The sequence below is a fragment of the Nocardioides scoriae genome (assembly GCF_900104965.1).
Taxonomy (GTDB): domain Bacteria; phylum Actinomycetota; class Actinomycetes; order Propionibacteriales; family Nocardioidaceae; genus Marmoricola; species Marmoricola scoriae.
The window spans coordinates 115,344-170,635 of sequence record NZ_LT629757.1 but is presented as its reverse complement, the minus strand read 5'-3'; the positions used below and the strand labels follow the sequence as shown (position 1 = coordinate 170,635).

Genomic DNA, 55,292 nt, shown 5'->3' with positions numbered 1-55,292 from the left:
CGTCAGCCGCACGCCGGTCCGCGAGGCCCTGCTCCGCCTCGAGCAGGTCGGGTTCGTCGAGACCAGTCCCGGGCGCTCGACCGTCGTGACGCAGCCGGAGGCCCGCGCCGTCCGCGAGGCGCAGTCCGTCGTCGCGGCCATGCACCAGCTCGCCGTCCGGGAGGCCGCTCCCCTGCTCACCGCCGACGACCTCGACGAGATGCGCGCCGCCAACCTCGACTTCGCGGCGGCCCTCGAGCGCGGCGACGTCGACGCGGCGCTGGCGGCCGACGACCTGCTCCACGGCGTGCCCGTCCGGGCCGCCGGCAACCGTGCCGTGGCGGCCGTGCTGGCCCAGCACACCCCGCTCGTGCGCCGCGCCGAGCGGCTGCGCTTCTCCTCCCTCGCCGGCCGCGGCTCGGTCGACCTGCACGACCGCCTGGTCGACCACCTGGCCCGCCGCGACGCCGAGGCCGCCGCCGCGGTCGAGCTCGCCACCTGGCAGACGCTGAGCCACCTCGTCGACCTCGAGCCCGACACCACCCCGGCCTGAGCCGGGCCCGCCCGGCCGCGATCCACCCACGCCCACCCGCCACCCGTCACCCCGTCCCAGGAGATCCCGATGAAGCTGCACGAGTTCCCCCGCTACCCGCTGACCTTCGGCCCCAGCCCGGTGCACCCGCTGGAGCGGCTGACCGCCCACCTCGGCGGCGCCTCGATCTGGGCCAAGCGCGAGGACGTCAGCTCGGGGCTGGCCTTCGGCGGCAACAAGACCCGCAAGCTGGAGTACATCGTCCCCGACGTGCTGGCCTCCGGCGCGGACACGCTGGTCTCGATCGGCGGCTACCAGTCCAACCACACCCGCCAGGTCGCCGCGGTCGCCGCCAGGCTCGGCCTCGGCTGCCGGCTGGTCCAGGAGAAGTGGGTCGACTGGGACGACCCCGTCAACGCGTCCGTCGGCAACATCCTGCTCTCGCGGATCATGGGGGCCGACGTCCGACTCGACGACAGCGGCTTCGACATCGGCATCCGGCAGTCGTGGGAGGACGCGCTGCGGGAGGTCGAGGAGGCCGGCGGCACGCCGTACGCCATCCCGGCCGGCGCCTCGGAGCACCGCCTCGGCGGCCTCGGGTTCGCCAACTGGGCCTTCGAGGTGGCCGAGCAGGAGCAGCAGCTCGACGTCTTCTTCGACACCATCGTGGTCTGCACCGTCACCGGCTCGACCCACGCCGGCATGATCGCCGGCTTCGCGGCCCTCGAGGACCTCACCGGCCGCACGCGCCGCGTGATCGGCATCGACGCCTCCGCGACCCTGGACAAGACCCGCGCCCAGGTCGCCCGGATCGCCCGCCACACCGCCGAGCTGATCGAGCTCGGCCGCGACCTGCGCGACGACGAGATCACCGTGCTGGAGGGCTGGGCCGGCGACCTGTACGGCATCCCCGTCGAGTCCACCGTCGACGCCATCCGCCTCAGCGGCCGGCTCGAGGGCATGATCATCGACCCGGTCTACGAGGGGAAGTCGATGGCCGGCCTCGTCGACCTCGTCACCTCCGGCGACATCTCCCCCGACTCGACGGTCCTCTACGCCCACCTCGGGGGCCAACCGGCGCTGAACGCGTACTCCGGGGTGTTCGCGTAGGGCAGTGCAGCGGGGTGCGGGGCGTCATGCGAGGTGGTCGTCCGAGCACCCCCGCCACCGGGACGTCATGCGGGGTGGTCGTCCTGGCGACCGGTGCGCATGACCTCCCGCCGAGCGTCGTACGAGGTGGCTGCCCCGGCGACCGGTGCGCATGACGCATCCCGACGCTGGGTGACCACATCGCATGACGCATCCCCGCGCTGGGTGACCACACCGCGCGACGCACCCCGGCACCCCACGGACGCAGCCCCGCGCGACCCGCCCTCAGCGCACCCGCACCACGTTGGTGCCGGCCGCCTTGTCGTGCAGCGCCTGGCCGCGGGGGTCCCACAGTGGCCAGAGGCCGTCGAGGAGCGGCAGGAGGCCGGCGACGGAGCCCAGGAACGGGACGGCGGTGAGGGCCTGCGGGCCGAGCTGGACGCCGAGCCGCTTGGCGATCGTCGACCACCCGAGCCGGCCGGGGGCCTCGCGCAGCCGGACCCGCATCCCGAGGAGCAGCTTGCCGGGGGTCGCGCCGCGCCAGCGCAGGAACGACGCGTGGTAGACGATCGCCACCGCCAGGGTGACCAGGGCGATGCCCGCGAGGGGGCCGGCGAGGTCGGCGTACATCTCGAAGCCGTTGGGCTGCCGGACCGGCGCACCGCTCTCGGCGGCCTCGAACGAGGCCCGGAACGTCTCGGCGTAGTAGGCGAGCACCTGCCGCACGAACGGGAACGCCAGGGCGTACCCCACCAGCCCCGTGACCAGCCCGTCGAGGACCAGCGCCGCGAGGCGACGGCCCCACCCGGCGAGCTCCTCGCCGTCGGGGGTGCGCTTCACGCCGTCCGGCCCGGCCGAGCCGTACGCCGCGCCACCTCCCGGTGCGAGGTGCCCGGTCCACTGCCGGCCGTCCCACCACCGCAGGGTGGAGGTGCCGCCGGAGCGGGGGTCGGGGTCGGGGTACCAGCCGGGCGCGGTCTCGCTCACGGGGCCAGGGTGGCAGCACCGTCGTGCCGACGCGGGCGTTTCCCCGGAGACCGCGACCGCCGGCCCACCAGCACCGGGACGCCAGCACCGGCACCCGGGCACCGCCCCGCGGCGTACCGCCCTCCGGTGCGGTGGCGTCGACCCCGGGCACGGCGTGTCGCGGTCGTCCAGGAGCAACAGCTCCGCGTCACGTGCGGTCCCGGCTCGCCCACTCCCGGATCTTCTCGATCCGGGCGCCGAGCTGCTCGACGGTGGCAGCGGCGGCGGGTGGGCCGCCGCACTGCTTGCGCAGCGTCGAGTGGGTGATGCCGTGGGCCTGGCCGGTGCGGTGGAACCACGCGGAGACCAGGCCGTTGAGCTCGCGGCGCATCACGGTCAGCTGCTCGTGGGTGGAGATCTCGGCGGCCGGTCGGGGGGCGGGCTCGGACGTGCCCGGGGCGGACCCCGCACCCCCCGAGGGCGTACGCCGCCGCGCCCGCTCGCTCTGCCGGTGGCGGAGCAGGTCGCGCACCTGGTCGGCCTCGAGCAGCCCGGGGATGCCGAGGAAGTCCATCTCCTCCTCGGAGCCGACGTGCACCTCGCCCTCGTGGCCGAACTCGCCGCCGTCGTAGAGCACCCGGTCGAAGCGGGCCTCGGAGCCCATCGCGGTGAAGACGCCGAGCTCCTCGGCGCTGGCCGACTCGCTCTCGTTGGCGCGCGCGAGGAGCTCGTCCTCGGCGGCGAAGATGTCGTCCTCGTCGGTGATCTTCTTGCCGAGCACGTGGTCGCGCTCCACCTCCATGGCCGAGGCGTGGCCGAGCAGCAGCGGCACCGACGGCAGGAAGATCGAGGCGGTCTCGCCGCGCTTGCGGGCGCGCACGAAGCGGCCCACCGCCTGGGCGAAGAACAGCGGCGTGGAGGTGGTGGTGGCGTAGACGCCGACGGCCAGCCGCGGCACGTCGACGCCCTCGGAGACCATCCGGACCGCGACCATCCAGCGCGAGCCGTCCTCGGTGAAGGCGGCGATCTTCTTCGACCCGGCCTTCTCGTCGGAGAGCACGACGGTCGGTTTCTCGCCCGTGATCTCGGTCAGCAGCCGCGCGTAGGCGCGGGCCGCGGTCTGGTCGGTGGCGATCACGAGCCCGCCCGCGTCGGGCACGTGGCGCCGGACCTCGGAGAGCCGGCGGTCGGCGGCCTGCAGCACCGCGGGCATCCAGGAGCCGCCCGGGTCGAGCGCGGTGCGCAGCGCCTGGGCCGTCAGGTCCTTGGTCAGCGGCTCCCCCAACCGGGCCGCGACCTCGTCGCCCGCCCGGGTGCGCCACTGCATCGCGCCGCTGTAGGCCATGAAGAGCACCGGGCGCACGACGTGGTCGGCCAGCGCGCGGGCGTAGCCGTAGGTGTAGTCGGCCACCGAGCGCGGGATGCCGTCCTCGTCGGGGGCGTAGCTCACGAACGGGATCGGGTTGATGTCGGAGCGGAACGGCGTGCCGGTCAGCGCCAGCCGTCGCCGGGCCGGCTCGAAGGCCTCCCGGACGGCCTCGCCCCACGACATGGCGTCGCCGGCGTGGTGGACCTCGTCGAGGATGACCAGGGTGTTGAAGCGCTCGGTGCGGATCCGGTGGGCCAACGGGTTGGCCGCGACGCCGGCGTACGTCAGCGCGACGCCCACGAAGTCGCCGCTGCTGCGCGACTTGGCCGAGTAGTGGGGGTCGAGCGGGATGCCGACCCGGGCGGCGGCCTCGGCCCACTGGGTCTTGAGGTGCTCGGTCGGCGCCACCACGATCACCCGCTCGACGACGCGGCGCTCGAGCAGCTGGTTGGCCACCGTCAGCGCGAAGGTCGTCTTGCCGGCGCCGGGGGTCGCCACGGCGAGGAAGTCGCGGGGGCTGCGCTCGGCGTAGGTCTGCAGGGCAGCGGTCTGCCACGCGCGCAGGCTGGGAGCCGTGCCCCAGGCCGCGCGACCGGGGTACGCCGGCGACAGGTCGATCTGGGCCGGGAGGGACGCGTCGGTCAAGGGGCCACGTAGCGGTACTCGAGGAACGCGGCGTCCATGCGCGCCACCTGTCCCGGGGTGAACTGGTCCATGCAGGAGTCGTAGGAGTAGTCCATGAAGTTGGTGACGGGGTCGAGGCCCCTGGCCTTGCAGGTGTCGCGGCCGATCTCGCACTCGTAGCTGGGCTCGGCCTCGGCCGGGGTGTCGGAGACCAGGTCACCGCCCTTGCAGCCGCCCTGGAAGGGGTGCAGCAGGCCCAGCCAGTGGCCGACCTCGTGGATGACGGTGTCACCGAGGTTGTAGCCGTCGGCCCGCCCGCCGGGGAGCGAGTCGACGTTGATGGTGACGCCGTCCTGCGCCGGGCGGGCGGCGTACTGCCAGGGGAAGCGGGCCCAGCCGAGCAGCTGCTGGCCCGGCCGGCCGCCGCCGGTGAAGTAGAGGTTGAGCGAGGCCGAGCGACCGCGGTGCAGCGCCCGGCGCATCCGCTCGTCGCGCAGGCTGCCCGGCGCCGCGTGGAACCACGCGTCGGAGCGGCGGGTGTTGCTCGAGGCCAGCGTGAAGGCGTAGCGGGTGCTCGAGCCGTCGGCGCTCTGGGCGCCGGCGTAGCCCTCGTTGAGCGTGGCCACGACCTGGGCCACCCGGGCGGCGCTGAGCGCCGTGCGCTCGCCGCGGTGGGTGCCGGTGATGACGTGGGCGTGGACCGGGATGGTCACCACGTCGGGCAGCACCGGCTCCACCTCGGCCCGCAGCACGCGGCGCGACGTCTCGACCGGCCGCAGCGCGGCCAGGTCGGCGGCGCCCACGACCGGCGTGTCGGACCCGCGCGAGCGCCAGGACGGGACCCGGGACGACGCGGTGGCGGCGGTCGCGGGGCCCGCGCAGGGCACGGCGGTGACCGGGGCCGCGGCCTGGCTCGGGGCCGCCAGCAGCGGCACCGCCAGCACGGCCCCCAGCGCGAGGGGCAGCAGTCGGGTCAGCACGAGGCTCACTCGCCTCCGCCGGCGCGGTCCCCGTTGCCGGCTCCGTCGCCGTCCCCGCCACCGCTCATGGTCTCCCAGATCTCCTTGCAGGAGGGGCAGACGGGGAAGCGCTGCGGGTCGCGGCTGGGCACCCACACCTTGCCGCACAGGGCGATGACCGGGGTGCCGTTGACCATGGCCTCCATGAGCTTGTCCTTCGGCACGTAGTGCGAGAACCGCTCGTGGTCGCCGTTGTCGGTCGGCTGCGTGCGCTCCTCGACGATGGTGTCCTCGAGGACACCGGTGCCGAAGCCGGTCTGGTGGGGAGTGCTCACCGAGGCATTCTACCTACGCGGGCAGCAGGGAGCGGAGCCGATCGGCGAGCCGGGGCCTGACCTGCGAGCGCGCCGCCTGCTCCAGGCGACGACCGGTCTCCAGCGCCTGTCCGCGGTCCTGGTCGGCCAGCCCGGCCGCCTCGGTGAGCCGGCGGCGCTCGATGTCGCGGGCCCGCAGCAGCATGTCGCGCAGCGCGTCCCCGGTCGTCGGGTCGGCCAGCAGGTCGTCCAGGAGGCGGCGCACGCCGGGCAGCTGCTCGGCCGTCTGCGACCACGCCTCGCAGACCGCGGCCCGGCGGTCGGCGGTGGGGCGCGAGAGCGAGCGGTCGAGCGCGCCGGTCAGCCGGGCGCTCCACCGCAGCAGCAGCACGCCGACCAGGTCGAGGTCGTCGGGGAAGGCGTCGCGCAGGCCCGGGACGTCGTGCGGGACGGTGCCGTCGACGCGTCGGTCGAGCGTGGCCACCACGGTGCGCAGGGTCTCGGCGCGGGATGGACGGGGGAAGCTCATGGGCGTCACCTTTCTGTGACGGTTCACATACCAGGAGTACGTACTCCGAGTATGTACCCCGTCGCCGCGACTTCCCCGGGGACGGACGGGTGACGTCACCCACACGCGGGAGACCGACCCGGGACGCGCGGCACCTAGGATCCACAGGTGCCCCCTGCCTCGCTGCGCCAGCGCTTCTCGGCCTCGACCAAGCGCCAGCTCGTCGAGGTCGCCACCCGGGAGTTCGCCGAGCACGGCTACCGCGGCACCAGCCTCGACGCCGTCGTCACCGGGGCCGAGGTCACCAAGGGCGCGCTCTACCACCACTTTAGCGGCAAGCAGGCCCTCTTCGAGGCGGTCTTCACCCGGGTCGAGCACGACGCGACGCGCCGCATCCGCGACGACATGGCCGGGGTCGAGGACCCGTGGGAGAAGGCGCTCACCGGTCTGCGGGCGTTCCTCGCGGTGGTGCAGGAGCCGACCTACCAGCGGGTGGTGATCCAGGACGGACCCGCGATCCTGGGCTACGAGCGCTTCCGCGAGCAGGAGGAGCGCACCAGCTTCGCGCTGGTGCACGACGTGGTCGTGACGGTGCTCGAGGCCTCGACCGACGAGCTCGACGACGCGATGCGCCAGACCTTCAGCCAGATCTTCTTCGGGGCGATCTCGGCCGCCGGGGAGAGCGTCACCACCGCCAGCGACCCCGCGGCCGCCGTGCGTCGCATCGAGGCCGCGATCGGGTTCATCCTCACCGGGCTCCGCGCGCTGTCCGACCAGGGCATCGCGCTCACCGACCCCGGCTGAGCCGGGTCAGCCGACGTCGACCCGGCCCCCGTCGGCGTCGCGCGGCACCAGCTCGATCCAGGTGCGCCCGGCCGGCACCTCCAGCCGACCGGCGGCGGTGCGCAGCTTGAGCGGGGTCGCGCGGGACAGCTTGCTCCAGGTCCCGCGCACCAGCTCGCCCCCGTGGAACAGCAGGGCGTCGCCCTTGCCCTGGTAGATCGTCTCCGGCACCGGGTTGCCCGCGGGGTCGAGGTAGCCCGCGTCGCCCACCTCGACGCGCAGCACGAGCAGGTTGTCCGGCACGAACCGGTCGCCCTCGGCGGCGTGGCTGTTGTCGTTGACGTAGCGACCCTTCTCGTAGCGCCACGACGTGGTGTGCTCGTCGCTGAAGACCGCGTCGACCGTGCGTGCCTTCGAGGCGCCGGTGAAGCCGGACCGGCTCCCCCACGGCAGGTAGCTGGGCGGTACGACGGGGTCGTCGTCGATCGACCGGATCAGCTCCGGCAGCCGCACCATCAGGTTGTAGGGCATCCGCCGGGCGCTGTCGCGGTAGTAGCCCGGGTCGGTCTCCTCGTCGTAGAAGCTGATGCCGTTCTGCTTGAGCCGCAGCAGGGTCGGCGGGGCGGCGCCGCTGGCCACGATGGTCGCGTGGGCCGGCATCACGATGCCGATGTCGGTGGCGCGCATCGAGCGCACCGGGCCCACCACCGGGGGCACGCGCTGGTAGAAGAAGGCCGCCAGCCGGGTCTCGCCGCCCTCGACGAGCTCCTCGGTCACCAGGTCGGCCGAGGACAGGCCGACCTGCGGCTCGCTGCTGGACGAGTTGTCGATCTTGGCCACCAGGACCGGGCGGTCCGGGGTGGCCGTGGTCACCTTGCGTCCGGTCAGGGGCCACAGCGCGGCCAGCGTGGTCCCGCCCTGGATCGGCTGGGAGTCGGGGGTGCCGGTCGCGGTCGGCGCGTCCCCGCCCCCGCCCGCGCACGCGGCCGTGGCCAGCAGACCGGCGGCGAGCAGGGAGGCGGCGAGCGCACGAGGACGCGTCGGGCGGGTCATGGGCGCCAGCATGACGGAGCGGGCCCTGCGATCGACGCAGGGCCCGCCGTGTCCTCGAGCATTCAGCAGTGGTTCACACGAGATTCAGATCTTGGCGCCACCGTCGACGTACAGGGTCTGGCCGGTGATGTAGGACGCCTCGTCGCTGCACAGGAACGCCACGGCGGCGGCGATGTCCTCCGGGAAGCCCACCCGCTTGACCGGGTTGCGGTCGGCAGCGGCAGCGCGGAAGTCCTCGACGCTCATGCCGACGCGGCGCGCGGTGTCGTCGGTCATCTCGGTCGCGATGAAGCCCGGCGCGACGGCGTTGACGTTGACGCCGAACTTGCCCAGCTCCAGGGCCAGGGTGCGGGTGAACCCCTGCACGCCGGCCTTGGCGGCGGAGTAGTTGGCCTGGCCGCGGTTGCCGTTGGCCGAGACGCTCGAGAGGCCGACGATCTTGCCGTACTTCTGGTCCACGAAGCTCTTCTGGACGGCCTTGCTCATGAGGAAGGCGCCCTTGAGGTGCACCCCCATGACCGAGTCCCAGTCGTCCTCGCTCATCTTGAACAGCAGGTTGTCGCGGGTGATGCCGGCGTTGTTGACGAGGATGTGGACGCTGCCCAGCTCCTCGACCACGCGGGCGACCGCGGCCTCGACCGAGGCGCCGTCCGAGACGTTGGCGCCGATGCCGATCGCCGGGGCCGTGCCACCGAGCTCCGCGGCGGTGGCAGCGGCCTGCTGCTCGTCGAGGTCGAGGACCGCGACCGCGGCGCCCTCCTCGGCGAAGCGGCGGGCGATGGCCGCCCCGATGCCGCGCGCTGCGCCGGTGACGATGGCCACCCGTCCGTCGAAACGACCCATCTGGTCCGTCCTTCCTCGAAGTCCTTCTCGGCTGTTGTTACCGAGTGGTCACTCTAGTGCGGCGGCGATGCGGGCCGCCCAGGCGTCCCGGTCGTCGCGGTCGGCGTACGTCGTGCGGGGCCAGAAGAAGCCCCGCAGGCCGTCGCCCCTCGTGCGTGGCACCACGTGGCAGTGCAGGTGCGGGACCGACTGGGAGACCGTGTTGTTCATCGCCACGAAGCTGCCCTGGGCGCCCAGGCCCTCGACCATCGCGGTCGCCAGCCGCTGGACGGCTGCCAGGAACGGCTCGCGCAGCCGGTCGGGCAGCTCGGGCAGGGTCTCGACGTGCTCGCGGGGCACCAGCAGCACGTGCCCCTTGAACAGCGGGCGGACGTCGAGGAAGGCGACGAGGTCGTCGTCGGCCCACGCGACCGACGCCTCCTCCTCCCCCGCCGCGATCCGGCAGAAGAGGCAGGAGGTGGCCGTCGTCATCAGCTGAGCTGCTCGGGCTCCACGTCGGACTTGTGGCCCTCGTCGGAGCCGACCGCGTCGCCGTTGCCCTCGGAGGCGTCGTGGCCGGCGGTGTTGGGCTCGAGCCGGATCACGATGCCCTTCGAGGTCGGGGTGTTGCTGGCCTCGGCGGTGGAGTCGAGCGGGATCAGCGGGTTGGTCTCGGGGTAGTACGCCGCGGCGCAGCCCTTCGGGGTGGCGTAGGAGACGATCCGGAACGACGACGCGCGGCGCTCGGTGCCGTCCTCCCACTCGCTGACCAGGTCGACCAGGTCGCCCTCCTGCCACGGCGACTCGGTGATGTCGTCGGGGTGCAGGAAGACCACGCGGCGGCCGTCGGAGATGCCGCGGTAGCGGTCCGAGAGGCCGTAGATGGTGGTGTTGAACTGGTCGTGGCTGCGCATGGTCTGCAGCAGCAGCCGACCCTCGGGCTGCTGGAGCACGCTCATCGGCACCACGCTGAAGACCGCCTTGCCGGGCTCGGTCGGGAAGGTGCGGGTGTCGCGCGGCGGGTGCGGCAGCACGAAGCCGCCGGGCTGGTCGACCTTCTCGTCGTACGCCGCGCAGCCGGGCACCACGACCGAGATGGCCCTGCGGATCTCGGTGTAGTCGGCGCGGTAGCTGCTCCACGGGACCGGGCCGTCGGTGCCCAGCGTCGCCTCGGCGATCGAGCACAGGATGTCGACCTCGGAGCGCAGCGTGGGGGCGGCCGGCTTGAGCGGCCCGCGGGAGGCGTGCACGGCCGACATCGAGTCCTCGACCGTGACGCGCTGGTCGCGACCGCCGGTGCGGTCCTGCTCGCTGCGACCCAGGGGCGGGAGGATCAGCGCCACGTCGCCGCAGGTGACGTGGGAGCGGTTGAGCTTGGTCGAGACCTGCACCGTCAGCTCGGCCTGCTGCATCGCCGACTCGGTGACGACCGTGTCGGGCGCCGCCTGCACGAAGTTGCCGCCGAGGCCCATGAAGACCTTGGCCTTGCCGTCGCGCAGCGCCCGGATGGAGTCGACGGTGTCGAGGCCGTGCTCACGGGGCGGGTCGATGCCGTGGTGGGCGGCCAGGGCGTCGAGGAAGTGGTCGGGGACCTTCTCCCAGATGCCCATGGTGCGGTCGCCCTGCACGTTGGAGTGGCCGCGCACGGGGCACAGGCCGGCGCCGGGCTTGCCGATGTTGCCCTGCATGAGGGAGACGTTGACGATCTCCTTGATGGTGCCGACGGAGTTGCGGTGCTGGGTGATGCCCATGGCCCAGCAGTGCACGGTCGCGTCGGAGTCGATGAGCATCTGCGCGGCCTCGCGGACCTGCGCCTGCGTCAGGCCGGTGGCCCGCTCGACCTCGGTCCAGTCGAGGTTCTTCAGCTCGGCGGCCCAGGCGTCGAAGCCCACGGTCGAGCTCTCGATGAAGTCGCGGTCCAGCACGCCGCCCTGGCGCTCCTCGGCCTCGAGCAGCACCGCCGCGACGCCCTGCCACAGGGCGAGGTCGCCGTTGATGCGGATCGGCAGGAACATGTCGGCCAGGCCGGTGCCGATGCCGCTGACGCCGCGCGGCGTCTGCGGGTTGTCGAAGCGGAACAGGCCGGCCTCGGGCAGCGGGTTGATCGCGAGGATCTTGGCGCCGTTCTGCTTGGCGATCTCCAGCGCGCTGAGCATGCGCGGGTGGTTGGTGCCGGGGTTCTGGCCGCTGATGATGATCAGCTCGGCGTGGTGGACGTCGTCCAGGCTGACCGAGCCCTTGCCGATGCCGATCGTCTCGGCGAGCGCGACCGAGGTCGACTCGTGGCACATGTTGGAGCAGTCGGGGAGGTTGTTGGTGCCGTAGGTCCGGGAGAACAGCTGGTAGACGTACGCCGCCTCGTTGGAGACCTTGCCGGAGGTGTAGAAGATCGCCTCGTCGGGGCTCGCCAGGCTGCGCAGCTTGTCGCCGACCAGGGCGAAGGCGTCCTCCCACGAGATCGGCTCGTAGTGGGTGCCGCCGCTGCGCTTGACCACCGGGTGCACGAGGCGGCCCTGGTGGCCCAGCCAGTAGTCGGTGCGGCCGGAGAGGTCGGCGAGGCTGTTCTCGGCGAAGAACTCGTGGGACACGGTGCGCTTGGTGGCCTCCTCGGCCACGGCCTTGGCGCCGTTCTCGCAGAACTCCGCGGCGTGGCGGTGCTCGGGGTCGGGGTCGGGCCAGGCGCAGCCCTGGCAGTCGAAGCCGTCGGCCTGGTTGAGCTTGAGCAGCGTCCGGGCCGTCCGGTAGGGACCCATCTGCTCCAGCGAGCGCTTCATGGACACCGCCACGGCCGGCACGCCCGCCGCCGCCTTCTTGCGGTGGCCGACCTTGAGGTTGTTCTCGTCGATGTCGGCCATGGGGGCCTTGCGTCGCAGCACCATGGGGCCTTTGTACCCCCGCGAACCTCGGGCAATCGGCGCGGGGTGCGTGCCGCGTGGTCGACGGCGGGCCCCGCTCAGGGCACCAGCACGACCTTGCCGCCGGCGTGACCGTCGGTCACCAGCGCGGTGGCGGCCGCCACCTCGGCGAGCGGGAAGGTGCGCGCCACCACGACCTCGAGGGCACCGCGCTCGACCAGGTCGGTCAGCACCAGCCGGCCACGGCTGCGGATCTCGGTGCCCGGGTCGGCACCGGGCCCGCTGCCGAGCAGCTGGACGCCGTCGTCCAGCGCGCGACCGAAGGCCGCCACCGTCGCGATCCGCCGCCGGTCGGTCACGAGCTCGAGCGAGACGTCGACGGCCTCGTCGGTGCCGACCGTGTCGAGGGCGACGTCGATCCCCTCGGGAGCGGCCTCGCGGACCCGGTCGGCCAGCCCCGCGCCGTACGCCACCGGCACGACGCCGCGGGCCCGCAGGTCGTCGTGGCGGTCGGGCCGGGCGGTGCCGACCACCGTGGCCCCGCGCTCGAGCGCCAGCTGGGCGGTGGTGAGGCCGACGCCGCCGGCGACGCCGTGGACCAGCACGGTGTCGGCGCCGGTGACGCCCGTCGCCTCGAGCAGGTGGTACGCCGTGACGCCGGTCAGCGACAGGCCCGCGGCCGCCTCGAAGCCCAGGCCGGCCGGCTTGGGGAACACCGAGGTCGCGGGGACGGTCACCGCGCCGGCGTACCCGCCGCTGACGGGGTAGCCGATCACCTCGTCGCCCACCTCCACGGGACCTGCGGGGCCGGTCGCGCCCTCGCCCGCGGCCGTGACCACGCCGGCGACCTCGAGACCGACCCTCAGCGGCAGGGAGGCCGGGTCGGCGCCCATCGTCCCGCCGACGTTCTTGGCGTCGACCGGGTTGATCCCCGCGGCGCGCACCTCGACGGTGACCTCGCCCGGCCCGGGCACGGGCACCTCGACCTCGACCAGCTCGAGGACCTCGGGCCCGCCGTAGGCGGTGGCGACGACGGCGGTGGTGGTGGCAGGGACGTTGGCGGCGGTCACGGGTGCTCCTCGGGGTCCGGGGTCTCCCCGGTGCAAGGCCGCCGCCCCGGCGGATGTTCCGCCCGGGTCAGCCGACGGCGTGCGGAGCGGGCTGCTCGACCTCGGCGGCGGGACCGTCCCTCTCACCGGTGCGGGCCGCCCCGACGCCGGCGGCGACCACGAAGCCGATCCCCAGCACCGCCAGGCCCGTCGGCACCTGGCCGAGCAGCACCAGGCCGACCAGCAGCGCGAAGGCCGGCTCGAGGCTCATCAGCGTCCCGAACGCCGCGGCGTGCAGCCGGCGCAGCGCCACCAGCTCCAGGCTGAAGGGCACGACGGGCAGCAGCAGCGCCAGGCCCAGGCCGACCAGCCACAGCTCGGGGGTCAGCTGCGGGAGCGTCGCGGGGCCGGCGACGGCCGCGGCGACCAGGCCCGCGACGGGCATCGAGATCGCCAGCCCGGACAGACCGGCCACCTGGTCGCCGACCCGCTGGGTGAGCAGGATGTACGCCGCCCAGCAGCACGCCGCGCCCAGCGCGAAGGCCACGCCCACCGGGTCGGCCCGGCCGTCCCACGGCTCGGTGAGCAGCAGCACCCCGGCCCCCGCGAGCAGCGGCCAGACCCAGCGGCCGGTCCCCCGCCCGCGCAGCACGGCGACCCCGAGCGGGCCGAGGAACTCCAGAGCGCTGGCGGTGCCGAGCGGCAGCCGCGCGACGGCCTCCATGAAGAGCAGCGTCACCGTCGCGGTCACCACGCCCAGCGCCACGCAGGCCGCGACCGCGTCGCGGGTCCAGCGCACCCGCCAGGGACGGCCCACGACGAGCAGCAGCACCCCGGCCCAGGACAGCCGCAGGAAGGCCGCGCCGTCGGTGCCGATGCGGTCGATCAGCCCGACCGAGACGGCCAGGCCGAGCTGCACGCACAGCATCGAGGCGCAGGCCAGCAGCGCGCCCTGCCGGGCGGCGGAGGGGCCGGGGCCGGTCGGGCCGGTCGTGCCGGTCGGATCGGTGACGGGGTGGGTGGTCGCGCTCACGGGTCCAGTCAACGACCTGGTGACCGTCCGCGTCCACGCGTCTTGGCTGCACGCACCGTCCTGGTTTCGTGGACAATGGCGGCCATGGACGTCCACCGCCTCGGCCTGCTGCTCGACCTGTCCCGCCTCGGGTCGATGCGCGAGGTCGCCGACACCCGGGGGTTGAGCACCTCGGCGGTCTCCCAGCAGCTGGCCACCCTGGCCCGCGAGGCCGGCACGGCGCTGGTCGAGCCCGTGGGCCGCCGGGTGCGGCTGACCCCCGCGGGCCGTCGGCTGGCCGAGCACGCCGTGACCATCCTGGCCGCCGTCGAGGCCGCCCGGCTCGACCTCGACCCCGATGCCGCCCCGGTCGGCACGGTGCGGGTGGGTGGCTTCGCGACCGGCGTGCGACGCACGCTGCTGCCCGCGATGGCCGCGCTCGCCGAGGCGCACCCGGGCGTGGAGGTGGTGGTGCACGAGTACGAGCCGCTCGAGACGGTCGCACTGCTCGAGGCCGACGACCTCGACCTCGGGCTCAGCTACGACTACGGCCTGGCGCCGGTGTCGTGGCCGGCGACGCTGCGGGCGGTGCCGCTGTGGCGCACGCCCTGGGGGCTGGGCGTGCCCGCCACCGAGCTCGAGCGCCACCCCGCCGCGGACGCCCGCGACCTGGCGCGGTGGGCCGACCGGGCCTGGGTCGTCAACTCCCGCAACACCGCCGACGCCGACGTCGTGCGCGCGCTCGGGGCGATGGCGGGCTTCACGCCGCGGCTGGCCCACTCCATCGACAGCCTCGACCTCGTGGAGGACCTCGTCGTCGCCCAGGACTGCGTCGCGCTGCTGCCGCTGGACCGGCCGACCGGGCCCGGGGTGCGGGTGCTGCCGCTGGCCGAGGACGCCGCCGTGCTCCAGGCGTGGGCCGTCACCCGCCGCGGCCGCGACGCGTGGCCGCCGCTGCGCGTGCTGCTCGAGGCGCTGCGGGCGACGTCGGCGGACGCCGCGGCCTGAGCGCGTGCCAGGCTCGCCCGCATGACCGACGCGCACCCCGGCCCCCTCCCCCGGACCGATCGGCCCACCTGGCCCGAGGGCCTGCCCGGCATCGCCTTCGGGGCCGACCACAACCCCGAGCAGTGGGACGAGTCGGTGTGGCTCGAGGACGTCCGGCTGATGCGCGAGGCCGGGGTCACCATGGTGAGCGTCGGCATCTTCTCCTGGGCGCTGCTGGAGCCCCGTCCCGGGGAGATCGACCTGGGCTGGCTGGACCGGGTGGTCGACCTGCTCCACGCCCACGGCATCGCCGTCGACCTGGCGACGCCGACCGCCGCCCCGCCCGCCTGGCTGTACGCCGCGCACCCCGAGGCCTGGGTGGTCGACCGCGCCGGCGTCCGCCTCGGGCCGGGCTCCCGCGGGATCATGTGCCCCAGCTCGCCGGCGTACGCCGAGGCCGCCACGCGGATCACCCGCGCCCTGGCCGAGCGGTACGCCGCCCACCCGGCCGTGCGGATGTGGCACGTCCACAACGAGTACGGCGCGCCCGTCCACGAGTGCCACTGCGCGACCTCGCAGGTGGCCTTCCGCGACTGGCTGCGGGAGCGCCACGGCGACCTCGACACGCTGAACGCGGCCTGGGGCACGGCCTTCTGGGGCCAGCGCCACGGCACCTGGGAGGAGGTGCGGACCCCGGCGGCCGCCGCCTCGGTGGTCAACCCGGCCCAGCAGCTCGACTTCGCGCGCTTCTGCGACGACGAGCTGCGCGCCTGCTTCGTGCGCGAGCGCGACCTGCTCCACGCCGCGGGCGACGCCGTCGGGCGGCCGCTGCCGGTGACGACCAACTTCATGGCGACCAGCTGCGCCCACGTCGACTACTGGGCCTGGGCCCGCGAGGTCGACGTCGTCGCCAACGACCACTACCTGACCGGCGAGCGCCGCGACGCCCACGTGCTGCTGGCGATGGACGCCGACCTCACCCGCTCGCTGGCCCGCGGTCGCCCGTGGATCCTCATGGAGCACTCCACCTCGGCGGTCAACTGGCAGCCGCGCAACATCGCCAAGCGGCCGGGCGAGATGGCCCGCGGCTCGCTGTCGCACCTGGGCCGCGGTGCCGACGGCATCCTGTTCTTCCAGTGGCGCGCCTCGCGCAGCGGCGCGGAGAAGTTCCACTCCGCGATGCTGCCGCACGGCGGCACCGCGACCCGGGGCTGGCGCGAGGTCGTCGCGCTGGGCCGGGCCGTGGGGCGGCTGGCCGAGGTGGCCGGCAGCCGCACGGTGGCGCGCGTCGCGCTGCTGTGGGACTGGGAGTCCTGCTGGGCCCAGGACCTGGAGTGGCGCCCGAGCACCGACCTGTCCCACCGGGAGCGCACCGAGGCCTTCTACTCCGCCCTCTGGGCCGCCGGGGTCACGGTCGACTTCGCCCACCCCGGCGACGACCTGGCGGCGTACGACCTCGTGGTGGCGCCGCAGCTCTACCTCGTCACCGCCGCCTCGGCTGCGTCCCTGGACGCCTACGTCCGCGGCGGCGGCACCCTGCTGGTGTCGTTCTTCAGCGGCGTCGTCGACGAGCACGACGCCGTCCACCCCGAGGGCCTCTCCGGTCCGCTGGGCACCACCCTGGGCCTGCAGGTCGAGGAGTTCCACCCGCTGCGCGCCGACGAGTCGGTCGCGCTCGCGAGCGGCCTGCGCGGCGACGTCTGGTCCGAGCACGTCGTGGTGGGCGAGGACACCGAGGTGCTCGACACCTTCGCCGACGGGCCCGTGGCCGGTCTGCCGGCGCTCACCCGCCGCCGGCTCGGCGGCGGCCAGGCGTGGTACGTCGCCACCCGCGTCGACGGCCCCGCGCTGGCCACCCTGGTCGACCGGGTCTGCGAGGCGGCCGGCGTCGAGCGGCTCGACCTGCCAGCCGGGCTGGAGGTGGTCACCCGCACGTCCGAGGCCGGCGCGGCGTACGTCGTCGCGCTCAACCACGCCGACACCCCGGCCGCCCTGCCGGCGCACGTGACCGGCCTCGACCTGCTCACCGGGGCCCGCGTCGAGCCCGGGGCCCACCTGGACGCCGGTGCGGCCGCCGTGGTCCGGCTGGACTGACCGGACCCACCCGGGCCGGACTACCCGGGCAGCTCGAGCTCCAGGTCGAGCCAGCGGGCGAGGTCGACGAGCTCGGCCCGCACGCCGGCCGCCACCGTCGCGCCGAAGGGGACGTCCTCGTGGACGGCGGCCACGCGGAGCACCCCCTGGGCGCGCTCGGCCTTGGCGTCGACCTTGCCGACCAGCCGGTCGCCGTGGAGCACCGGCAGGGCGTAGTAGCCCCAGCGCCGCTTCGCCGCGGGCTTGTACATCTCCAGCACGTAGTCGAACTCGAAGACCTCCCCCATCCGCCGGCGGTCGTGCAGCAGCCGGTCGAAGGGCGAGAGCAGCGCGGTGCGCCCCGCGAAGCGCTGCGCGCGGGTGGCCTCGAGCAGCTCCGGGTCGACGCGCCACTGGCCGGGGACGCCCTCGACGACGGCCGGTTCGCCGGCCGCGCCGACCACGACCGGCTCGCCGGGCACCTCGGGGCCGCTCGCGCGCGCCAGCCCCAGCGAGCGCAGCCGCTGCTCGTCGCGCCGCCGCAGCGCCTCCTGGAGCGGCACCTGCGGCCCGTCGGGGTAGACCCGCTCGGCCAGGTCCCACAGCCGGTCGCGGCCGGTGCCGCCCGCCGCCGCGACCTCGCCGCGGGCGACCAGGAAGCCGAGCAGCATCTGGACGTTCTTGCGGTCGTTCCACCCCGAGGAGGTCCAGGGCTGCACGCAGGTGTCGGGCAGGTCGCGCAGGTGCAGCGGCCCGTCGGTGCGCAGCAGGTCCAGCACGTCCATCCGACAGGCGTTGTTGGCCTCGACCCAGGCGGCGTTGCCGCGCTGCCAGGCCGTGAGGTCGCCGACGCCGGGCCAGGCGTCCATCTCCGCGCGGAACAGCGCGACGTCCTCGGCCGGCCGCAGCGCCCCGCGCAGCTCCACGACGCGCTGCTCGTCGACGAGGTCCCACAGCTCGCGAGCGGCGTACGACGACCCCAGCCGGCTCCACAGCACCAGCTCCGCGCTGGGCGCCACCGCCCGGGTCGGGTCGAGCTGGAGCAGGGGCAGCGCGCGCACCGTGTCCTCGACGTCCGTGGGTCGCTCGCGGGTCAGCAGCTGCGCGCGCACGGCGAGGCGACGGGCGTCGCGCCGGCTGAGCTGGTGGGCCTCGACCATCCCCGGATCGTAGGCCCGCACCTGCGGGACCGTCCGCGCGCACGTGAGCAGGCCCACACCCCGCGCACCCCTCGCCGATTCGTCCCGGCAGCGGGTGCGAGGCTAGTGTCAGGACGTGATCCCCTCGTTTGTCGCTCGGACTAGTTGTCTTAGCCGCTGTCCCGGCTCCGCCTGCTCCTGAGCCCCGCCGTCCGGCGCCCGGTCGCCCCCACGGGCACGGCCCCGGCCCGCTCCTCGCCCCACCACCCGCACCGCCGGTCCGGTGGGCGCTGCCCACCCGCGCCCGCTGCCGACCGCACCCGCACGCCCACCCGAAAGGCTCCACCGTGTCCGACGCCCTGCCCCAGATCGCCCCACCGAAGTCCCGCCGCACGCCGCTGCTCGTCGGCCTCGCCGTCCTCGTCCTCGTCCTCGTGGCGCTGGTCGTGACCTTCCTCGTCGTGCGCAACGGCGACGACGACGCGGCCGCCGGCGGCCAGGAGCGCACCAAGGTCGTGCTCGGCACGGTCGGCGCGAGCGACCCCTACTGGGCCACGTTCACGGCCGAGGCCGCCAAGCACGGCATCGACCTCGAGGTGAAGGACTTCGCCGACTACGCGCAGCTCAACCCCGCGCTGAGCGAGGGCGAGCTCGACGTCAACCAGTTCCAGCACCTCGTCTACCTCTCGGAGTACAACACCGGCAACGACGCCGACCTGGCCCCGGTGGGCTCGACCGCGATCTATCCGCTGGCGCTCTACTCGAGCAAGGTCGACTCGGTCGAGGAGATCCAGCAGGGCGACACCGTGGTCGTGCCCGACGACGACAGCAACCAGGCCCGCGGCCTGCTGCTGCTCCAGTCGCAGGGCCTCGTGGAGCTCGAGGGCGGCGGCAGCATCTACTCGACGCTGGCCGACGTCGACCAGAGCGCCTCCAAGGTGAAGGTCAAGGCGATCAAGGCCGACCTGACGCCGACCTCGCTGCCCGACGTGACCGCGGCCGTCATCAACAACGACTTCGTCGAGAAGGCGGGCCTGGAGTTCGACGACGCCATCGCCAAGGACGACGCCAGCGACCCGTCGGCACTGCCCTACGTCAACGTCTTCGCCGTGCGCGCCGAGGACCGCGACGACCCGACGTACCTCGAGCTCGTGAAGATCTACCAGGACAGCAAGGACGTCCTCGCGGGCGCCGACGAGGTCTCCGGCGGCACCGCGGAGTTCGTCAAGCTGCCGGCGTCGACGCTGCAGTCGACCCTCGACGAGGTCGAGGCCGAGACCGCGGCGAAGGGGTAGTCACCATGGCCCTGGTCGAGATGCGCGACGTGCACAAGACCTTCCCCGCGACCCGCGGCGGGGCACCCGTCGAGGCGATCCGCGGCGTCGACCTCGACGTCGAGGCCGGTGAGATCGTCGGCGTCGTCGGCTACTCCGGCGCCGGCAAGTCGACGCTGGTGCGGCTGGTCAACGCGCTCGAGACCACCACGTCGGGCAGCGTCAAGGTCGACGGCCGCGAGATCACCACGCTGCGCGAGAAGGAGCTGCAGCAGGTGCGGCTGGGCATCGGGATGATCTTCCAGCAGTTCAACCTGTTCGACTCCCGCACCGTGTGGGGCAACATCGCCTACCCCCTGCAGGTGGCGGGGATGCCGAAGGACCAGCAGGCCAAGCGGGTCTCGGACCTGCTGCACTTCGTGGGACTGGCCGAGAAGGCGCACTCCTACCCCGACCAGCTCTCCGGCGGGCAGAAGCAGCGCGTCGGCATCGCCCGGGCGCTGGCCACCTCCCCCAGCCTGCTGCTGGCCGACGAGTCCACCAGCGCGCTCGACCCCGAGACCACCGAGGAGGTCCTCGCGCTGCTGCGGCGGGTCAACCGCGAGCTCGGCATCACGATCGTCGTCATCACCCACGAGATGGAGGTGGTCCGCTCGCTGGCCCACCGGGTGCTGGTGATGGAGGCCGGCCGCGTCGTCGAGCAGGGGCCGGTGCTCGAGGTGCTGTCGAACCCCCAGCAGCCGGTCACCCGTCGCTTCGTGGGCACGATCATCGACGACGAGCCCGGCCCCGAGGTGCTCGCGGGCCTGCGCGCCCGCCACCCCGGCCGCTTCGTGAAGCTGGCCTTCCGGGGCTCGCAGACCCGGCAGTCCGACGTCTTCGCCGAGCTGCTGCGCCGCGAGGTCCGCTTCGAGCTCGTCTACGGCGGCATCGAGGAGGTCCAGGGCGACACCTTCGGCAACCTCACCCTCGCGCTCGAGGGCGACCCGGGCGCGGTCGACGACGCCGTCGCCGCGCTCGCCGACCTCGTCCCGACCCGGGAGCTGGCCCGATGAACGTCGACACCAACCTGCCCGACCTGTGGCCGCTGGTGTGGCAGGCGACGTACGAGACCCTCTACATCGTCGGGATCACGCTGCTCCTCGGCGGCCTGCTCGGGCTGCTGCTCGGGCTGGCGCTCTACGTCACGCGCCGCGGCGGCCTCTACGCCAACCGCGTCGTCCACACCGTGCTCAACGTGCTGGTCAACTTCTTCCGGCCGATCCCGTTCGTCATCTTCATCGCCGCCGTGCAGCCGCTGGCGCGCGTGGTCGTCGGCATCGGCATCGGCAACCGGGCGATCATCTTCGCCCTCACCCTGGCCGCCACCTTCGGCATCAGCCGCATCGTCGAGCAGAACCTCGTCACCGTGCAGCCCGGCGTCATCGAGGCCGCCCGGTCCGTGGGCGCCAGCCGGATGCGCATCATCCGCACGGTGCTCGTCCCCGAGGCGCTGGGCCCGCTGATCCTGGGCTACACCTACGTCTTCGTGGCGATCGTCGACATGTCGGCCATCGCGGGTGTCGTCGGTGGTGGCGGCCTGGGCAACTTCGCCCTGCAGTACGGCTACCGCCAGTTCGACACCGTCGTCACCTGGACCACCGTCGCCATCATCGTGCTGCTGGTCCAGCTGGTCCAGCTCCTCGGCAACACGACCGCCCGGCGCGTGCTCCGGAGGTGACCTCCGCGCCACGGCGCGACCTGGACAGCCCCGGACGCCCAGTGGATATCCGCGGGCCGGTCCGCGGTGGTGGGATGGGCCGAGCAGCCCACCCGGGCGGACCACGCACTGCTGATCGGCAGGACGTGGCCGCCCCCAGGGCGGGCGACCTGCCGGGACGGCAGGACCCGGCGCCCTGCCAGGGACGGCAGAGCAGGCCCGGGTCGACGCGGTGGCACGCCACAGGCGGCGCCCCGTGGTCCGAGCTCGGTCGGGCCACGGGGCCCGGCCACGCGGTGCTCCACGATCAGGACGCCAGCGTCTGCGACGGCGTCTCCCCGAACGCCTCCCGGTACTGGGCCGCGAACCGCCCCTGGTGGAGCAGACCGAGTCCCACCGCCACCGCCTGCACCGTGGTGCTGCCCGGATCGGCCTCCCTCAGGACCCGGTGGGCCCGCCGCAGCCGGACCGCGCGCAGGTGGGCCATCGGCGTCGTGCCCAGGTCGCGCTGGAACCCGGCCTGCAGGGCCCGCACGCTCAGGTGGACCTCGGCCGCGAGTCCCACGGTGGTCCAGGGCTCCTCCGGCCGGCCCTCCAGCAGCTCGGCCGCCCGCCGGACCACCCTCCCGGTGGCGCTCCCGCGGCCACCGGCGGCGTCGTCGCTGTAGTTGTGGCGGTGCCCCAGGAGGAGCGAGTCGAGCAGCAACCCCTCGACGTGCCGGCCGGCGACGTCGTTCGACAGCAGCCCGGACGGGTGGGCGACCTCCTGCGCCACGAGGTCCAGCACCGCTCGGGTCCGGTCCCCGCTGCCGGTGGGACCCGGGTCGAAGTCGAAGCGCAGCCCCGAGCGGACCGAGCGCCCGAGCAGGCGCTCGAGCTCCCCCTCCAGGGCAGGACGGGGGACCATCAGGCACAGCTGGGCGCAGTCGGCCGACCAGGTGATCTCCGCGGGCGCACCCGGGGAGAAGACCAGGGGCTGTCCCACCGTCGTCAGCACGGGCTCCTCCCCCGAGCCCCGGCCCGAGAGGGCGCGGCCCCGGACGGGCATGTCGACGTGGAAGTGGTCGGCCTCCCCCGTCCGCTGCTGGACCTCCTGCCCGTAGGAGAGCCGTCCCGCGGTCACGGCTCCGATGCGCAGGCCCGAGAAGCTCATCTCCAGGGTCGCGGACCGTGGCAGGCGGAGCCGGTTGGGCAGGTAGTGGCGTCGCACGATGTCCTCGGCCTCGTCGGGGTCCGTCGTGCGCTCCGTGGTCCGGGCCGCGACGCCGGGACTCCCGTCTGCCCCACCCCGGTCGGGGTACGGCACAGGACGAGGTCCCCCGGCGGTTCTCGGACGCCCGTCCACGGTGCCTTCTCCCCAGCGACATGGTCGCTCTGGTAGCCGCTCAGCGCACTCACCTGTCCCGGGTGCGCAGAAGATCGGCCGACTCGTCCTGTCGCGTCGTCGCGGCGTCCACAGTTGGGGTCCGGGCTCACTCTACGGCCCGGTCGGCCGAGGAGCGACCTCTTCCGGAACCGCTGGCCGCGGGGTCCGTGGTGGAGGTGACACCCACCCGCTCGCGGTGGGGGCGACGCTCCTGCCCGGGGCCGGGCCACCTGCCCTGCCGAGCCCACCACGTCGGAGGTAGCACGCTCCATGTTGACGACCCAGGACCCCGTCCCCGGCCCGGCGACGCCCGTCACCACGGTCGACCAGGCGACCGTGCAGGCACTGATGTGCCGCGCCGGCCTCGCGGTCGCCGTGCTCGACGGCTCCGGTCGGCTCTCGATGCTCAGCCCCGCGCTGGAACGCCTCCTGCACCGGCGGTTCGAGGTCGTGCCGTCCGAGTCGCTGGCCGAGGTCTTCCACCTCTACGGCGACGGGGGCGCCCGGCTCCTGGAGACCCACGAGATCCCGATCGTGAGGGCGTCGCGGGGCGAGGTGGTCGACGGGGCGACCGTCACCGTCAAGACCCCGGGCCAGCCCGTGCGGCACCTGCGCGTCAACGCGACCCCGATGGTCGGGGGCCACGGCGAGCGCCAGGGCGCGTGGGCGCTGATGACCGACGTCACCGGTCTGGTGGCGGCTGCCCGAGGGGAGCTCAACCGGTCCCTCGCCGAGACCGTGAACCACCACCTCCGGACGCCGCTGACCACGATGCTGGGCCACGCCGAGCTGCTGATGGACCAGCAGGACGACTTCGCCGAGGAGGCCCGGCACTCCCTGGAGGCCCTGTGGGGGGCCGGCCAGCGCCTCAACGAGGTCGTGGCCGCCATCTCCGAGTGGATCGACCTCGCCTACACCCCCACCGGCAGGAAGAGGGGCAACGGCCGCGGGCGGGGGACCGACCTGGCCGACCACCTGGACAGCAGGCAGCGCCTCCCCTGATGCGCGCGGCCGGCCCGGGTGCGGTCGGAGAAGCAAGACGCCCCGCCGGTGTCGGCGGGGCGTCTCCTCACGAGGGCTGTGGTGATGGTGGAGCTGGCGGGAATCGAACCCGCGTCCTAAAGCGCCGTGCCAGGTCTTCTCCGGGTGCAGTTCGTGATGTCGCTTTTCTCGGCCCCGGCGCTCCCACGAACAGGTCGCCGACGGGCCCAGTCAGGAAAGTGTCCCGATCGACCCTCCTGACAGGAGTCGATCAGCAAGCCCTCTAGATGACGTCAGGGTCCGGGACGAGGGCAGATGCCCGGTCTGACGCTTCGGTCACTGCTCAGGCAGCGAGAGCGAAGTCAGTGCGATTGGAGTCGGCACTTGTGGTTTCCAACGAGCGTTCACGAGATGACGTTGGCTCCTCGACCCGCTTCTCCTGGGACCAACGTCCTCAGTCGAAACCAATCAGCCCCTCTTGAGTTGTGCATCGCCAGTGTAACCGCCATCGCCCCGCGTGGCATTCCCGTAGCGCCGCTCCACCGCCCGGACGGCCTCCAGCAGCTCCGGCGGCCCCTCCGCGGTGAAGTCGACGCCGAGCGCGCCCACCCAGAACGCGACGTCCTCGGTCGAGCGGCCGGCGATGCGGACCCGGCAGCGTTCCTGCCCGAGCACCTCGATGCTCCCGGTGGTCCACCAGCCCATCCGCTCCTCCACCGAGGCGGCCGACGCCTCGAGCACCACGACGCCGGTGACCTGCTGCTGGACCGAGCGGGTCCGCTGCGCGACGTACGCCGCCAGGTCCTCGGCCGGGAGCTCGCGCGGTCGGAAGCGGTGGCCGACGCCGCGCAGCTCGCGCACCCGGTCGACGCGGAAGGTGCGCCAGTCGTCGCGACCGAGGTCGTGGGCCACGAGGTACCACCGCTGGCCCAGGCTGACGAGCCGGTAGGGCTCGGCCCGGCGCTCGGTGGCGGCGCCGGTGTGGTCGGCGTACCCGAAGCGGACCACCTCGCGGTCGCGGATGCAGGACGCGAGGTCGGCCAGCAGCGCGCCGGCGACCTCGGGGCCACGCCGGCGGGGGGCGGCGCGGACCGTGCTCGCCCGCAGCGCGTCGACCTGGCCGCGCAACCGGGTGGGCAGCACCTGGAGCAGCTTGGTCAGCGCCCGCAGCGAGGTCTCCTCCATCCCCACGACCGAGGCCTGGGAGGCCCCGAGCGCCACCGCCACCGCCACGGCCTCCTCGTCGTCGAGCAGCAGCGGCGGCATCGCCTGACCGGCGGCCAGCCGGTAGCCGCCGGCGGCGCCGCGCGAGGCGTGGACCGGGTAGCCGAGCTGCCGCAGCCGCTCGACGTCGTTGCGCACCGTGCGCTCGGAGACCTCCAGCCGACGCGCGAGCTCGGGCCCCGGCCACTCGCGCGGGGTCTGCAGCAGCGAGAGCAGGGTGAGGAGTCGCCCGGGAGTGCCGGGAGTGCCGTCGGCCATGGGTCCAGACTAGGCCGGAATTAGGAACGCCACGTGCCTGATGCGCCCCTAGCGTCGGCGTCATGACCACGACACAGACCCCACCGGTGCTCGACCCGACCGACGTCCCGGAGCCGCTCCCCCGCCGCGCCTGGGCCGGACTCGCGGTGCTGCTGACCGCGATGATCCTCAACATCCTCGACTCCACGATCGTCAACGTGGCGGCCCCCACGATCCAGGCCGACCTCGCGATGACCCCCTCGGCCCTGGAGTGGGTCGCGGCGGCGTACACCCTGGCGCTGGCGGTGGGCATCATGGCCGGCGCCCGGCTCGGCGACGTCGTGGGGCGCCGCCGGATGCTGGTGCTCGGGCTGGTCGGCTTCGCCGCCACCTCGCTGGCCTGCTCCCTGGCCTGGGACGGCACCTGGCTGGTGGTCGCCCGGGCCCTGCAGGGGCTGGCGGCGGCCGTGATGGTGCCGCAGACCTTCGGGCTGCTGCGCGACGTCTTCCCGCCCCGCCACCTGGGCAAGGCGTTCGCCGCCTTCGGCCCGGTGATCGGGCTCTCGACCGTGCTCGGCCCGGTCGTGGCGGGCCTGCTGCTGCGCGCCGACCTGCTCGGCAGCAGCTGGCGTGCGCTGTTCTGGCTCAACCTGCCGCTGTGCGCCGCGGCCCTGCTCGCCGCCCACCGGGTGCTGCCCGCGGGCGCGCCCCGTCGCCACGGCCTGCGCCTGGACTGGGGCGGCACCCTGCTCCTGGGCCTGGCCAGCTTCCTGCTCGTCTTCCCGCTCGTCGACGGCCGGGCGCTGGGCTGGCCGACCTGGGTCCTGGGCGTCCTGGTCGCCTCGGCCCCGGTGCTCGCGGTGTTCGTGGTGCACCAGCGCCGCCGCGGCCGCGCCGGTCGCACCACCCTCATCGAGGCCAGCGTGCTGACCAAGCGGTCCTACGTCAGCGGCGTCGCGTTCACGATGTTCTTCTTCGGCAGCATCGTCGGCGTCTCGCTGACCGTCGGCCTGTTCCTCCAGCTCGGGCTCGGCTTCGGCCCGATGCACGCGGCGCTCTACCTGGCCGCGCTCGCGGTGGGCGCCTTCGTCGGCTCCGGCGTCGGCGCCTGGGCCGCGACCGCGGTCGGGCGGCCGATCCTGCACGTCGGCCTGGTGCTGATGATGCTCGGCACCGCGGTGCTGTGGCTCTCGCTGCGGGCCGTCGAGGCCACCGAGACCGTCGGCCTGGCCCGCCTCGCTCCCGGGCTGTTCGTCTTCGGGCTCGGCATGGGGATGATCTTCGTGCCGCTCTTCAGCATCATCATGGGCGAGGTCGACGACCGCGAGGTCGGCTCGGCCAGCGGCCTGCTGGAGTCGGTGCAGCAGCTCGGCGCGTCCCTGGGCGTCGCGGTGCTGGGCACGCTGTTCTTCGGTCGCCTCGGCCTCGAGGAGGTCGGCCCGGTCGCGGCCGTCCGGGCCGGGCGCCACCTCGAGGCGCTCGAGGTCACCCTGCTCGCCACCCTCGGCGTGCTGGGCCTGGCGTGGTGCCTGGGCTGGCTGCTGCCGCGCCGGGCGCGCGCCGACCACTGAGGCCGATCCGCCCCCGGACAGGCACGGGGAGGGGGACGATGGGGCGGTGCGCCGCCTCGTCGTCCTCCTCCTCGCGCTGCTGCCCGTGCTCGTCGCCGGCCCCACCCCGTCACCGGCCGCCGCAGCAGCAGCCCCCGAGCCGCTCCCGCTGCCCGTCGGCGTGCGGGCCGACTACCAGCTCGGCGGCGTGCGCGACGTGCCCGACGACGTCGGGATCGTGGTGCGCGACCGCCACGCGGAGCCCGCGGGGGTCTACGACGTCTGCTACGTCAACGGCTTCCAGACCCAGCCCGACGAGCAGGCGTTCTGGAAGGGCCACCCCCGGCTGGTGCTGCGCCGCCACGGCCGCCCGGTGGTCGACTCCGCCTGGGGCGAGCAGCTGCTCGACCTGCGCACCGCGGCCAGGCGGGCCGCGCTGGCCCGGATCGTCGCCCGCTGGACGGCGCAGTGCGCCCGCGACGGCTACGAGGCCGTCGAGCTGGACAACCTCGACTCCTGGACCCGCAGCCGCGGGCTGCTGACGGCGACGCAGGCGACGGCGTACGCCCGGGCGCTGGTGCGCGACGCGCACGCGGTGGGCCTCGCGGTGGCGCAGAAGAACCGCGCCGGGTGGGACGGCCGGACGGTGGGGTTCGACTTCGCGGTCGCCGAGGAGTGCGGCCGCTACCGCGAGTGCGCGGCGTACGCCGAGGACTACGGCCGGCGGGTGGTGGCCGTGGAGTACCGCGCGCAGGACCTGAGCTGGACCTGCGCCCACCACGGCGACCTGGCCGTGGTGCTGCGCGACGTCGACGTCACCCCCGACGGCGTCAGGCGCTGGTGCCCCCAGCCGTGAGCGTCGGCGCGCCGAACAGCTCGGCGCCGTTGTGCCACAGCACCCGTCGCAGCCAGTCCTCCCCCAGCCCGGGGTGCCGCTCCTCGAGGGCCAGCAACCCGTCGAGCTGCTCGCGGTAGGGGTAGGGGATCGTCGGGAAGTCCGAGCCCAGCAGCACCTTGTCGCCGAGGTCGGCCAGGCGCGGCAGCAGGTCGTCGGGGTAGCCGCCGTCGGCGTCGAAGAAGTCCGTGAACACCATCGTGGTGTCGAGCCGGACGTGCTCGTGGGTCTCGGCCATGGTGAGGAACTCGGCGTACTCCGGCGCCCCCATGTGGGCCACCACGACCGGCAGCCGCGGGTGACGCGCCAGCAGCCGCGCGAGGTGCTGCGGGCCGGTGAACCGGTTGCCGACCGGGCCCGACCCCACGTGGGTCACGATCGGGACCCCGGCGTCCTCGAGCAGCCCGAAGGCGTCGTCGAGCAGCGGGTCGTCGAGCAGGAACTCCCCCACCTGGGTGTGCAGCTTGAAGACCTCGACGCCGCCCTCGAGCAGCTCCTCGACGTACGCCGTGACGCCGTCCTCGGGGTAGAAGGTCGCCGACCACAGGCACTCGGGCACCCGCTCGGCGAAGTCGCGCGCCCACTCGTTGAGCCAGGTCGCGACGCCCGGTCGGTGGGCGTAGGGCAGCGCCGAGAAGCGGCGCACGCCGAACGCGCGGAGCTGCGCGACCCGCTGGTCGTGGTCGTGGCGGTAGCGGATCGGCCACTCCCGCCCGATCTTGGGGCCCGCCTGGTCGAAGACCGCCCACACCTTGTCCTGGATCGACTGCGGCAGGAAGTGGACGTGGACGTCGAAGAGCCCGGGCAGCCCGAGGTCGCGCCAGACCGGCGCGACCTCGGGCTCGTCCGGGGCGAAGATCGAGGCGGGCTGGGGGGTCTCGGTCACAGACCGAAGGTAGCCAGCCAGTCCCGGGTGGCGCGCACGTCGACGCGCTGGAACCCCTGGACGGAGCGGCACTTCTCGCCGCTGCCGTTGCTGTAGCTGGTGACCGCGGCGATGGTGCTCCCGAAGTAGACCGGGCCGCCGGAGTCGCCGACGCAGGTCTCGCCGAACTCGTCGTTGGTGGAGGTGCCGTTGGTCTGCAGCACCTGCGGGGTCAGCTTCTGGCCGGGCATGTCGACGTAGCGGCGCAGCAGCGGGTAGGTCATCGGCGTCGCCTTCTGCGGGCCGACGAGCGGCTTGCGGACCTCGGCACCGTAGCCGACCGCGCGGAAGACCGTGGCCGACAGCTGGCTCTTGGCGATGGTGTCGAGCGAGCCGAGCGGGGCCAGCCTGGCCGGCGTGATGGTCGTGACGGGCTGGTCGAGGACGACCACCGCCACGTCGTTCCAGGTGTCGAGGTCGGTGAAGTGGGAGTACTGCGGGTGGGAGACGGCCGTGCCGCTGCGCAGGCCCGCGGCGCGGAGCTCGGCGTCGGTGTAGCCGGCGGCCGGGTCGGCGGCAGCCGGGACCGGCAGCGGCGGCTCCTCGGCGATGACGGAGTCGAAGCTCACCGCGACCCGGCCGACGGCGTCGTCGAAGCAGTGGGCGGCGCTGAGCACCACGGTGGGGCTGACCAGCGCGCCGCTGCAGCGGACCCGGAACCCGTCGGCGTAGAGGACGAGGAGCCCGGTGGCCGGGTGGGCCGTGCCGTCGGCGGTGCCGTTGGTGCTGGCCGCGGCGGGCCCGGTGGTCCCGCCGCCGGCGGTGCCGAGTGCGAGCAGGGCGAGCAGGAGGACGGCGAGACGCCGGAGCGAGACGGAGGAGCGCATGCGCGTAGCGAATCAGGAACGCGCGGGCGGGGTGGGCGTTTTCAGCCCATCCCCTTGAGCTGGCGGCCCAGTGCCTGCTCCTTCTCGCGGTTGGCGGTGCGCTCGGCGATGGCGTGCCGCTTGTCGTAGGACTTCTTGCCGCGCGCCAGGGCCAGCTCCACCTTGGCGCGACCGTCCTTGAAGTAGAGCGACAGCGGCACCAGCGTGTAGCCGCGCTCGTTGACCCGCCGCTCCAGCTTGTCGATCTCGGCACGGTGCAGCAGCAGCTTGCGGACCCGCCGCGGCTCGTGGTTGGTCCAGGTGCCCTGGGTGTACTCCGGGATGTGCACGCCGTGCAGGTAGGCCTCGCCGTGGTCGATCTCGGCGAACCCGTCGACCAGGGTCGCGCGCCCGGCACGCAGCGACTTCACCTCGGTGCCCTGGAGCACCAGACCGGCCTCCAGGGTGTCGTCGACGTGGTAGTCGTGGCGCGCCTTGCGGTTCTGCGCCACGAGCTTGCGCCCCTGCTCCTTGACCATCCCCCCATCCTCCCAGGTCGGGCCAGCGGACCCGACCCCACGGTCGACCGGGGCCGGGCGTCAGAGGTAGCGCATCGGGTCGACGGGGTTGCCGTCGAGCAGCACGCTGAAGTGCAGGTGGCAGGCGGTCGACCAGCCCGTCGTGCCGGCGTACCCGACGACCTGGCCGCGCCCGACGCGCTGGCCGGCGCCCACGGCGTAGGAGCTGAGGTGGTTGTAGACGACCGTCATGTTCTTGCCGTTGACCTGGCCGACGTCGAGGTAGAGCCGGTTGCCGTAGACGTCGGACCACGCCGTGGAGATCACGGTGCCGGCGGCGACCGCGACGTTGGGGGTGCCGCAGGGGGCGTGGAAGTCGGTGCCGTCGTGCAGGCCGTAGTAGCCGTAGATCGGGTGGATCCGGTAGCCGTAGGGCGAGGTCACGTAGCCCGGGACCGGGCGGGCGAGGAAGCCGCCCGAGGCGCCGGTGACGCCGCCGCGCTGACGGGCGGCGCGCTCGAGGATGAGGCGCTTGATGCGTGCGGCCTGCTGCTCGGCGGCCCGCAGCTGGCCGGCGTCGGCGGCGCGGGCACGACCGGCCTGGGCCTCGGCCGCGCGGCGCCCCACGACCAGGGAGGCGACCTCGGTGCGGGCGGCGGCGGCCTGCCGCTCGAGCTCCTGGCTGCGCGAGAGGTTGGTCGCGGCGGCGGCGCGCTGCTCGGCGACCGCCTCCTTGGCGGCGGCGACCTCCGCCTCCTCGGCCACCATCGCGGCCCGGGTGGCCCGCAGCTCGTCGAGGGTGAGGTCCTGGCGGCTCATCAGCGAGTCCACGGTGTTGAGCTGGCTGGTGGCCTCGGCCGGGTCCTGGGAGTTGAGCACCACCGAGAGCCCCATCATCGAGGGGTCGCCGTTGACGTACATGCTGGCCGCGAGCCGCCCGATGTCGGCGCGCTGGCCGCGCACCCGCTCACGGGCCACCTCCAGCGCCGCCTGCGCCCGCGCCAGCCGGGCCTCGGCCGCCTCGAGCCGGGCCTGCATCCGCAGGTCGAGCCGACGCGCCTCGACCAGCTCGGCCTGGGCCGCGCCGAGCCGCTGCTGCGCGCCCGAGAGCTTCGCGCGCGCCTCGCGCAGGCGCGTGGCCGCGGCCGCGAGCGCCCTGCTGGACTCCTGGAGGTCCTCCTGGGCACTGCGGACGTCGCTGCGCGCGTCGCGCTGCTTGTCGCGCAGGTCGTCGTCGGCGGTGGCGATGGGCACCGTGACCACCACGCTGGACAGCGCCAGCAGGGCGGAGACGGTCATCGCTGCCGTCGACGGTGTCCGGGGGAAGCGAAGCACCGAGGTCGCCAATCGATATGGGGGAAGAGGCCCGACGACGGTAACCCGGTGGGTTCAGACTCTGAGGTATTTGCGCGTCATCACGAGTGTCGGCAGCAGCGTCAGCGCCAGGCCCAGCGCGGCCACGCCGCCGATGGCGACCAGGGAGTCCTGCCAGTCCACCCACTCCACGATCGTGGAGGTCGGGCGCAGCATCCCGTAGATCACGACCTGCATGAACACCAGCAGCGTGCCGGCGGCCAGGCCGACGCCGACGAGCGCCGAGACCAGGATCTCGATGAGGAACGGCAGCGAGATGTAGAGCCGCGAGGCCCCCACCAGGCGCATGATGCCGATCTCCTTGCGCCGGGCGTACGCCGCCATCCGGATGGTGTTGCCGACCTGCATGATCGCGGCGAGGAGCAGGAACGCCGCGACCGCGATCGCCCCCCACTTCATGACCTCGATCCAGAAGTAGATCGGCTTGAGCACCTGCCGCAGGTCGCGCACGGCGGCCACGCCCTGCTGGTCGGCCAGCGCCGACTCGATGCCCTCGAACTGGTTGGGGTCCTTGAGCTGCACCCAGAAGGACTCCTGCATGTCCTTGGCGGTGACCGTGGAGTAGATCTCCTGCTCGGCGGCGTCCTTGTCGAGGTAGACCCGCTTCCAGGTCGCGAACGCCTGCTCCTTGCTCTGGAAGTAGTGCGACTCGACCTCGGGGCTGGTCTCGACGACCTGCTCGATGGCGGCCTTCTGGGCGGCGGTGACCTCGCCGTCGGCGCAGGTCGGCACCTGGCTGTTCTGGTTGCACATGAAGACGGTGATCTGGAGCTTGGAGCCCCAGAACCGCTCGGCCTTGTCGGCCTGGGCGTTGAGCAGCAGGCCCATGCCGACCAGGGTGAGCGAGACGAAGATGGTCACGACCAGCGCGACCGACATCGACACGTTGCGACGCAGGCCGGTGCGGGTCTCGGAGAAGACGTAGCGGAGGTGCACGGGAGATCGGCTCCTAGTAGGTGTGGCCGTAGACGCCGCGCAGCTGGTCGCGCACGACCGAGCCGTGCTCGAGCTCGATGACCCGCTTGCGCATCTGGTCGACGATCTCGACGTCGTGGCTGGCCATCAGCACGGTGGTGCCGGTGCGGTTGATCCGGTCGAGCAGCTTCATGATCCCGGCGCTGGTGGCCGGGTCGAGGTTGCCGGTCGGCTCGTCGGCGATGAGGATCTTGGGCCGGTTGACGAAGGCCCGGGCGATGGCGACGCGCTGCTGCTCGCCGCCCGAGAGCTCGTCGGGCATCCGGCGGCCCTTGCCCTCCAGGCCCACGAGCTCCAGGGTCTCGGGCACCAGCCGGTTGATCTGGGCCTTGGGCTTGCCGATGACCTGGAGCGCGAAGGCGACGTTCTGGGCCACGGTCTTGTTGGGCAGCAGCCGGAAGTCCTGGAAGACGGTGCCGACCTGGCGGCGCAGCTGCGGCACCCGCCAGCTCCGCATCCGGCCCAGCTCGCGGCCGTCGACGAAGACCTGGCCGCTGGAGGCCCGGATCTCGCGCAGCACCAGCCGCAGGAAGGTGGACTTGCCCGAGCCGGACTCGCCGACGAGGAAGACGAACTCGCCCTCGTCGATGATCGCGGTGACGTCGTCGAGGGCCTTGGCGGTGTGACCGGGGTAGGTCGCGGTGACGTTCTCGAATCTGATCACGGCGGTGGGTGGGCCGGTGTCGGGGATGTCGGGGGCACGCAGGGGTTGCGTCCGGACCGCTGGCAACGCTAAGCGCTGGGCCCTACGGTTGCCCGCATGTGCGCATCCTCGGCCCGTCGCCGTGTCGGGGTCCGGGCGCTGCGGGTCCCGCTGGGCGCGGTGCTGGCGGGGCTGCTGCTGGGCGGCTGCTCCTCCTCCGGGGGGCCGGTGGCCACCGCGACCCCCTCCCCCACGCCGATGTCGCGCCTGGAGACCAACGCCCTCGAGCTGCCCCGCATCGACTTCTGCTCGCTGGTGCCCGACGACGCGGTGGCCGACGCGCTCGGCAACGCCTCGGGCGCCGACGAGCGGCCGCGGAGCGCGGCGTACGGCAACGGCGACCAGCTGGCCCTGGCCGACATCGGTCGCGACCGGGTCCAGGAGCTGGGCTGCAGCTGGAGCGCTGGCGGCACCGCGGCCCGCGCATGGCTGTTCGCCCGGCCGGCCGACGCCGCCCTGGCCCGCCGGGTGCGCGCCGAGGCGGCGGAGCGCACCGGGTGCCGCGTGGTCGACGCGCCGTTCGGCCGGGCCGCCTTCCGCCAGAGCTGCGACGCGACCCAGGACCGGCAGCGGGTCCGCTACGCCGGGCTGTTCGACCAGACCTGGCTCACCTGCGAGGTCGCTGGCCCGCGCGACGTCGGGGCCGCGGGGCAGCAGGCGTCCACCAGGCGGCGTGCCGAGCAGTGGTGCGTGCGCGTGGCCTCTAGCCTGGCAGAGGCCCGATGAGCAGTCCGCACCTCGGGCACCGCTTCCTGGAAGGTGCTCGGGCATGCGCTCACCTCGCTGGACCGTCGGAGTGCTCGGGCTGACGCTCGCCGCGACCTCCCTCACGCTCGCGCCGTCGATCTCGACGGCCGCCGTCACGCCGGCCACGCTGGCCCGCACCGTCTCCGACCCGGGTGCCGGCGCCTCGGGCACGGCCGACGCCGCGCTGGGCAACGGCCTGGGCCGGGTGCTCGCCGGCGACGGCTCCCGTCGCCGCGGCGCTACCCCGAGCGGCCCCCGCCTGGACGACGAGCGGCTGGTCGTGCGCGACGCGCAGGGCCGGGTGCGGGTCTACCTCACCCCGCAGGCCGACGCCGACCGCGGCGTCTTCCGGCGCAACGCGGAGCGCCTCGGCTTCGTCACGGAGTACGTCGACCCGACGAGCGGCACGCTCCAGGGGTTCGTGCCCGAGCAGCGGGCGCAGCAGGTCGCGGCCCTCGCGCAGACCGGCACGATGGTGCTGGCCCCCCGGGCCTGGACCTCGGTCGGCCAGGCCACCGCCCAGGGCGTCCCGCTCCAGGGCGTCGACACCGTCCAGGGCACGGGGGTGGACGGCACCGGCATCACCATCGGCGCGCTCTCGGACTCCTACGACGCGGCGACCACCGCCCTCGACGGGTCTCCCCTGCTCGTCCACGCCGCCCAGGACGTCGCCACCGGCGACCTGCCCGGCACCGGCAACCCGCGCAACCCCCAGCCCGTCGTGGTCGTGGACGACCCGCCGGTCTCGGACTCCAACACCGACGAGGGCCGCGGCATGCTCCAGGTCGCCCACGACGTCGCGCCCGGCGCCAAGCTCTGCTTCGCCACCGCCCTGGACGGCCAGCTCGGCTTCGCGGCCAACATCCGCCGCCTCGCCGACCCGTCCGGCCCGTGCCGGGCCGACGTGGTGGTCGACGACATCGGCTACCTCGACGAGCCGTTCTTCTCCGACTCGGCCCTCTCCGACGCCATCGACGACGTCGCGGCCGACGGCGTCCACTACTTCACCGCGGCCGGCAACGACGGTGTAGAGCAGGCCTGGAACTCCCCGGTCCGGCTGCTGCCCGCCCGCACGGCCGTCCGCGGCACCAACATCAAGCTCGGCGACGTCGACCCCACCCTCTACTCCGGCGGCCTCCAGGACATGGACCCGGGCAGCGGCACCGACATCGCCCAGACCCTCACCCTCGGTGACGGCGGCGGCCTGCTCAACCTGCAGTGGGACGACCCGGTCGACCTCGACGGCGCCACCCTCGGCTCGCCGCTGTTCTCGCAGACCGGCGAGGTCACCGTGGCCACGCCGAGCCCGACGTACACCTTCACGGCCACCTCCGACCAGGTCGGCAAGCCGCTGCTGTTCCGCGTCGACGGCATCCCCAGCGGGAGCACCGACCTGGTCCTGACCGTGACCGCACCCGACGGCACCACCAACGAGATCGACACCGGCTCCTCCCCCGAGCAGCTGGCCACCACCGTCAAGCAGGCCGGCGACTACACGATCGCCGTCTCGGGCTTCAACGGCGACACCGGCGACTTCACCCTCCAGGTGCTCCCGGTGCTCGCGCCCTCGACGGTCTCGACCGACTTCAACGTCCTGGTCTTCGACTCCCGCGGCAACTACCTGTTCCCGATCGCCGACGACAACCTGCTCAGCGGCCGCCCGCAGGAGCTCGCCGGCATCGACGGCCCCGGCCGGGTGCAGCTCGTGATCGCCCGCGCCGGCACGGGCCCGGTGGGCGCCACCCGGCTGCGCAACGTCGTCTACGACGACGCCGCCCTCTCCGAGTACGTCGACCCGCTCTCGCCCGCCATGGCCGGCCACACCCTGGCCAAGGGCGCCACGGCCGTCGCCGCCGTCTCGCCGTTCGCCCCCGTCGGACCGGAGTTCTTCACCTCGCCCGGCGGCGACCTCCCGGTCTTCTTCGACTCGGCCGGTGAGCGGCTGCCGGCGGTGGAGATCCGGCGGGTGCCGCAGATCGCGTCCGCCGACGGCGGCAACACCACCTTCTTCGGCAGCGACAGCGTGCTCGACGCCGACCGGCAGCCCAACTTCTTCGGCACCAGCGCCGCCGCGCCGCAGGCCTCGGGCATCGCGGCGCTGGCGCTGCAGCAGGCCGGCGGCGGACGCTCGCTGTCGCCCGCCGCGCTGCGCAACCGGCTCCAGGACTCGGGCTTCCGCCACGACCTGGACCCCTTCGCCTCCAGCGGCAGCGCCGGCGGGATCACGCTGTCGGCCCGTGGCGGCGCCGGCTTCGAGAACGGCACCTCGGCGCCGCGCTCGATGGTCAGCGACCGCTTCTTCACGCTGCGCTACACCGGCAAGGTCCCGCTGCGCCGGATCACGCTGCTCGGCGGCACCGCCGCCCCGACCGCCCTCGGCAGCCGCAGCGGCTCCGCCGGGCTGGTCTTCGACCGCCGCCACTTCGACGGCACGCCCTCCTTCCGCGACGACGGCTACGCCTTCCGGGTCGGCAGCACCTCGGGCGGGCTGCGGGCGCGCACGGTGAAGGCGTCGTACGCCGGGAGCGGTGCCGGCCAGGCGGTGCGGGGCCAGTACCGCCGGATGACGCTGACCTTCCAGGACCGGCTCAAGCGCGGTCAGCAGCTCCAGTTCGGCGTCGACCGCGACCTCGCGGTCTCGGGCTACGGCGGGGCCGACGAGGGCAACGGCGCCGACCTGCTCGGCAGCGCGGTGCGCTACCCCCAGGACCAGGTGCTGCCCGGCATGCGCTTCGTGGCGCTGCGCGCCGACGGCAAGGTGGTGCGCGGCCAGGTCTCCAACCGGATCGGTCGGGGCTTCACGGCGCTCGACGGCTACGGACTGGTCGACGCCCGCCGCGCGGTGCTCGGGGCGCGCTGAGAAACTGGGGGCATGAGCACCACTCCTCCTGCCCCCGCCCGCTCCACCCAGGTCCGGCTCGCCCAGCGCCCCGTGGGCGAGCCGGACGACGCGACGTACCGCTTCGAGACCACCGAGCTCCCGGCGCTGGCCGACGGCCAGCTGCTGCTGCGCGTGGTCTACCTCTCGCTCGACCCCTACATGCGCGGGCGCATGAGCGACGCCCCGTCGTACGCCGCCCCCGTCGCGGTCGGTGACGTCCTCGAGGGCGCCACGGTCTGCGTCGTGGAGGAGTCGCGCCACCCCGACTGGGCCGTCGGCGACGCCGCGCTGTCCTACTCCGGCTGGCAGAGCCACGCGATCAGCGACGGCACCGGCCTGCGCCGCCTCGACCCCGCGAAGGCCCCGATCTCCACGGCCGTCGGCGTGCTCGGCATGCCCGGCTTCACGGCGTACGCCGGGCTGCTGCAGATCGGCAGGCCGCAGCCGGGCGAGACCGTCGTCGTGGCCGCCGCGACCGGGCCGGTCGGCTCGGCCGTGGGCCAGATCGCCCAGGTCCAGGGCGCTCGCTCGGTCGGGATCGCCGGCGGCGAGGCCAAGCGGCAGGCGCTGCTCGACGAGTTCGGCTTCGACGTGGCGCTGGACCACCGCTCCCCCGACTTCGCCGACGAGCTCGCCGCGGCCGTGCCCGACGGCATCGACGTCTACTTCGAGAACGTCGGCGGCCCGGTCGCCCGCGAGGTCTTCAAGCACGTCAACCTCTACGCCCGGGTGCCGGTGTGCGGCCTGGTCGCCGACTACAACCGCACCTCGGCCCCCGAGGGTCCCGACCGGCTGCCCGGCTTCATGGGCCTGGTGCTGCGCAAGAGCCTGACCGTGCGCGGCTTCATCCAGAACGAGTTCACCGCCGCCCACGGCCGCGACTTCGTGCGCGACATGTCGCAGTGGGTCGCCGAGGGCAAGGTCCGCTACCGCGAGGACGTCGTCGAGGGCCTGGAGAACGCTCCCGAGGCGTTCCGCGGGCTGCTCAGCGGCCGCAACTTCGGCAAGCTCCTGATCAAGGTCAGCGAGGACCCCACGCTGTGAGCGAGCCGCTCGTCCGGGAGCCGGCGCACGGCGGACCCGTCACCGTGTCCATCGTGCGCCACGTCAGCCCCGACCACGCCGAGCAGATGGTGGCCTGGGTGCGCGCCGGCTCGTCGCTGGCGGAGCGGTTCCCGGGCTTCCTCGGCACCGGCTGGGTGCGGCCATCCGACGCCTCGGACGAGTGGCACATGCTCTACCGCTTCGCCGACCAGCACGCCCTGGACGCCTGGGAGTCCTCCTCCCAGCGGGCGTGGTGGCTCGGCTCGGCCCAGGGCCTGGTCGGCGAGTCGCTGGTCGAGCGGCGCACCGGCATCGAGGGCTGGTTCGACGAGCCCACCTCCCGCGACGTCGAGGACCTGCGACCGGCGACGCCCGCCCCGCCGCGGTGGAAGCAGGCGACCGTGATCTGGCTGGCCTTCTTCCCGCTCAGCCTCACCCTGGGCCTGCTCCTCAAGGGCACAGGCGTCGAGGTCGGGATCGTGGTCCGCACCTTCCTCACCACGCTGGTGGCGACGCCGATCATGACCTACGCCCTGCTGCCGTGGATGACCCGCCGCTTCGAGTGGTGGCTGCGCCGCTGACCCGGGCGGCCGACCGGGTGCTGCTCCACCGCCGATCGGGGTACCGCCTGGTCAGTCGACGAGAGGAGCCGCCGTGCCGAAGGCCTGGAGCAGGAAGCGCGAGCGCCAGTTCGAGCACATCAAGGAGGGGCTCGAGGAGCGCGGCAAGGACGAGGACACCGCCGAGGAGATCGCCGCCCGCACGGTCAACAAGGAGCGGGCCCGGGCCGGCGAGTCCGAGCAGGCCAGCAAGACGTCCACCGAGGACATCTCCTCGGGCCGGCGCGGCGGTCTGCGGTCGCACTCCGGGGAGGGCGGCCGCACCAAGGCGCAGCTCTACGCCGAGGCCAGGAAGAAGAACGTCGAGGGCCGCTCCTCGATGAGCAAGGCCGAGCTCGAGCGGGCGCTGGAGGACTAGGCGCCCGACGAGCGGGGCGCCGGGCGGCGTCGGCCGGGGCGGGGCTCGGGCAGCACCCGGGCGAGCAGCAGCACCAGCACCGTGCCGACCACGACCGCCAGCAGCGCGGCCAGCGCGCCGAGCGGCCGGGTGACCACGAGCTGCGGCAGCAACCGGTCGGGCACCGCGCTGGCGCCGATGCCGGCCCCGACCAGCCCGAGCCAGCTCCCGCGCATCTGCCGGCGGTGCGCCTCGATGCGGCCTCGCCAGGCGCTGGTGAGGCCGAGCGTGACGGTCACCAGGGTGACCACCGAGAGCACGTGCAGCCAGCTGAGCTGGCCGGGCCGCAGGTCGCGGATCCAGAACGACGTCACGGCCACGTGGAGCATGAGCAGCACCCACACCCGGCCCGCGACGCGGTGCACCCGGTCGCCCTTGGTGGGGCGGAAGAGCTGGACCGCGCCGAGCCCCACCGCGACCGAGGCCGCGAAGGCGTGGGTGGCGACCAACACCCCGCTCACCTCCCCGCTCCCGTCGCGGTCGCGGGTCCGGGAGCCCCCAGATCGTCCATCACGGCGAGCAGCCGGCCCACCGGGCCCACCAGCTCCTCGGTCGTCACGCCCGCCGCGTCCAGCAGCGCCGCGAAGGAGCCCTCCAGCAGCTTCAGCGCGTGGTCGACCTGGTCGGACCCGGCCGTGGTGAGGGCGAGGCTGCGGCGGTTGCCGGTGCCGGGCTCGTGGCGCACGTCGAGCCACCCCGCCTCGCGCAGGGACCCCACCAGCCGGCTCGCCCCCGCCTCGGTCATCCCGAGCCGATCGGCCAGGGCCCGCTGGGTCACCGGCCCCGCCTCGGCCAGCCGGCGCGCGGTCAGCAGGGCCAGGAACCGCTGGTAGGTCAGGTCACCGTGCTCGCGCAGGCGCTGGTCGGCGCGCCGGTCGAGCCGGCTGACGAGGGCGTGCAGCTGGTGGGCGGGTTCGCCGGCGTACGGGTCCATGCGTCCAACCTTGCATCCGCAACTTGCGGAGTCAAGGTCCTGACCGGACGACCTGGCTAGCTGCTGCCTGCCTGCTCGGCCCCGCGGCGCCAGCGGATGCCGGCCTCGAGGAAGCCGTCGATGTCGCCGTCGAAGACCGCCTGCGGGTTGCCGACCTCGAACTCGGTCCGGAGGTCCTTGACCATCTGGTAGGGGTTGAGGACGTAGTTGCGCATCTGGTCGCCCCAGCTCGCCTGGACGTCGCCGCGCAGGGAGTCGAGGTGGGCGCGCTCCTCGGCCTTCTTCAGGGCCAGGATCTTGGCCTTGAGGATGACCATCGCCGAGGCCTTGTTCTGGAGCTGGGACTTCTCGTTCTGGCAGGAGACGACCGTGTTGGTCGGGATGTGGGTCAGCCGGACCGCGGAGTCGGTGGTGTTGACGCTCTGGCCGCCGGGACCGCTGGAGCGGTAGACGTCGACGCGGATGTCCTCGTCGGGGATGTCGATCTCGTCGGTCTGCTCGAGCACCGGCACCACCTCGACGGCCGCGAAGCTGGTCTGGCGGCGACCCTGGTTGTCGAAGGGGCTGATGCGGACCAGCCGGTGGGTGCCGGCCTCGACCGAGAGGGTGCCGTAGGCGTACGGCGCGTGGACCGCGAAGGTGGCGCTCTTGAGGCCCGCCTCCTCGGCGTAGGAGGTGTCGAAGACCTCGACGGCGTACTTGTTGCGCTCGGCCCAGCGGGTGTACATCCGCATCAGCGTCTCGGCGAAGTCGGCCGCGTCCACCCCGCCGGCGCCGGCGCGGATGGTGATGAGGGCCTCGCGGACGTCGTACTCCCCGTTGAGCAGGGTGCGGACCTCGAGCTGCTCGACGGACTTGTGCAGCCGGTCGAGCTCGACCTGGGCCTCGGCCAGCGTCTCCTCGTCGGCCTCCTCGCGGGAGAGCTCGACGAGCACCGACAGGTCGTCGAGGCGGCTCTCGAGGCTCTCGAACCGGTCGAGGGTCCCCTGGAGGTGGCTGAGCTGGCCGGTGACGCGCTGGGCGTTGGCCTGGTCGTCCCACAGGTCCGGCGCGGCGACCTGCTCGCCCAGGTCCTTGATCTCCCGGCGCATGTCCTCGACGTCGAGGACGGACCCGATGGTCTTCATCGTCGCCAGGAGCTGCTTGATCTCGGAGTCGAAGTCGGTGGCTGCCACAGTCGTCAAGGCTACGGGACGGGCTCGATGTCCGCGGCGGGGAGCCACCGGGCCACGGTCGCCCAGCCCACGGCGTCGATCCACACCACCGAGACCACCCGGCCCTCCCACCCCCGCTCGGTGCGGCACCACTCGACCAGCAGGCTCGGCTCCCCCGCGACCCGGCAGTGGCGCGCCGGGGTGACGGGGGTGGCCACGACGGAGGGGTCCTCCCCGCCGGCCCGCCCGGCGACGCGGTCGGCCAGGGTCCCGTGGTCCCCGCTCCCGTAGCCTTCGCGCACCGCCCCATCATGCCAGTCGTTCGAACACCTGTGCGAACGACCCGACCGCCACCTCGGTCCCTGGAGAAGGACGGGGTCCTGTCTCGGAGGGCCGGCGCTCGGTCCCTGGGGAAGGACGGAGTCCTGTCTCGGAGGGCCGGCGCTCGGTCCCTGGGGAAGGACGGAGTCCTGTCTCGGAGGGCCGGCGCTCGGTCCCTGAGGAAGGACGGAGTCCTGTCTCGAAGGGCCGGCCGGGGCTGTCGGGGCCCGGACCTAGGGTGGCGCCGTGATCGAGCGACTGGCATGGGTGACGGCCCGGGAGGCCCGGGGCCACGACGAGGACGAGCCGGCGGCCGTCGAGGCGCTGCGTCGCCGGGGCGTGACCGTCGAGGTCGTCGACTGGGACGACGCGGGCGTCGACTGGGCGGCGCACGACCGGGTGGCGCTGCGCTCCGCCTGGGACTACCCCGAGCGACTGGCGGACTTCACCGCGTGGCTCGAGTCCGTCGACGCCGTCACCGAGCTGGTCAACCCGGCCGCGACCGTGCGGTGGAACCTCGACAAGCGCTACCTCGCCGAGCTCGACGAGGCCGGCGTGCCGATCACGCCGACCGCGTTCGTGGCCCCCGGGTCGACACCCTCCTTCCCCGACGGGGACTTCGTGGTCAAGCCGTCGGTGGGAGCCGGCAGCCGCGACGCCGCGTCGTACTCCGCCGACCAGCACGACCTCGCCGCCGCGCACGTCGAGCGGCTGCACGCCTCCGGACAGGTGGTCCTCGTCCAGCCCTACGTCGCCTCGGTGGCGACCGACGGCGAGTGGCCGCTGGTCTTCCTCGGCGGGGCGTTCAGCCACGCCGCCAGCAAGCGGGTCGCGCTGCCGCGGGCCGGCGCGGTGGAGGGCCTCTACGCCGCCGAGACCAACGCCCCGCACGACGCCACGCCCGAGCAGGTCGAGGTCGCCCGGGCAGCGGTGGACCTGGTCAGCGCGAGGTTCGGGGTGCCGGCGTACGCCCGGGTGGACCTGGTGCGGGCCGACGACGGCCGCTTCGTGGTGCTCGAGGTGGAGCTGGTCGAGCCCTCGCTGTTCCTGCCGTACGCCGACCCCGCGGCCGCCGACCGGCTCGCCGCCGCTCTGGTCGCGCCGGTGGGCGTGGCGCCGGGGTGAGGGGCGAGGCCGCCCGGGTCCGGGGCACGGGCCGGGTGTCCGGCCTCCGGCTGCCGCGAGACGCTCGTCACACGGACGTGACGCCCCCCGGGCCCCTACGTTGAGCCCTCGACGGCACCGTCCGGCCCGCCGTCCCGACGACCGAGGGAGAGACCCCGTGAGCACACGATCCGTCTTCATCACCGGCGCCGCTGCCGGCATCGGGCGGCGCACGGCCCTGCTGCTGGCCGAGCGCGGGTGGACCGTGGGCGCCTACGACATCGATGAGGCGGGCCTGGCCACGCTGGTCGACGAGGTTGCCCCGCTGCGCGGCTCGGTGGTGACCGGTCGGCTCGACGTGACCGACGCGGACGCCTTCGCCGCGGCCGTCACCGACTTCGTGGGTCAGGCCGGCGGTCGGCTCGACGTGCTGGTCAACAACGCGGGCATCCTGCTGGCCGGCCCCTTCGAGGACTCCTCGGCGGCCGACCACCACCGCGAGGTCGACATCAACGTCAAGGGCACCGTCAACGGCCTGCACGCGGCGTACCCCCACCTGCGGGCGACCCCGGGCGCGACCGTGGTCAACCTGGCCTCGGCCTCGGCGATCTACGGGCAGGCCGACCTGGCCAACTACAGCGCCACCAAGTTCTTCGTCCGCGGCCTCACCGAGGCGCTCGACATCGAGTGGAAGCGCCACGACATCCGCGTGGTCGCCATCTGGCCGCTGTTCGTGCAGACGGCGATGACGGCCAACATGCGCACCGGCACGACCGACTCCCTCGGCATCCGCCTCAAGCCCGAGGACGTCGCGGCCAAGATCCTCGAGGCGATCGAGCCGCCGAAGCCGCGCCGCGCCCTGCACCAGGTGCACTTCCCGGTCGGGTTCCAGACCACTGCCCTGACCCTGGGCTCCCGCTTCTCCCCCGCCTGGCTCACCCGCGCCGTCAACAAGCGCCTCGCCGGCCACTAGGTCGGCCGGCCCGCCGACGCGCGTCGTGAGAGGCCTGCCGGCCGTGGGGTTGCGTCATGCGAGGTGGTCGCCCCGGCAGCCACCTCGCACGACGTCCGGCGGGACGTCATGCGGCGCGGTCGCCCCGGCAGCCACCTCGTACGACGTCCCGGCTCCGGGTGATGACTCCTGATCATCGTCGTCGTGCCCCGGGTCGTCCCGGACCCACCCCGGTCTAGTCCGGAGCCTCGAGCGGCGGCATTCCGCCGCGAGCCGCAAGCGGGACTGCCAGTGTCGTATTCAACGACCTCAGGAGGGCACCCCGCCATGACGGCATCTCGACTGACGCCGCGCGCGGACGTGCCGGCCCAGCTCGACGCGCCGCCGCAGCGCCCGGAGCAGCGTTCCGACGTGCGGCTGGGGTGCGTCATGGACGTCCTCGGTGGCACCCCGACCGCGCTCGCCGCCCGCCGGGCCGGGGTCGAGCCCGCGCTGGTGCACCGCTGGGTCCGGGTCTTCACCGAGGCCGGGATGGCTCGGCTGGAGAACCGACCCGAGCCGGGGATCGCCCAGCAGCGCGACCGCTTCCTGGCGGCGTTCGCCCACGAGCTGCGCACGCCCCTGGCCGTCGCCCAGGGCTGGACCGACATCCTCGCCGACGGCGACCTGCCGCCCGAGATGACCGCCGCCACCGTCGACAAGCTCAGCTCGGCGCTGGCGCTGCTGGCCGAGCGGACCCGGGAGGCGGAGTACCTCGCCGCCGCCGCCCTCGGCCGGCTGCGCGTCACCCGTCGTCCCGTCCCGGCGTCCGAGCTCCTGCCCGAGGGCGAGGTCCCCTTCGTCGGGGACCTCGAGGCCTGCGTGGACACCGACCCGCGGCTGGCCGCCCGGGCGCTGCGCGACCTGTGGACCGCGGCGCTCACCCCGCCCCGGCCCGAGGAGCGGGAGCTCCACGTGCGGGTGGCGGCTCCGTGGGTGGAGCTGCGCGTCGTACGCACCGGGGAGCCGATCGAGGGGCGCGTGCTCCAGGCGCTGTTCGACCCCTTCGACCACAACGACGACGCCACCGGCGTCTCGACCGGCCTCTACCTCGCCCGCGCCCTGGCCGTGGCGCTCGGCGGCAGCATCGGTCTCGAGCAGGACGGCGAGCGCACGGCCTTCTGGCTCCGCCTGCCTGCCCCTCCCGACCACCCGATCCCCACCAGGAGGACCCCATGACCTTCCGGCTCGCCTGCGGCGACGTCCTGCCGGGCTGCCCCGCCAGCTTCGAGAACGACGACCGCTCCGCCCTGCTCGGCGACGTCGCCTCCCATGCCGGCGAGGCCCACGGCCTCACCGAGATCACGCCGGAGGTGCTGGCCGCCGTGGAGGCCGGGATCGAGCGCACGTCGGCCTGAGCGCGGTGGCCAGGCGGCGGTGGACGGTCGTCCGGACGCCCGGCACGTCACCCTCCGCGTGTCGCGTGCGTGGTGCTCGGACAGCGGGGCCCGGTGGTCAGTCCGAGACCACGACCACCGACGCGGCCTCGCCGGTGACGAGCACGTCCTCCCCCACCCCGGGCACCCGCAGCGGCAGGTCGGTCGGGGCACCCATCCGGACGACCACGGTGTCGGCGTCGGTGCGCACGGCGTAGGACAGACCGGGGTAGCGGCGCTCGATCCCGCTGTCGGCGACGTACGCCGCAACGAAGCGCCGCGCGGCCCCCGGGTCGATCTCGGCCCGCTTGCCCAGGCCTTGCGTGTAGACCCGCTCGCCCTGGATGCCGTCGGTCGCGGCCAGGGCCGCCGCGTCGGCGGCGGCGTCGAGCCCCTGGCGGCGCAGGTAGGCAGCGGACGCGTCGACCACGACGGCCACCAGGAGCGCGACCACCACCGCGAGGCCGACGACGAGGGGCACGATCGAGCCCTGCTCGTCGCGAGGTCGTGACCGGACCCGCCGACGGCCGCTCACGGTCGCGCCTCCCGGAAGGTGCCGTACGGCGCCTGGTGCTCCGCGTCGACGTCGAGGTGCGGGGTCTGGGTGCCGAAGACCGGCGGCACCAGCGGCAGGTCGACCGAGGAGCTGACCTGGGCACGGACGACCGAGCCGGGCGTCAGGCAGGCCCGCGGCAGCGGCCGGCACGAGATGGTGAGCCGCGGCGCGTCGTCCAGGCCCTGGTCGGCGTAGGCGAGACGGGCGGCCGCCTGCGCCCGGGCGTACGCCGACCCGGTGTCGGGCGCGGTCACGAAGGCCCGGCCGGCGGAGCGGGCGGCGGCCGAGGCGGCGTACGCCGCGCGCTGGGTGTCGAAGGCCGCCAGCACGACGTACAGCAGCGGCACCAGGAGCAGGATCGCCAACCAGACGAACTCGATGATCGCCGTCCCCGACTCCTCACGCCGGTCGCGCCTCACGGGGCCGGCTCCGTCACCAGCGGCTCCTGCACGCCGTGGCCCTCGACGTCGAGGGCGACGCCGGGGCCCCACAGCCCGAGAGGCGGGACGACGGCCCGCACCCGGACCTCGACGGTCGGCACGCCGTCGGTGGTCGTGCGTCGCGCCGAGACGTCGCGGGCGAACCGGTCGGCGATCGCGCCCCGGACCTGGGCACGCGTCCGGGCCACCCCGTCGGCCGGCGTGCGGTCGACGGTGGCGCCGTAGCGGGCCCCCTCGGTCGCCGCCGCGGTCAGCGTGTTGCGCACGTGCAGCACCAGGCCGACCTGGACCAGCCCCAGCACGAGCGGCACCAGCAGCAGGCTGACCAGCACGAAGTCGACGACCGCCGCGCCGTCCTCCGCGCCTGTCGGCGGGCCGTCAGCCCGCGACCGAGGCCAGCGCTTCACGCAGCATCGCCCCCAGCTGGGACCCGGCGATGGCCCACAGACCGGCCACGAGACCGGCGGTCATCACGGTGATGAGGACCCAGCCGGGCACGTCGCCGCGCTCGTCGCGCGGGCCGCGCAGGCGGGTGATGAGGGTCGGGAGCGGTCGCATGGGTTCCTCCAGGGTGGGTGCGACGGTGGGGACGGGGATCGGGGCGGTCACGGCACGACCAGCCGCAGGCCGACCAGCCCGGGCCAGAACGCGAAGACCACGACGACCGGCAGCACGAGGAACACGACCGGCACCATCATCAGGACCTCGCGACGGGCGCCGGTCTCGATGAGGGCGCGGCGCGAGGCCTCGCGGACGTCGCCGGCCTGGGCGTGCAGGACGTCGGACAGGGGCGTGCCGCGCTCGACGGCGATCGCGATTCCCTCGGCGAAGCGCGACACCACGGCCAGCCCCGAGCGGGCGGCCATCTGGTCGAAGGCGCGGGTGAGGGGGGTGCCGGTGCGGACCTCGGCCAGGACGCGGGCGAGCTCGGCCGAGAGCTCGCCGCTGGTGCGTCGTACGACGCGGTCGAGCGCCGACAGCGGGCTCTCCCCCGCCGCCACCGACAGCGCCAGCAGCTCGGCCACGGTCGGGAACTCCTGGAGGATCGACCGCTCGCGGTGCGCGACCTGGGCGGTCAGCCGGTTCTCGCGCAGCAGCACCCCGATCACGAACGCGATGCCGCAGAACACCAGCAGCGGCACCGATCGGTCGGGCGAGGTCAGCGCGACCAGGGCCGAGGGCACGGCAGCCAGGGTGAACGCCGACAGCCCCCACAGCACCTGCTCGACGCGGAAGGCCTGCACGTCGGCGTCCAGGCCGGCGCGCTGCAGGCGGCGGCGCACGGACGCCGAGCCACCGAGCACCTTCTCGACCGCCCGGCCGGCGGCCTGCAGCGGCGGCCCGAAGACGCCGCTGAACGCGTTGCTCGACGAGGGCGGCGCCGGCAGCGAGGCGGGCCGCGGCAGGTCCCGGACGTAGGGCAGCACCCGCACCGCGATCGGCGTGCGACGCGCGTCGAGCACCGCGACCACCGCCAGCCACAGGCCGCCGCCGAGAGCGGCGCCGAGCACGGCGCCGAGGAAGAGCGTCACGACAGGATCCGCCTCTCGACCGGGAGCCGACCGATGCGGACCATGACGCGGTACGCCACCGCGCACAGCGCCGCCCCGGTGACGAGCACGACGATGCCGGCGCCCGTGGAGTAGCGCTGGATCACCTCGGGCTGGAAGCAGAGCATCAGCAGCACCAGCCACGGGGCCGCGACCGCGAGGCGGGCGCCGTTGACGGTCCAGGCCTGGCGCGACTGCAGCTCCGAGCGGGTGCGGGCGTCGTCGCGCAGGAAGCCCGACAGGCTCCGCAGCAGCCGACCGAGGTCACCGCCCCCGACCTCGCGCGCCACCCGCAGGCTCTCGACGACCCGGTCGCCGACGGGGTCGGAGAGGCGTTCCTTGAGCCGGTCGAGCGCGTCGGAGAAGCGGCCTCCGACCTGGTAGTCGAGCGCGAACGCGTGGAACGCCGGGCGCAGCGGCTCGGGTCCCCGCTCCGACAGCCCGGCCAGCGCCTCGGGCAGCGACAGGCCGGCGCGCACCGCCGAGGCCAGGTTGTCCACGGCTTCCGGCCACACCTCGGCGAACTCCCGCTGCCGCCGCTCGGCCCGGCCCCGCAGCAGCGCGACCGGCGCGTAGGCGCCCATCGTCCCGAACACCAGCGCCACCGGCACGGTGCGCGACGCCAGCAGCACCGCGGTCGCCGACACCACGCCCGTGACCGCGCAGACCACCACGAACCCCGCAGTGCTCACGTCGGGCAGGCCTGCGGAGGCGAGCAGCGGCCGCAACCGGGGCGTACGCCGCCGCGCCGGGGCGGTGGGCGGCCACGTCGACGACCACACGAGCAGCAGCCCGAGGCCGAGCACCAGGCCGAGGACGGCGCCCATCAGTCGGCTCCCCTCAGGATCCGGTGGACGTCGACACCCGCCCGCTCGAAGGTGTCGAGCCGTGTCGGCATCCCGCCGGTGTGGACGAGCTCGCCGCCCTGGCGCACGAAGATCGGCTCGGTCTCGACGATGTCGTGCTCGACCCGGCCGGGCACCGCCACGACCTCGTTGACCCGGCGGGTGCCGCCGTGGTCGATGCCGAGGTGGACCACCAGGTCGACCGAGCTGGCCACGGTGGGCACCACGAACCGCGAGGAGATGTTCTCCCCCGCCAGCAGCGGCAGCGTGCACAGCTTGACCAGGGCCTCGCGGGCGCTGTTGGCGTGCAGCGTGGCCATCCCGGGCAGCCCGGAGTTGAGCGCGAGCAGCAGGTCGAGGCTCTCCGCCGAGCGGACCTCGCCGACGACGATGCGGGTGGGCCGCATCCGCAGCGTCTCGCGCACCAGGTCGCGCAGCGTGACCTGGCCGGTCCCCTCCAGACCCGCCTGCCGGGTCTGCATCGCCACCCAGTCGGGGTGGCTGAAGCGGAGCTCGAAGACCTCCTCGGCCGAGACGATCCGGTCGCCACCGGGGATGGCCGAGGCGAGGCAGTTGAGCATGGTCGTCTTGCCCGCCTGGGTGGCCCCCGCGACGATGATGTTCTGCCCGGCCAGCACCGCGCCCTCGAGCAGCTGGGCCGCCGCGGCCGGCATCGACCCGAGCCGCACCAGGTCACCCAGCCGCGCGGCACGCAGCACGAACTTGCGGATGTTGACGGCCGCGAACTGCCGGCTGATGCCCTCCAGGACGACGTGCAGGCGGTGGCCCTGCGGCAGCATCGCGTCGACGAACGGCTGCGACAGGTCGATCCGGCGACCGCTCGACTTGAGCATCCGCTCGACCAGCTCCTGCACCTCGGCCCGGGTCAGGATGACGTTGGTCAGCTCGTGGCGACCCGCCCGCGCGACGAACACCCGCGACGGCTCGTTGATCCAGATCTCCTCGACCGTCGGGTCGTCGAGGAACCGCTGCAGCGGCCCGAACCCCGACACCCGCGCCACCAGCTCGTCGACCGTCCCGGCCGGGTCGGGCACCGGCGTCACGACCCCCGTCAGGCTGCGCTCGTCGTGCTCGCGCACCGCCTGCTCGGCGAGGCGTCGGACCCGGTGGACGTCGAGCTGCGGGTCGACACCCTCGCGGCGCACGGCAGCCCTCACCTGCTCGTCCAGCGACCCCACGAGGTCCTGGTCGAGCGGGGGGAGCGTCGCGCCGAGACGGCCAGCGCCCGAGACATCCACTGACATGGCAGCAGGGTTACCCGTCTGGTGACGTCGGCGAAACCACCACTTCCCAGCCTGTGGACGACGCGGTCACAGCCGTCCCCACAGGTCGCAGGCGCCCCACCCGACCCGCCTTCCGGAACCGGTGGGCGGGGCCGGGTCTCGCTGCAGGGAGGACGGTAGTCCGCGACGTTCGGCTGCCGATTCGACCGTTCCGAGGTGCCGAACGTCGCGGACTACCCCTCCTGGGCTCTTGATCCCCCGGGAACGACAGGTCAGTCCTTGCAGTCGTCGACGATCGTGCCGACCACGGTCCCGACGGCACCGCCGATCGCCGCGCCGGCTCCCCCACCGAGGGCGCCCCCGATGGCCGCCCCGGCGGCACCGAGGGTGGAGGCGTAGCTGCGGTTGCTCTTGGCGTAGACGACCGTCGTCCCGTCCTCGCCGACCACCGGCTCGTAGGACCCCACGTGGCCGCCGGCCAGCGCGAGGGCCACGGGTCCGGTGTGGCCGGCGGCGAGCAGGTCGTCGTACAGCCCCCGCACGCGGAGGTACGCCGCCGTCGCCGCCGGGCGCGCCGCCCCCGACTTCTGCCGCCGCGCCGCCTCGACCCCGATCTCGTGCATCTGCTGCAGCACGTCGCGCTCGGCCTCCGAGACCCAGCCCAGGTCGCACAGGCGCCCCACCAGAAGCGTCGCCGCGACGTCGCGGTCGCCCTTGGCCTCCTTCATCAGCCGCCGCGCCTCCACCAGCGCCGCGTGCTGCACGTCCGCGACCCCGACCCCCATCGTGCTCGTCGTCTCCGCCATGACCCGCTCCTCCGGTGCGGCCGTCCCGGTCGGACGGCACTCGCGAGGAGGAGGTCGGTGGGACGGAGGACGATACCGCCGAGGTCAGGTGGGCTGGTCCGGATGCGGGCCGGACATGGCCGACTGGACGTCCTTTTCAGCTACTTGACGTCTGTTGCAACACCCGCCAAGTGGCTGATTACCCGGACGTCCGGGTAATCAGCGCGCCGACCGGCGCCCCACCGCCACCACCACCCCAGCCACCAGCCCGGCGGCGCAGAGCAGGGCCACGGAGACGACCACGCCGGGCCAGCCGGCGCCGGTCCAGGCCTCGCCGATCCACAGGCCGAAGACGCTGGAGCCGGCGTAGTACGCCGTGACGTAGAGCGCGCTGCCCAGCGAGGACGCCGCGCCGGCGACGACGGGGGCCCAGCCGCTGGCGACGGCGTGGGCGGCGAAGAAGCCGGCGGTCAGCACGACCAGGCCGGCGACCACCAGCCACAGCACGTCGGGCAGCGTCAGGGCCAGGCCGCCGGCCATCACCAGCACCGAGGCGGTGAGCACCCGGGGCCGGCCGAGGCGGTCGGCCGCGCGGCCGGCGACGGCCGAGGAGAAGGTGCCGGCGAGGTAGGCCAGGAACACCAGGCCGAGCACGGCCGGCGCGAGGTCGAAGGGCGCGTGGGAGAGCCGGAAGCCCAGGTAGTTGTAGACCGCGACGAAGCCGCCCATCAGCGTGAACGGCACCAGCACGAGCACGAGCAGCGGCCACGGCGGGCGCACCCGCTCGCGCTCGGAGGCGGCCACCGGCGGGCGGGCCACGGTGGCCGGCAGGGTGCGCCAGAAGGCGGCCGTCGCCGCGGCCCCCGCGAGCGCGACCGCGGCCACGCCCCAGCGCCACGAGGTGCCGTCGGAGACGAAGGAGGTGACCAGGCGCCCGCCGACCCCGCCGAGCGAGTTGCCCGCGACGTAGAGGCCCATGGCCGAGCCGAGGCCCGCGGGGTGCACCTCCGCGCCGACGTGGGCCATCGCGACGCCCGCGACCGCGGCCAGGGTCAGGCCCGACAGCGCGCGCAGCACCACCAGGGACCCGAAGGTCGGCGCCACCGCGACGCCCAGGGTGAGCACGACCGAGGCGACCAGGCCCCACCGCATCGTGCGGGCCCGCCCCCACCGGCGGGCGACCACGGCGGCGGGCAGCACGGCGATCGCCAGCGCACCCGTCGTGGCCGAGACGGCGAGGCTGGCCAGGCTGGCGCGCACGCCGAACTCGTCGGCGAGCTGGGGCAGCACGGGCTGGGCGGCGTACAGCAGCCCGAAGGCGGCCAGCCCGGCGAGCACCATCGCGACGTTGAGCCGGCGGTAGCCCGGCGACCCCGGGCGGTGCAGCACGTCGGCCGCGGGAGCAGCCGTCACCGCTGGCGGTCCTCCCACGCGGCGAGGCTCTCGGTGATGAGGGCGTCCATCACCCGCGCCAGCCGCTCGGTGCCGAGGCCGGGCGCGTGCGCCGACATCCGGCGCACGATCTCGGCCTCCCGCTCCGGGTCGCGACCGCGCCGGCCCCCGTCGCCCCCGCCGGCGGCCTTGAGGTCCTGCACCGCCGCCGTCAGGGCCGTACGCCGCGCCAGCAGCACCGCGAGCTCGTCGTCCACGTCGTCGATCGAGGAGCGCCACCACGCCAGCGGGTCGTGCCCGGGCCAGGCCAGCCGGGTGTCGGGCCAGCCGTCGTCGTACGCCGACCCGTCGGTGCTCTCGAGCTCCACGAGGCCCTGCCGGCGGTAGAACGCCCGCGCCCCGGTGTTGTCCTGGTGCACCCGCAGCCCGAAGCCGTCGGGCCGCAGCGCCTTGACCAGCTCGACCAGTCCGTGGCCGACGCCCTCGCCCTGGTGGTCGGGGTCGACGAACAGCAGCGGCACCCAGGCGTCGGCCATCGTCACGAAGCCCAGCACCCGGCCGTCGCGCTCGGCGACCCACAGCTCCTGGTGCTCGCCCGACCCGGTGCCGGAGACCCGCTCGGCCAGCCACGCCCGCGACTCCTCGGGGGTACGCCGCTCCGGCGGGTGCCCCGGACCGGAGCCGGCCGCGAGGAGGACGGCGTGGACCGCGTCGACGTCCTCGGGCGTGCCCGGCCGGACGACGAGGTCGGTCACCTCCTCGGGGAGCTCCTCGTCAGGACCCGTCACGGATGACCTCGAGGGCGTGGGCCAGGTCGTCGGGGTAGTGCGACTCGAACTCGACGTGCTCCCCCGTCCCGGGGTGCTCGAAGCCGAGCCGCACGGCGTGCAGCCACTGGCGCTCCAGCTTGAGGCGCCGCGCGAGGGTCGGGTCGGCGCCGTACATCAGGTCGCCGACGCAGGGGTGCTTGAGCGCGGCCATGTGGACCCGGATCTGGTGGGTGCGGCCGGTCTCGAGGTGGACCTCGAGCAGGCTGGCGAAGCGGTGGGCCTCGAGGGTCTCGTAGTGGGTGACGCTCGGCTTGCCGTCCTCGCGCACCGCGAAGCGCCAGTCCGAGCTGGTGTGGCGCCCGATCGGGGCGTCCACGGTGCCGGCCAGCGGGTCGGGGTGGCCCTGGACCATCGCGTGGTAGATCTTGTCGACCGTGCGGTGCCGGAAGGCGTCCTTGAGCCGGGAGTAGGCCACCTCGCTCTTGGCGATGACCATCACCCCCGAGGTGCCGACGTCGAGCCGCTGCACGATGCCCTGCCGCTCGGTGGCGCCGCTGGTGGCGATCCGGTAGCCGGCGCCGCGCAGGTGGCCGACGACGGTGGGTCCGGTCCAGCCCATGGAGGGGTGCACGGCGACGCCGACGGGCTTGTCGACCACGATGATGTCGTCGTCGTCGTGGAGGATGCCGAGGCCGTCGACGAGCTCCTCGACCACCTCGAGGGGGTCGGTCTCGACGGGGAAGCTGACCTCGAGACGGGTGCCGGGGAGCAGCCGGTCGGACTTGGCCGCGGTCTGGCCGTCGAGCAGCACCCGTCCGGCGGTGACCAGGTCGGCCGCCTTGCTGCGCGAGAGCCCGAACATCCGGCCCAGGCCGACGTCGACCCGCTCGCCGCCGAGCCCCTCGGGGACCTCGAGGGTGCGTTCGTCGGAGGACTCGCTCATCGGTGGGCCTCGTGTCGGGTGCCGTCGGGGTTGATGCCGCGGAAGAGCAGCACGACCAGCAGCACGCCCGCGACGTTGATGCAGATGTCGGCGACGTTGAAGACCGGCCAGTTGGGCAGGGCGAAGAAGTCGACCACGTGGCCCCGCAGCGGGCCGGGGGGACGCAGCAGCCGGTCGACGAGGTTGCCGGTGACGCCCGCGAGCAGCAGGCCCAGGGCCACCGCCCAGGCGGTGTGGCGCACCTTGAGCACCTGCCACACGACCACCACGGTGGCCACGATCGCCACCACCGAGATGACCGGCGTCACCGAGGCGCCCGCGCTGAACGCGGCGCCGGGGTTGCGCACCAGCAGCAGCCGGAACCAGCTGCCGACGAGCTCGACCGGCTCGCGGCCGGTGAGCTCGCGCACGGCGAGCACCTTGGTCAGCTGGTCGACGGCCAGGCCGACCACGCCCACGACGAGGGCCAGCCTCGTCGAGCGGCGCGAGGTCAGCGACGCTCCTCGCGCTGCTTGCAGGTCAGGCACATCGTGGCCCGGGGGAAGGCCATCAGCCGGTTCTTGCCGATGGCGTTGCCGCAGATCTCGCACTGCCCGTAGCTCCCGTCCGCGATGCGCTCCAGAGCGTGCTCGCTCTGCTCGAGCATGTCACGGGCGTTGTTGACGATCTGGCGCTCCTGGTCGCGCTCGAACGACGCCGAGCCGACGTCGGCCTGGTCGTGGCCCGAGCCCTCGCCGGAGTTCTCGATCATGCCGGCGAGGTCGCCCTCGACGACGGCGAGCTCGCCGGTCAGTCGCTGGACGTCGTCGACGAGCTGGGTGCGGACCTCGTCGAGCTCCGCCGGGGTCCAGGGGTCCTCGCGGTCGAGGACGACGAGGTCGGCGGCGTCGGCGGTACCGGCGGGAGTCTTGTCGGCGGCAGAGGCCATGGGCGGTTACCCCTCACGGGTTGTGGTGTGTGCCCCGAGGCACGCGAGGCGGCGAGGATAGGCGGCGGGCCGAGCGCCTTCAACCCACCACCGAGGGAGAACTCTCCCACGTCGGCGGTAGTCTTCTCGCACCGCATGGCATGGATGGGGCCATCACCCCGGAGCTGCCGGAAGAAACACCGCGGAGGGAGACCTCCGTCGTGGACTAGAACCGGCTGCGGTGGACCCCTCACCGGGTCACCCACGAGTGGGTCGGCAGCACCTGGGCCGGCCAAGGAGGGTGGTACCGCGGGACCGGCCGACAGCCGGGCTCGTCCCTCCGGTTGACAGCACGACCAGCCGGAGCAAGGACCCCTCGTGACCCAGCAGCAGTACCGCCCCGTGCCTCCCCAGGTGGACCTCCCCGCCCTGGAGCGCGACGTCCTGGCCTTCTGGAAGGCCGAGGGCATCTTCGAGAAGTCGGTGGCCCGCAACCAGGGCGCCGACACCTGGACCTTCTTCGAGGGACCCCCGACCGCCAACGGCCGGCCCGGCACCCACCACATCGAGTCGCGCACCTTCAAGGACGCGTTCCCCCGGTTCCGGACGATGCAGGGCTACCAGGTCAACCGCAAGGGCGGCTGGGACTGCCACGGCCTGCCCGTCGAGCTGGCCGTCGAGAAGGAGCTCGGCTTCTCCGGCAAGCCCGACATCGAGGCCTTCGGCATCGAGGAGTTCAACGCCCGCTGCCGCGAGTCGGTCACCCGCCACGTCGGTCTCTGGGAGGAGATGACCGACCGGATGGGCTGCTGGCTCGACATGCGCGAGCCCTACCGCACGATGGACCCGGAGTACGTCGAGTCGGTGTGGTGGGCCCTGCAGCAGATCCACGCCAAGGGCCTGCTCGTCGAGGACTACCGCGTCGCGCCGTACTGCCCCCGCTGCGGCACCGGCCTGTCCGACCACGAGCTCGCCCAGGGCTACGAGACGGTCACCGACCCCAGCGTCTACGTCCGGATGCCCCTCACCTCCGGCCCGTACGCCGGGTCGGCCGGCGCCACGGGCGCCAGCCTGCTGATCTGGACCACGACGCCGTGGACCCTGGTCTCCAACGCGCTGGTCGCCGCCCAGCCCGACCTCACCTACGTCAGCGTCACCGACGGCGACGAGACCCTGGTGATGGCCGAGTCGCTGGTCGAGAAGGTGCTCGGCGAGGGCTGGGAGATCGAGGACCGCTTCACCGGCTCCGACATGGTCGGCTGGACCTACCGCCGCCCCTTCGAGCTGCTCGAGTGGCCGGCGCGCACCGACGGCGACGACCAGCTGCCCGACGCCCACTACGTCGTGGTCGAGGACTACGTCACCGCCGAGGACGGCACCGGGCTGGTGCACCAGTCCCCCGCGTTCGGCGAGGACGACTTCGCCTCGTGCCGGCGCAACGGCGTCGCCATGGTCAACCCGATCACGCCGCGCGGCGAGTTCGAGGACGGCCTGCCCCTGGTCGGCGGCCAGTTCTTCCGCCACGCCAACACCGACCTCGTCGAGGACCTCACCCGGCGCGGGCTGCTCTTCCGCCACCTGGCCTACGAGCACAGCTACCCGCACTGCTGGCGCTGCCACACCTCGCTGCTCTACTACGCCCAGCCGTCGT

Annotated in this window: 58 protein-coding genes and 1 other RNA gene (2 of these 59 cut by a window edge); 21 read left to right on the top strand and 38 right to left on the bottom strand. The window is 74.0% G+C overall.

Annotated features, from left to right (window positions below):
- Both BLU55_RS00760 and BLU55_RS00755 read left to right on the top strand, forming a co-directional pair.
- Window positions 1-532 carry the 3' portion of a GntR family transcriptional regulator gene (locus BLU55_RS00760; protein ID WP_091725132.1) on the top strand. The gene continues 137 nt to the left of window position 1, outside the view, so the window shows 532 of its 669 coding nt (coding positions 138-669); the start codon falls outside the window, past its left edge; the stop codon is at window positions 530-532.
- Between the two features lie 69 nt (window positions 533-601).
- Entirely contained in the window at window positions 602-1,621 is a 1,020-nt protein-coding gene (locus BLU55_RS00755; protein ID WP_091725131.1) for a 1-aminocyclopropane-1-carboxylate deaminase, read from the top strand.
- A 264-nt stretch (window positions 1,622-1,885) separates the two neighbouring features.
- Here BLU55_RS00755 and BLU55_RS00750 read toward each other — a convergent pair whose 3' ends face one another.
- The 5 genes from BLU55_RS00750 to BLU55_RS00730 form a co-directional block, all read right to left on the bottom strand.
- Entirely contained in the window at window positions 1,886-2,587 is a 702-nt protein-coding gene (locus BLU55_RS00750) for an RDD family protein (protein ID WP_157682652.1), read from the bottom strand.
- Between the two features lie 187 nt (window positions 2,588-2,774).
- A complete protein-coding gene (locus tag BLU55_RS00745) occupies window positions 2,775-4,580 on the bottom strand; it encodes a DEAD/DEAH box helicase (protein ID WP_172833837.1) in 1,806 nt (601 codons plus the stop codon).
- Complete coding sequence (locus tag BLU55_RS19810; protein ID WP_091725127.1) at window positions 4,577-5,548, bottom strand: zinc metalloprotease; 972 nt, start codon at window positions 5,546-5,548, stop codon at window positions 4,577-4,579. Before BLU55_RS19810 ends, BLU55_RS00745 begins: the two co-directional genes overlap by 4 nt.
- Complete coding sequence (locus BLU55_RS00735) at window positions 5,545-5,853, bottom strand: DUF3039 domain-containing protein (protein WP_091725126.1); 309 nt, start codon at window positions 5,851-5,853, stop codon at window positions 5,545-5,547. Before BLU55_RS00735 ends, BLU55_RS19810 begins: the two co-directional genes overlap by 4 nt.
- Before the next feature lie 13 nt (window positions 5,854-5,866).
- Window positions 5,867-6,361 carry a hypothetical protein gene (locus tag BLU55_RS00730; protein WP_091725124.1) on the bottom strand — a complete coding sequence of 165 codons (495 nt, stop codon included), beginning with the start codon at window positions 6,359-6,361 and terminating at the stop codon, window positions 5,867-5,869.
- A gap of 147 nt (window positions 6,362-6,508) precedes the next feature.
- On the opposite strand from BLU55_RS00730, the gene BLU55_RS00725 reads away from it, so the two are divergent.
- Complete coding sequence (locus BLU55_RS00725; protein WP_091725122.1) at window positions 6,509-7,144, top strand: TetR/AcrR family transcriptional regulator; 636 nt, start codon at window positions 6,509-6,511, stop codon at window positions 7,142-7,144.
- A 6-nt stretch (window positions 7,145-7,150) separates the two neighbouring features.
- On the opposite strand, the gene BLU55_RS00720 is transcribed toward BLU55_RS00725, so the two are convergent.
- From BLU55_RS00720 to BLU55_RS00695, 6 genes are all read right to left on the bottom strand, one after another.
- Window positions 7,151-8,176 (bottom strand): DUF3048 domain-containing protein, encoded by a 1,026-nt coding sequence (locus tag BLU55_RS00720; protein WP_157682651.1) that lies wholly within the window; start codon window positions 8,174-8,176, stop codon window positions 7,151-7,153.
- A gap of 84 nt (window positions 8,177-8,260) precedes the next feature.
- Window positions 8,261-9,019 (bottom strand): 3-oxoacyl-ACP reductase FabG, encoded by a 759-nt coding sequence (gene fabG / locus BLU55_RS00715; RefSeq protein WP_091725119.1) that lies wholly within the window; start codon window positions 9,017-9,019, stop codon window positions 8,261-8,263.
- 48 nt (window positions 9,020-9,067) lie between these two features.
- Window positions 9,068-9,490 (bottom strand): HIT family protein, encoded by a 423-nt coding sequence (locus tag BLU55_RS00710; RefSeq protein ID WP_091725117.1) that lies wholly within the window; start codon window positions 9,488-9,490, stop codon window positions 9,068-9,070.
- A complete protein-coding gene (locus BLU55_RS00705; RefSeq protein WP_231916987.1) occupies window positions 9,490-11,877 on the bottom strand; it encodes an FdhF/YdeP family oxidoreductase in 2,388 nt (795 codons plus the stop codon). Before BLU55_RS00705 ends, BLU55_RS00710 begins: the two co-directional genes overlap by 1 nt.
- 74 nt (window positions 11,878-11,951) lie before the next feature.
- Window positions 11,952-12,923: a quinone oxidoreductase family protein gene (locus BLU55_RS00700; RefSeq protein WP_091725115.1), complete on the bottom strand. Its 972-nt coding sequence runs from the start codon at window positions 12,921-12,923 to the stop codon at window positions 11,952-11,954.
- A 67-nt stretch (window positions 12,924-12,990) separates the two neighbouring features.
- A complete protein-coding gene (locus BLU55_RS00695; protein WP_231916986.1) occupies window positions 12,991-13,935 on the bottom strand; it encodes an EamA family transporter in 945 nt (314 codons plus the stop codon).
- Window positions 13,936-14,019: 84 nt separating this feature from the next.
- On the opposite strand from BLU55_RS00695, the gene BLU55_RS00690 reads away from it, so the two are divergent.
- Together BLU55_RS00690 and BLU55_RS00685 are read left to right on the top strand one after the other, a co-directional pair.
- Window positions 14,020-14,922: a LysR family transcriptional regulator gene (locus BLU55_RS00690; protein WP_091725114.1), complete on the top strand. Its 903-nt coding sequence runs from the start codon at window positions 14,020-14,022 to the stop codon at window positions 14,920-14,922.
- 21 nt (window positions 14,923-14,943) lie between these two features.
- Window positions 14,944-16,995, top strand: coding sequence for a beta-galactosidase (locus BLU55_RS00685; RefSeq protein WP_091725112.1), 2,052 nt, complete (start codon window positions 14,944-14,946; stop codon window positions 16,993-16,995).
- Between the two features lie 20 nt (window positions 16,996-17,015).
- Here the strand turns inward: BLU55_RS00685 and BLU55_RS00680 are convergent, their stop codons facing one another.
- Window positions 17,016-18,134, bottom strand: a complete 1,119-nt coding sequence (locus BLU55_RS00680) for a DNA glycosylase AlkZ-like family protein (RefSeq protein WP_091733222.1) — start codon at window positions 18,132-18,134, stop codon at window positions 17,016-17,018.
- A gap of 326 nt (window positions 18,135-18,460) precedes the next feature.
- Here BLU55_RS00680 and BLU55_RS00675 point away from each other — a divergent pair, with 326 nt between their 5' ends.
- The 3 genes from BLU55_RS00675 to BLU55_RS00665 are packed head-to-tail and all read left to right on the top strand — an operon-like array spanning window position 18,461 to window position 21,107.
- Entirely contained in the window at window positions 18,461-19,408 is a 948-nt protein-coding gene (locus BLU55_RS00675; RefSeq protein WP_091725111.1) for a MetQ/NlpA family ABC transporter substrate-binding protein, read from the top strand.
- 5 nt (window positions 19,409-19,413) lie between these two features.
- Window positions 19,414-20,442 carry a methionine ABC transporter ATP-binding protein gene (locus tag BLU55_RS00670; RefSeq protein ID WP_091725109.1) on the top strand — a complete coding sequence of 343 codons (1,029 nt, stop codon included), beginning with the start codon at window positions 19,414-19,416 and terminating at the stop codon, window positions 20,440-20,442.
- The gene (locus BLU55_RS00665; protein ID WP_091725107.1) at window positions 20,439-21,107 is read left to right on the top strand and encodes a methionine ABC transporter permease; all 669 of its coding nucleotides are present in this window, start codon (window positions 20,439-20,441) and stop codon (window positions 21,105-21,107) included. Before BLU55_RS00670 ends, BLU55_RS00665 begins: the two co-directional genes overlap by 4 nt.
- A 286-nt stretch (window positions 21,108-21,393) precedes the next feature.
- Here the strand turns inward: BLU55_RS00665 and BLU55_RS00660 are convergent, their stop codons facing one another.
- The gene (locus BLU55_RS00660; protein ID WP_157682650.1) at window positions 21,394-22,296 is read right to left on the bottom strand and encodes an AraC family transcriptional regulator; all 903 of its coding nucleotides are present in this window, start codon (window positions 22,294-22,296) and stop codon (window positions 21,394-21,396) included.
- 426 nt (window positions 22,297-22,722) lie between these two features.
- Between BLU55_RS00660 and BLU55_RS00655 the strand changes: the two genes are divergently transcribed.
- Window positions 22,723-23,454 carry a histidine kinase dimerization/phospho-acceptor domain-containing protein gene (locus tag BLU55_RS00655; protein WP_091725104.1) on the top strand — a complete coding sequence of 244 codons (732 nt, stop codon included), beginning with the start codon at window positions 22,723-22,725 and terminating at the stop codon, window positions 23,452-23,454.
- Between the two features lie 85 nt (window positions 23,455-23,539).
- On the opposite strand, the gene ssrA is transcribed toward BLU55_RS00655, so the two are convergent.
- Window positions 23,540-23,909, bottom strand: a transfer-messenger RNA (tmRNA) gene (gene ssrA / locus BLU55_RS00650).
- A complete protein-coding gene (locus BLU55_RS00645) occupies window positions 23,902-24,915 on the bottom strand; it encodes a helix-turn-helix transcriptional regulator (protein ID WP_157682649.1) in 1,014 nt (337 codons plus the stop codon). Before BLU55_RS00645 ends, ssrA begins: the two co-directional genes overlap by 8 nt.
- Before the next feature lie 62 nt (window positions 24,916-24,977).
- Here BLU55_RS00645 and BLU55_RS00640 point away from each other — a divergent pair, with 62 nt between their 5' ends.
- Window positions 24,978-26,465, top strand: coding sequence for an MFS transporter (locus BLU55_RS00640; RefSeq protein WP_091725103.1), 1,488 nt, complete (start codon window positions 24,978-24,980; stop codon window positions 26,463-26,465).
- 46 nt (window positions 26,466-26,511) lie between these two features.
- Complete coding sequence (locus BLU55_RS00635) at window positions 26,512-27,300, top strand: endo alpha-1,4 polygalactosaminidase (RefSeq protein ID WP_091725101.1); 789 nt, start codon at window positions 26,512-26,514, stop codon at window positions 27,298-27,300.
- Here BLU55_RS00635 and BLU55_RS00630 read toward each other — a convergent pair.
- The 6 genes from BLU55_RS00630 to ftsE all read right to left on the bottom strand — a co-directional run bounded on the left by BLU55_RS00630 (window position 27,275) and on the right by ftsE (window position 32,601).
- Window positions 27,275-28,225 (bottom strand): amidohydrolase family protein, encoded by a 951-nt coding sequence (locus tag BLU55_RS00630; RefSeq protein ID WP_091725099.1) that lies wholly within the window; start codon window positions 28,223-28,225, stop codon window positions 27,275-27,277. The two genes, BLU55_RS00635 and BLU55_RS00630, sit on opposite strands and share 26 nt — an antisense overlap.
- Entirely contained in the window at window positions 28,222-29,091 is an 870-nt protein-coding gene (locus BLU55_RS00625) for a trypsin-like serine protease (RefSeq protein WP_091725098.1), read from the bottom strand. Before BLU55_RS00625 ends, BLU55_RS00630 begins: the two co-directional genes overlap by 4 nt.
- 41 nt (window positions 29,092-29,132) lie before the next feature.
- Window positions 29,133-29,609, bottom strand: coding sequence for an SsrA-binding protein SmpB (gene smpB / locus BLU55_RS00620; protein ID WP_091725096.1), 477 nt, complete (start codon window positions 29,607-29,609; stop codon window positions 29,133-29,135).
- 60 nt (window positions 29,610-29,669) lie between these two features.
- Complete coding sequence (locus BLU55_RS00615; protein WP_091725094.1) at window positions 29,670-30,887, bottom strand: M23 family metallopeptidase; 1,218 nt, start codon at window positions 30,885-30,887, stop codon at window positions 29,670-29,672.
- Between the two features lie 90 nt (window positions 30,888-30,977).
- Entirely contained in the window at window positions 30,978-31,898 is a 921-nt protein-coding gene (ftsX, locus tag BLU55_RS00610; RefSeq protein ID WP_091725093.1) for a permease-like cell division protein FtsX, read from the bottom strand.
- Window positions 31,899-31,911: 13 nt separating this feature from the next.
- Window positions 31,912-32,601, bottom strand: coding sequence for a cell division ATP-binding protein FtsE (gene ftsE, locus BLU55_RS00605; protein WP_091725091.1), 690 nt, complete (start codon window positions 32,599-32,601; stop codon window positions 31,912-31,914).
- A gap of 96 nt (window positions 32,602-32,697) precedes the next feature.
- On the opposite strand from ftsE, the gene BLU55_RS00600 reads away from it, so the two are divergent.
- From BLU55_RS00600 to BLU55_RS00580, 5 genes are all read left to right on the top strand, one after another.
- The gene (locus BLU55_RS00600) at window positions 32,698-33,366 is read left to right on the top strand and encodes a hypothetical protein (protein ID WP_091725089.1); all 669 of its coding nucleotides are present in this window, start codon (window positions 32,698-32,700) and stop codon (window positions 33,364-33,366) included.
- Between the two features lie 43 nt (window positions 33,367-33,409).
- Window positions 33,410-36,247 (top strand): S8/S53 family peptidase, encoded by a 2,838-nt coding sequence (locus tag BLU55_RS00595; protein ID WP_157682648.1) that lies wholly within the window; start codon window positions 33,410-33,412, stop codon window positions 36,245-36,247.
- 12 nt (window positions 36,248-36,259) lie between these two features.
- Window positions 36,260-37,312, top strand: coding sequence for an NADP-dependent oxidoreductase (locus tag BLU55_RS00590; protein WP_091725086.1), 1,053 nt, complete (start codon window positions 36,260-36,262; stop codon window positions 37,310-37,312).
- Complete coding sequence (locus BLU55_RS00585; RefSeq protein WP_091725084.1) at window positions 37,309-37,893, top strand: antibiotic biosynthesis monooxygenase; 585 nt, start codon at window positions 37,309-37,311, stop codon at window positions 37,891-37,893. The genes BLU55_RS00590 and BLU55_RS00585 overlap by 4 nt, the downstream gene beginning before the upstream one ends.
- 73 nt (window positions 37,894-37,966) lie before the next feature.
- Entirely contained in the window at window positions 37,967-38,290 is a 324-nt protein-coding gene (locus tag BLU55_RS00580) for a plasmid stabilization protein (protein WP_091725082.1), read from the top strand.
- On the opposite strand, the gene BLU55_RS00575 is transcribed toward BLU55_RS00580, so the two are convergent.
- The 4 genes from BLU55_RS00575 to BLU55_RS00560 are packed head-to-tail and all read right to left on the bottom strand — an operon-like array spanning window position 38,287 to window position 40,719.
- On the bottom strand, window positions 38,287-38,781 hold the full coding sequence (locus tag BLU55_RS00575) for a DUF2306 domain-containing protein (protein ID WP_197681049.1): 495 nt from the start codon (window positions 38,779-38,781) through the stop codon (window positions 38,287-38,289). The genes BLU55_RS00580 and BLU55_RS00575 overlap by 4 nt on opposite strands.
- A gap of 5 nt (window positions 38,782-38,786) precedes the next feature.
- Window positions 38,787-39,263, bottom strand: a complete 477-nt coding sequence (locus BLU55_RS00570) for a MarR family winged helix-turn-helix transcriptional regulator (protein WP_091725081.1) — start codon at window positions 39,261-39,263, stop codon at window positions 38,787-38,789.
- A gap of 56 nt (window positions 39,264-39,319) precedes the next feature.
- Window positions 39,320-40,438, bottom strand: a complete 1,119-nt coding sequence (gene prfB / locus BLU55_RS00565; protein ID WP_091725079.1) for a peptide chain release factor 2 — start codon at window positions 40,436-40,438, stop codon at window positions 39,320-39,322.
- Between the two features lie 11 nt (window positions 40,439-40,449).
- Entirely contained in the window at window positions 40,450-40,719 is a 270-nt protein-coding gene (locus BLU55_RS00560) for a hypothetical protein (protein ID WP_091725077.1), read from the bottom strand.
- Window positions 40,720-40,984: 265 nt separating this feature from the next.
- Between BLU55_RS00560 and BLU55_RS00555 the strand changes: the two genes are divergently transcribed.
- The 4 genes from BLU55_RS00555 (at window position 40,985) to BLU55_RS00540 (ending at window position 44,191) form a co-directional block, all read left to right on the top strand.
- Window positions 40,985-41,863, top strand: coding sequence for an ATP-grasp domain-containing protein (locus BLU55_RS00555; RefSeq protein ID WP_157682647.1), 879 nt, complete (start codon window positions 40,985-40,987; stop codon window positions 41,861-41,863).
- Window positions 41,864-42,020: 157 nt separating this feature from the next.
- Window positions 42,021-42,815, top strand: coding sequence for an SDR family oxidoreductase (locus tag BLU55_RS00550; protein WP_091725073.1), 795 nt, complete (start codon window positions 42,021-42,023; stop codon window positions 42,813-42,815).
- A 306-nt stretch (window positions 42,816-43,121) separates the two neighbouring features.
- Window positions 43,122-44,012: a sensor histidine kinase gene (locus BLU55_RS00545; RefSeq protein WP_091725071.1), complete on the top strand. Its 891-nt coding sequence runs from the start codon at window positions 43,122-43,124 to the stop codon at window positions 44,010-44,012.
- Complete coding sequence (locus tag BLU55_RS00540; RefSeq protein WP_091725069.1) at window positions 44,009-44,191, top strand: DUF1059 domain-containing protein; 183 nt, start codon at window positions 44,009-44,011, stop codon at window positions 44,189-44,191. Before BLU55_RS00545 ends, BLU55_RS00540 begins: the two co-directional genes overlap by 4 nt.
- 97 nt (window positions 44,192-44,288) lie before the next feature.
- Here BLU55_RS00540 and BLU55_RS00535 read toward each other — a convergent pair whose 3' ends face one another.
- The 13 genes from BLU55_RS00535 to BLU55_RS00475 all read right to left on the bottom strand — a co-directional run bounded on the left by BLU55_RS00535 (window position 44,289) and on the right by BLU55_RS00475 (window position 53,662).
- Entirely contained in the window at window positions 44,289-44,690 is a 402-nt protein-coding gene (locus tag BLU55_RS00535; RefSeq protein WP_231916985.1) for a pilus assembly protein TadG-related protein, read from the bottom strand.
- Window positions 44,691-44,740: 50 nt separating this feature from the next.
- Window positions 44,741-45,184 carry a hypothetical protein gene (locus BLU55_RS00530; RefSeq protein ID WP_091725065.1) on the bottom strand — a complete coding sequence of 148 codons (444 nt, stop codon included), beginning with the start codon at window positions 45,182-45,184 and terminating at the stop codon, window positions 44,741-44,743.
- On the bottom strand, window positions 45,181-45,612 hold the full coding sequence (locus BLU55_RS00525; RefSeq protein WP_091725063.1) for a TadE/TadG family type IV pilus assembly protein: 432 nt from the start codon (window positions 45,610-45,612) through the stop codon (window positions 45,181-45,183). Before BLU55_RS00525 ends, BLU55_RS00530 begins: the two co-directional genes overlap by 4 nt.
- On the bottom strand, window positions 45,584-45,763 hold the full coding sequence (locus BLU55_RS00520; protein WP_091733216.1) for a hypothetical protein: 180 nt from the start codon (window positions 45,761-45,763) through the stop codon (window positions 45,584-45,586). Before BLU55_RS00520 ends, BLU55_RS00525 begins: the two co-directional genes overlap by 29 nt.
- A gap of 47 nt (window positions 45,764-45,810) precedes the next feature.
- The gene (locus BLU55_RS00515; RefSeq protein WP_091725061.1) at window positions 45,811-46,737 is read right to left on the bottom strand and encodes a type II secretion system F family protein; all 927 of its coding nucleotides are present in this window, start codon (window positions 46,735-46,737) and stop codon (window positions 45,811-45,813) included.
- Window positions 46,734-47,582 carry a type II secretion system F family protein gene (locus BLU55_RS00510; protein ID WP_091725060.1) on the bottom strand — a complete coding sequence of 283 codons (849 nt, stop codon included), beginning with the start codon at window positions 47,580-47,582 and terminating at the stop codon, window positions 46,734-46,736. Before BLU55_RS00510 ends, BLU55_RS00515 begins: the two co-directional genes overlap by 4 nt.
- A complete protein-coding gene (locus BLU55_RS00505; protein ID WP_091725058.1) occupies window positions 47,582-48,865 on the bottom strand; it encodes a CpaF family protein in 1,284 nt (427 codons plus the stop codon). The genes BLU55_RS00510 and BLU55_RS00505 overlap by 1 nt, the downstream gene beginning before the upstream one ends.
- Before the next feature lie 251 nt (window positions 48,866-49,116).
- Window positions 49,117-49,650, bottom strand: a complete 534-nt coding sequence (locus tag BLU55_RS00500; RefSeq protein ID WP_091725056.1) for a hypothetical protein — start codon at window positions 49,648-49,650, stop codon at window positions 49,117-49,119.
- A gap of 198 nt (window positions 49,651-49,848) precedes the next feature.
- Window positions 49,849-51,060, bottom strand: a complete 1,212-nt coding sequence (locus BLU55_RS00495; protein ID WP_157682646.1) for an MFS transporter — start codon at window positions 51,058-51,060, stop codon at window positions 49,849-49,851.
- Window positions 51,039-51,809 carry a GNAT family N-acetyltransferase gene (locus tag BLU55_RS00490; protein WP_091725053.1) on the bottom strand — a complete coding sequence of 257 codons (771 nt, stop codon included), beginning with the start codon at window positions 51,807-51,809 and terminating at the stop codon, window positions 51,039-51,041. Before BLU55_RS00490 ends, BLU55_RS00495 begins: the two co-directional genes overlap by 22 nt.
- A complete protein-coding gene (locus BLU55_RS00485; RefSeq protein WP_091725052.1) occupies window positions 51,796-52,734 on the bottom strand; it encodes an RluA family pseudouridine synthase in 939 nt (312 codons plus the stop codon). The genes BLU55_RS00490 and BLU55_RS00485 overlap by 14 nt, the downstream gene beginning before the upstream one ends.
- The gene (gene lspA / locus BLU55_RS00480; protein WP_231916984.1) at window positions 52,731-53,261 is read right to left on the bottom strand and encodes a signal peptidase II; all 531 of its coding nucleotides are present in this window, start codon (window positions 53,259-53,261) and stop codon (window positions 52,731-52,733) included. Before lspA ends, BLU55_RS00485 begins: the two co-directional genes overlap by 4 nt.
- Complete coding sequence (locus BLU55_RS00475; protein WP_091725050.1) at window positions 53,225-53,662, bottom strand: TraR/DksA family transcriptional regulator; 438 nt, start codon at window positions 53,660-53,662, stop codon at window positions 53,225-53,227. The genes lspA and BLU55_RS00475 overlap by 37 nt, the downstream gene beginning before the upstream one ends.
- A 357-nt stretch (window positions 53,663-54,019) precedes the next feature.
- Here BLU55_RS00475 and ileS point away from each other — a divergent pair, with 357 nt between their 5' ends.
- Window positions 54,020-55,292 carry the beginning of an isoleucine--tRNA ligase gene (gene ileS / locus BLU55_RS00470; RefSeq protein WP_091725048.1) on the top strand. The gene runs 1,922 nt beyond the window's last position, so the window shows 1,273 of its 3,195 coding nt (coding positions 1-1,273); it begins with the start codon at window positions 54,020-54,022; its stop codon lies beyond the right edge, outside the window.

Excerpts from the sequence above, each read along its gene's own strand:
- BLU55_RS00625 (WP_091725098.1), bottom strand. The coding sequence starts at position 29,091 with ATGCGCTCCTCCGTCTCGCTCCGGCGTCTCGCCGTCCTCCTGCTCGCC.
- fabG (WP_091725119.1), bottom strand. The coding sequence starts at position 9,019 with ATGGGTCGTTTCGACGGACGGGTGGCCATCGTCACCGGCGCAGCGCGC.
- BLU55_RS00590 (WP_091725086.1), top strand. The coding sequence starts at position 36,260 with ATGAGCACCACTCCTCCTGCCCCCGCCCGCTCCACCCAGGTCCGGCTC.
- BLU55_RS00520 (WP_091733216.1), bottom strand. The coding sequence starts at position 45,763 with ATGCGACCGCTCCCGACCCTCATCACCCGCCTGCGCGGCCCGCGCGAC.
- BLU55_RS00680 (WP_091733222.1), bottom strand. The coding sequence starts at position 18,134 with ATGGTCGAGGCCCACCAGCTCAGCCGGCGCGACGCCCGTCGCCTCGCC.
- BLU55_RS00690 (WP_091725114.1), top strand. The coding sequence starts at position 14,020 with ATGGACGTCCACCGCCTCGGCCTGCTGCTCGACCTGTCCCGCCTCGGG.
- BLU55_RS00685 (WP_091725112.1), top strand. The coding sequence starts at position 14,944 with ATGACCGACGCGCACCCCGGCCCCCTCCCCCGGACCGATCGGCCCACC.
- BLU55_RS00600 (WP_091725089.1), top strand. The coding sequence starts at position 32,698 with ATGTGCGCATCCTCGGCCCGTCGCCGTGTCGGGGTCCGGGCGCTGCGG.
- BLU55_RS00665 (WP_091725107.1), top strand. The coding sequence starts at position 20,439 with ATGAACGTCGACACCAACCTGCCCGACCTGTGGCCGCTGGTGTGGCAG.
- smpB (WP_091725096.1), bottom strand. The coding sequence starts at position 29,609 with ATGGTCAAGGAGCAGGGGCGCAAGCTCGTGGCGCAGAACCGCAAGGCG.
- BLU55_RS00655 (WP_091725104.1), top strand. The coding sequence starts at position 22,723 with ATGTTGACGACCCAGGACCCCGTCCCCGGCCCGGCGACGCCCGTCACC.
- BLU55_RS00540 (WP_091725069.1), top strand. The coding sequence starts at position 44,009 with ATGACCTTCCGGCTCGCCTGCGGCGACGTCCTGCCGGGCTGCCCCGCC.
- BLU55_RS00615 (WP_091725094.1), bottom strand. The coding sequence starts at position 30,887 with ATGACCGTCTCCGCCCTGCTGGCGCTGTCCAGCGTGGTGGTCACGGTG.
- BLU55_RS00510 (WP_091725060.1), bottom strand. The coding sequence starts at position 47,582 with ATGGGCGCCGTCCTCGGCCTGGTGCTCGGCCTCGGGCTGCTGCTCGTG.
- BLU55_RS00755 (WP_091725131.1), top strand. The coding sequence starts at position 602 with ATGAAGCTGCACGAGTTCCCCCGCTACCCGCTGACCTTCGGCCCCAGC.
- BLU55_RS00670 (WP_091725109.1), top strand. The coding sequence starts at position 19,414 with ATGGCCCTGGTCGAGATGCGCGACGTGCACAAGACCTTCCCCGCGACC.
- BLU55_RS00485 (WP_091725052.1), bottom strand. The coding sequence starts at position 52,734 with ATGAGCGAGTCCTCCGACGAACGCACCCTCGAGGTCCCCGAGGGGCTC.
- BLU55_RS00500 (WP_091725056.1), bottom strand. The coding sequence starts at position 49,650 with ATGGCGGAGACGACGAGCACGATGGGGGTCGGGGTCGCGGACGTGCAG.
- BLU55_RS00705 (WP_231916987.1), bottom strand. The coding sequence starts at position 11,877 with ATGGTGCTGCGACGCAAGGCCCCCATGGCCGACATCGACGAGAACAAC.
- BLU55_RS00545 (WP_091725071.1), top strand. The coding sequence starts at position 43,122 with ATGACGGCATCTCGACTGACGCCGCGCGCGGACGTGCCGGCCCAGCTC.
- BLU55_RS00505 (WP_091725058.1), bottom strand. The coding sequence starts at position 48,865 with ATGTCAGTGGATGTCTCGGGCGCTGGCCGTCTCGGCGCGACGCTCCCC.
- BLU55_RS00710 (WP_091725117.1), bottom strand. The coding sequence starts at position 9,490 with ATGACGACGGCCACCTCCTGCCTCTTCTGCCGGATCGCGGCGGGGGAG.
- BLU55_RS00570 (WP_091725081.1), bottom strand. The coding sequence starts at position 39,263 with ATGGACCCGTACGCCGGCGAACCCGCCCACCAGCTGCACGCCCTCGTC.
- BLU55_RS00645 (WP_157682649.1), bottom strand. The coding sequence starts at position 24,915 with ATGGCCGACGGCACTCCCGGCACTCCCGGGCGACTCCTCACCCTGCTC.
- BLU55_RS00720 (WP_157682651.1), bottom strand. The coding sequence starts at position 8,176 with ATGACCCGCCCGACGCGTCCTCGTGCGCTCGCCGCCTCCCTGCTCGCC.
- BLU55_RS00595 (WP_157682648.1), top strand. The coding sequence starts at position 33,410 with ATGCGCTCACCTCGCTGGACCGTCGGAGTGCTCGGGCTGACGCTCGCC.
- BLU55_RS00730 (WP_091725124.1), bottom strand. The coding sequence starts at position 6,361 with ATGAGCTTCCCCCGTCCATCCCGCGCCGAGACCCTGCGCACCGTGGTG.
- BLU55_RS00475 (WP_091725050.1), bottom strand. The coding sequence starts at position 53,662 with ATGGCCTCTGCCGCCGACAAGACTCCCGCCGGTACCGCCGACGCCGCC.
- BLU55_RS00640 (WP_091725103.1), top strand. The coding sequence starts at position 24,978 with ATGACCACGACACAGACCCCACCGGTGCTCGACCCGACCGACGTCCCG.